Below are 56027 nucleotides of genomic sequence, written 5' to 3' on the forward strand. Positions count from 1 at the left end.
CCTAATGGCCGCGGACGGCGTGGCGCTTAATGAATGCGCGGCGAAAAATTCGGCCGCGAAAGATACCGCCACCGGAGAGCGTGACTCGAGCGATCGCAAAATGGTCGCGGACGACATGATGCCTCATGCGCTCGCGACGACAGATTCGGCCGCGGATTCAGCCTCCGGCCCAATAGCGGCACGCGGCCGTGCGGCCGTACTCGTCGCGGACGATAACGAGATTAACCAGAAGCTGACGCTGTCGCTGCTGGATAAGCTCGGCATCGCCGCGGATGTCGCCGGCAATGGAAGCGATGCCGTCGATTTGGCCATGATGCGCCATTACGATCTGATTCTGATGGACATGCGGATGCCCGTCATGGACGGTCTCGAAGCGACCCGGCGCGTGCTCGCCTCGGCCCCGGCCGGCCGCGCTCCGGTCGTCGTGGCGATGACGGCGAACGTGCTGCCGCGCGACCGCGAACGATGTCTCGAAGCGGGCATGACGGATTTCCTCTCGAAGCCGATTCAATTCGACGCGGTGGAGCGGCTGCTGCAGCGCTGCGGCATCGAGACGGAGCGGACGCGGTTATCGTGAGAGGAGAGGCGGTCGCTGTCTGACTCCAAAGGACGCGCCGTTGCGCGGCTTGTTCCGACCGAAGGCGGGTGGAGCAAATCACGAACGTCGATGCGGCTAGCGCTCATGTCCGAACGTGCTGCGCGGAATGCACGAAATGTACGAAAAGTGTGCTGGAATGCACCAGGTGTTCGAACTCGCGGCATGCACGAGATGTGCGTGTGCGAGAAGTGTTGAAATGCACGAGTTGCATGAACTGCACGGAATGAACGAGAGGTGCGGTAAGTACTGGAATACACGAGATGTTCGAACTGTACGGGATGTACGAGAAATACGACATGTATGACCTACACAGCATGCACGAGAAGTTCGAACTGTACGGGATGTACGAGAAATACGAGATGTATAACCTACACAGCATGCACGAGATGTGCGAACTGCACGGAATGTCACGAGATGTACGAAAAGATTGTAGCTCCCCAGCCCAGAATTCATGGCTTTGTCAGCGCTGATGTCCAAATTGGTGCAAATGTGCAGGAATTCATGGCTCGGTGAGTGATTATTACGAAATTGCTGCAATTCTGCAGTAATTGTGAGGGAATTAATTAGCTGCATATATGTATAGTGAAAAACTGCTGCATTATTGCAGCAATTTTAACTTGCAGCTCCGTTTGACTCGTATTTTCCTGCACTTTTACAGTAATTTGATCGAATGGCGCAGCCGCTTGGCTTGTACATAGCAATTCAAGAACAATCTCCTGCGATGAACCTGCCTTTGTGCTTCGGGAATGAGAAACAACACCCGAAGAAACTGTCAGCTATCATCGAATCGACGAAAGGAAAACAACGTACCCCGCGCACCTGCCGTGGAACGCCGCACCTGCCGGTGAACGCCGCATCTGCCGGTGAACGCCGTATCTGCCGGTGAACGCCGCATCTGCCGGTGAACTCCGCATCTGCCGGAGAGCGCCGCATCTGCCAGTGAACGCCGCATCTACCGGTGAACGCCGCATCTGCCGGTGAACGCCGCATCTGCCGGAGAGCGCCGCATCTGCCGGTGAACGCCGCACCTGCCGACGAACGCCGCACCTACCTGCGAGCGCCACACCTGCTGGGTAGCGCCGGCCCAAAACACGAACAACCTCCAGCCCGCCGACCGCGGCGATACTGGAGGTTGTTTGCTTGATGCGGCACGGGAATTATCTCGTGCTCGTCCGGATGGTTATGCATGAAGTCACTCGCTGACTGGAGAGCGCTTCCTTCCTCGTCGCAGTTCTCGTCCGATTGATCGAGAGCGAGCCGGCATACGCGTAGCGCGAAGCAGCGGCGGCGGCTTGCCGTTATGTACTTGCGCATGTCGCGCATAACCCCTCGACGGCACCAAGCGAGCATATTCGTCCCTCATATTCGATTTCGCTTGGACGCGTCACCCGCGCAGCAACGACTCCGCCCCGTCGATGAAGATCGGCGTGCCGGTAATATGGCTCGACGAATCCGAAGCGAGGAACAAGACGAGATCGCCGACCTGCGAGGCGCGGCCGGGGCCGTTCTCCAGCGGCTGATTGCCTTCCGGAAATTCGACCGGGATCTGAATCTCGTCCAATTCCGGCGTCGGGTGCGTGTTCTGCCCGATATGCGTCTTGATGGCGCCGGGGCAAATCGCGTTCACGCGGATGCCATACCGGGCCAGCTCCAGAGCGGCCATTTGCATAAACGCAACCTGACCGGCCTTGGAGGTGCTGTAGGCGCTCATGCCGAAATTCGAAAATACCCGGTTGCCGTTGATCGAGCTCGTAATCACGATGCTGCCGCCGTTTTTCTTCAAATACGGAACGGCGTACTTGACGGTCAGGAACGTGCCCTTCAGGTTGATGTCGAGCGTCGCGCTCCAATCCTCCGGCGTCATCGTCTCGATCGGCGCCAACGTGCCGTTGATGCCCGCGTTGGCGAAGACGATATCGAGCCGGTCCCAATGGCCCGCGGCCTCTTGAATCGCGCTCTCGATGTCCGCGGGCTTCGAAATATCCGCCTCGATGGCGATCGCCTCGCCCCCCGCCTCCGCGATCCGCTTCTTGACGTCCGCGACGCGCTCTTCCTTGACGTCCACCAGCGCGATCCGCGCCCCTTCTTCGGCCAGCCGAAGCGCCGCGGCCCGGCCGATGCCGGAGCCGGCCCCGGTAATGACGGCGACTTTGCCGCCTACGATTCCTTTGCCGTTCGATTTGGTCATGACAGGCAGAGACCTCCCTTTCGATTGGATGCTTATACGCCTGGAACGCTTGTACGCCTGAAATGCTTATTCGCCTGGAATGCTCGCACGACTCAACGATTGAACGCTTGAACGTCCGCATCCTCTCATACCCGTTTTTTCCTAATCGCAACCAGATATACCTGCGGAAAACAAGACTTCCGCCAGACGGGACGCGCCCGGCGGACCAGGAGTAAAAGTCCCCGCGGCATCTGCCGCCGCCGTGCAAACGCAAAAACTCCGGTTCACGCGCCGCGATCGACGGAATGAACCGGAGAAGACGTCCTGCGCGGCAACCTGCGCCAACCCGCACCAACCTGCCATGCGGTCAGTTCCTGATCACATCCACCATGATGCCCTTCATGAGAAGCGGCGGAAGAACGAACAGGCGAGGATAATGGTCAACGTCGATATCAAGTCACCGCCATGCGGTCATTTCTTGATCGCATCCATCCGGATGCCCTTCACGAAGAAGCGGCGGAAGAACGAACAGGCGAGGATATTGGTCAACCTCGTCACCAAGTCACAGCCATACGGCCAGTCCCTGATCGCATCCGTCCTGATGCCTCGCTGCCATGCGGTCAGCTCTTGATCGCATCCGTCCTGATGCCTCGCCGCCATGCGGTCAGCTCTTGATCGCGCCCATCATGATGCCCTTCACGAAGAAGCGCTGGATGAACGGGTAGACGAGGATGATGGGCAGCGTCGATACCATGGTGACCGCCATGCGGATGCTTTCGCCGGACACCGGGATGCGCTTCGACGACTTGGCCAACGCTTCCGCTTCGGACACCATCGCGCCCGTCTGAAATTGGTTCAGGATCTTCACGAGCACGGCCTGCAGCGTCTTCAGCTCCGGCTTGTACGTGTAGATGTACGAGTCGTACCAGGCGTTCCAATGCCCGATCCCGATGAACAGCGCTATGGTCGCGAGCACCGGCACGCAGAGCGGGAGCACGATGCTGCCGAAGATCTGCAGGTCGTTCGCCCCGTCGATCTTGGCCGACTCTTCGAGCTCCGGCGGCAGCTGCTCGATGTACGTCCGCACGAGGATCATCAGGAAGACGCCGATGAGGCCCGGGAACACGAACACCCAGAAGGAGTCGATCAGATGGAGCGACTTGATGATCATGTACGTCGGGATCAAGCCGCCGCCGAAGTACATCGTGAAGATGAAGAACAAGGTGAAGAACCGCCAGGCGATCAATTCGCGCTTGCTGAGCGAGAAAGCCATCATGCAGATCGCGATCACGGAGAGCGGCGTGCCGACGACCGTCCGCAGGACGGTGACCTTCACGGAGCTGATCAGCTCCGAATTGCGCAGGATCGACCGGTAGCTCTCGAGCGTGAATTCCCGGGGCCATAGATAGAGGCCGCCGCGAACGGCGTCCGTGGCATCGTTCAGCGAGACGACGAGAATGTTCCAGAACGGATAGAAGGTCGCGACGAAGACGAGAAACAGAAACGCGTACATCGCGGTATCGAACGCCTTATCCGAAATCGTGCTTTTTCCGAGCATGCTGCACCTGCTTCCTTAGAATAGCGATTGGTTGTTGAATCTCTTGGAGGCGGAGTTGACGATCACGATGATGATGAACGCGACGACGGAATTGAACAGGCCGACGGCCGACGCGTAGGAGAACATGGAATTTTGCAGGCCGTACCGGAACGAGTACGTCGAGAGCACGTCCGAATAATCCTGGTTCAGGCCGTTGCTGAGCAGGAAATGCTGATCGAATCCGGCATTCAGGACGCCGCCCAGCGACAGGATGAGCAGGATGACGATCGTCGGCTTCAGATGCGGCAGCGTGACGTAGAGGATCTGCTTGAAGCGTCCGGCTCCGTCGACCTTGGCGGCCTCGTACAGATCCAGGTTGATCGACGAGATCGCCGCCAGATAGATGATCGAGCTGTAGCCCATCTCCTTCCACGTATTGCCGAAGGCGACGATCCACCAGAAATATTTGCCCTCCTGAAGGAACAGAATGCTGTCCTTGGTCAGATGCAGCCATTTGAGCAGGTCGTTCACGATTCCGTCCGAGGAGAGCACGGTGACGATGATGTTCGCGGCGATGACCCAGGAGATGAAGTGCGGCAGGTAGGAGACGGTCTGCACCGTTTTCTTGAACGCGGCGCCTTTGATCTCGTTGACGGCGATGGCGATCAGGATGGGGACGGGGAAGGACACGATCAAGGTCAGCAGCGTCGAAGCCAGCGTGTTGCGCATGATGATGAAGAAATCGCCGTTGCTGAAGAAATAATCGAACCATTTCAGGCCGACGAACTCGCCGTGGAACATGTTGGTCCAGAAGCTGCCGAGCATCGGCTGGTAATTGATAAAGGCCATATAGAGTCCGGCCATCGGCAAGTAGGCGAACAAGACCGCCCAAATAATCGCGGGAAGAAGCATAAGCAGGAGATACCGCTGCTCCATGAGCCGGTGCTTGAATTTTCTTTTGGCCGTCTTCTTCGTGGTGCGAATCGTCGTCGCAGCCGTTTCCATGGGGTGCACCTCTTTCGTTCATATTGGGAAAAGTATACGGTTCCGCGATTTGCGCCAGCAATACAACAATGTGCAGAATCGTGCGGGAAAACGTCTTACATGCCGCAATGGGGCTTTTCGGTCTTCTTCGCGGATCGGGACGGATAGTATAATAGGTCTGGACGTAATAGGGGGAGGGTTCGGAAATGCTGGCTATCTATCTCGTGGAAGACGAAATCATCGAACTGAACCTGATGATGAACCATATCGATTGGGGAGCAATGGGGCTCGAGGTCGTCGGCGCCGCCAAGAACGGCAAGAAAGCCTGGGAGGAGATCCAGGCGCTGCAGCCGGATATCGTGCTGTCCGACGTGCGCATGCCGTTCATGGACGGGCTGCAGCTGGCGGCGCTCGTCCAGGAGCGCTTCGATTGGATCAAGGTCGTGTTCCTGAGCGGGCACGACGAGTTTACATACGTGAGGTCCGCGCTGGAATCGGGCGCGGTCGGCTATCTGCTCAAGCCGATCGACCGCGCCGAGCTGTCCGCCGTCATGGCCAAGGCGAAGGCCGAAGTGGAGAAAGCGAAGCTGCTCCGCCGTTCGAAGGCGGTGCTGATCGAAAGCCTGCTGGCGGCCCTGCTCGCCGGAACGGACGCCGGAAGCCGGGAGCAGGCGTGGCAGGAGCTGATCGACCTGTATCCCGAATACGCGGACCGGAAATTTGTAACCGCTTTAATCAGCGTGGACGGGTACTCGGCCCTGCTCGCGGACAGCCCGGAGGCGGCGCGCGAGGTGCCGCGAACGGCGGAGCTGCTCCGCCAACGGCTGGAAGCCCGCGGGCTCGAAGGAACGGTGCTCGGATTGAACGAGCATGAATGGCTGCTCGCGCTTCCCGCCGCGGCCGTGCCGGAGGCGGCGGCCGGGCTGTGGGAAGAGCTGGCGGACGCGATCAAGACCGCGCTCGGTTGGACGGCGACGATCGGGGTATGCGACCGGGAAGCCGCGCTGCGCGAGGGAAGCGCGCTGTTCGCGAAGGCGAGGAACGCGGCCGACGAGCGTTTCTTCGCCGGGCCGGGGAACGTCATCCTGGACTCCCGTCTGCATGCCCGGCTCGACCTGGGCCTCGGCGCCGGAGACGACGCGCAGCGGCCGGGCAAGCTCGACCTGTCCGACCGGGAAGGGACGTCCGAGGCCGTCGGCCGGTTCTTCGACGTCATGCACAGCCTCCGGGCCACGAAGGCGCGCGTGCTCCAGGGCGCAAGCGAGCTGCTCGGCGCGATCGCGACCGAGCGGGCGAAGTACGAGGACGCGGCCGGCGATGCCGACCTCGCCGGAGAACAGGCCGCTTGGATGCGGGCGGTCGAACGGGCGGAGACCCTCGAGGAGCTCAAGCGGTACATGCTGGAGCTGGCCGGCAGGCTCTGCGCGCAGCTCGAGGACCGGCAGCAGGACCGGCACATGCAGCTCGTGCGGCAGGTAAGGGACATCATCGACCGCGAGTACCACGACTCGCTCACGATCGATTATTTGGCGGGCAAGGTGTACCTGTCGCCCAATTATCTGCGCGTGCTGTTCAAGGAGAAGACCGGTTGCACCGTGCACGAGTACCTGACCCGGATCCGGCTGGGCAAATCGCTGGAGCTGCTGCGCGACAAGTCGCTCAAGATCCACGACGTCGCCCGCCGGGTCGGCTACGACAACACGTCCTACTTCTGCTCGTTTTTCTACAAAACGCAAGGAGTCACGCCGAATGAATATCGCAAGAAGTTTCTATAAGCCCGTGCGGCTGCTCTATGCGAACCTGGTCAACAAGCGATTCCGAACCAAGCTGTTCTACGTCTTCCTGCTGGTCACGATCGTCCCGGTCTCCTTCCTCGTCTCGTATTCGTACCATGCGATCAAGGACCAGCTCGTCCGGCAGGCCGTCGAGAACGTCGGCAGCACGATGGACCAGATCAACAACAACATCGAGAACAAGCTGAGCCTGTATTCCCAGCTCTCGACTCTGCTCTACCTGGATACGGAGCTCCGCAATTATTTGGTCAACCAGTACAAGAAGAACGACGTGTACATCCTCGACGCGTTCGACTATATCAACAAATCGCTGTACAAGATCATGGCGATGAACCCCAATCTGAAGGCGCTTACGATCTATTCCGACAACGAATCGCTGAACTCGGACGGCTTCTTCATCAAGCATATGGAGGATTTGCCGCAATCCCTGCGCGACCGGTCGTTCCATGCCGAAGGACAACTGACGAGCTTCTACATGACGGACTCCGCCACGAACGAGAAAGTCATCCTGCTGGCGCGCTCGCTGAACTATCTCAGCTTGAACTACCCGTACGGCATCCTGACGATGGAAATCTCGGAATGGGAGATTTATTCCCTCATCGAGAAGGAGAACAAGAACAAGACGATCTACGTCGCGGACGAGAACGGGGACGTCATCTCGTCCAGCGCCAAACGGTCGCCATACCGGAATATCGCGGAGATCGCGCCCGGCGAGGCGAAGGCGGGAGCATTGAACGACGGGGACGTCGTCTACGCCAGCATCCGCGGCGAGCGCTCGATCCTCGTGCAGAAATCGCTGCCGAACGGCTGGAAGACGGTCGTCGTCCTGCCGTACGACGAGCTGATCGACCAAGCGTCGGCCGCTTCCCGCAAGATGCTGTACATCTCGATCGTCTGCATCGCCGTCGCGATCGTCTTGATCTATTGGACGAGCCAGCTGATGACGAAGCGCTTCGAATCGCTGCTGCAGCAGATTCGCAAAGTCGAACGCGGCAATTTCGACGTGCGGCTCCCGAAGATGGGGACGGACGAGGTCGGGCAGCTGTCGTTCGCGCTGAAGAAGATGGCGGTCACGATCCAAGAGCTGATCAACGACGTGTACAAGAAGGAGATCGCGCAGAAGGAAGCGGAGATGGACAGCCTGCAGGCGCAGATCTCGCCCCACTTTCTGTACAACACGCTGGCTTCGATCTCCGCGCTCGCCATCGCGGGCAATACGCGGCAGAGCCATCTCATGGCGGACGATTTGGCGCGGTTTTACCGCATCTCGCTCAGCAAAGGGAAGAAGAGCATCCCGATCGAGCAGGAGATCCGCCTGACCGAGCATTACCTCGCGATCCAGCAGGTTCGTTTCGAGGGATTGTTCAGCGTGCGCTTCGCGCTCGACGAGGCGCTGCTGCATTACACGACGCCGAAACTGATCCTGCAGCCGTTCATCGAGAACTGCATCAACCATGCCATGTGGGACGAGGAGCGCGGCATCGGAATCGTCATCAAGCTCATGGAGGACGACGGCGATCTCGTATTGGCGGTCATCGACGACGGCATGGGCATCCCGCGCGCGGTCATGGAACGGATGCAGCAAAAGCCGGACGCATCGGCAGGCTACGGCATTTATAACGTGCATAAACGCATCCAGCTCGCCTTCGGGGAGCGGTACGGGGTGCGCGTGCACAGCAGGCTCGGCATCGGGACCTCGGTCCACATCCGCATGCCGATGGCGCGATGAAGCGGGGGATGAAAGTCGTTTTCCGGTACGTTTGAATGCAAAGTGGTATGGAATCGCGGCGGACCCGGTGTCTACAATGAATGCAGGCGGCAGCGATGGACCCTCGGAACCGGCCGGTCCGACCGGATATGAAATCGCTGTCATGCAGTTGGTCGCCAATACGTGAAGGGGGAAAGATGCGCATGTGGAAAAAAGGGCAGTTTCGATTTACGGTCGCCATGGTGTTGATGGCGTCGATGCTTGCGGGATGCGGCGGCAACAACGCGCCGGCCAATAACGGAGGAACGGCGAATACGGGGAATACGGGGAATACGGCCGCGGCCGGCAATGAGGGCGAAGCGGATAACGCGGGCAATGCGGAGGCGCCGGCGGACAATAAGCCGGTCACCTTCACGTTCTTCGACGCCAACGTCGGGGATACGTTCGACAATCCGGTCGCGCAGGAGATCACGAAGAAAACGGGCGTGTCGCTGGAAATCCAGCAGCCGACGGGCAATCCGTCCGAGAAGCTGAACCTGATGCTCGCGAGCAACGACCTGCCGGACATCATGGACATCGGCCGAGGCGACATTCTCGAGAAATACATCGCGGCCGGCGCGCTCGTGCCGCTGAACGATCTCATCGACAAATACGGCACGCACATCAAGGAAATGTACGGCGACATGCTCAAGAAAACGAGAAGCGCCGACGGCAAAAACTATTACCTGGCCAACTGGTACGGGCTCGAGCAGTACCCGGTCTTCGGCTTTCTGATGCGTATGGACGTGATGAAGGAGCTCGGCGTCGGCGACAAAGTCAACAACGGCGAGCCGTTCACCTCCGACGAATACGTCGAGCTGCTGAAGAAATACAAGGAGAAATACCCGACTTCGGACGGCAAGCCGACGGTGCCGATTACGTTCAACGGCGAGAACATGGGCGCGATCACCGGCTCGTTCAAGGGCATGTTCGGGATCATGCCGTATTATCAGGATGGCGGCGAACTGAAGACGGACGTCAAGGATCCGCGCTACCTGGATATGATCAAGTTCATGAATTCCCTGTACACGCAAGGCCTGATCGACCCGGAATGGGCGACCAACAAGACGCAGCAATACGAGCAGAAGCTGGCGAGCGGCAGCTATTTCTCCACGGCGGACGCGTTCTGGAACCTGGGCAAGCCGAACACGATCCTGAAGGAAGCGGCCAAGGACCCGGCTTTGAAGGACGAGAGCCAATTTTACCCGTACAAGGTGCTGGCGCCGGGCGTCGACCCGTCCAAGGCGACGTACGGACCGAAGAGCTCCCTGGGCTGGGACGGCATCGGCATCTCGAAGAGCAACAAGGATCCGGTCCGCGCGATTCAATTCTTGGATTTCCTGGCCAGCGAAGAAGGCCAGTACCTCATGATGTGGGGCCTCGAAGGCAAGGATTGGGACATGAAGGACGGCAAGCACGTGCCGCGGCCGGAGACGCTGGAAGGCTTCGCGAAGGACTGGGACGGTTATTCCAAGCAGACGGGCATCCGCAAATGGACGTGGACGATCAAGAACGGCCCGGGCTCCGACGGCACGCCGTACGATCTGATCGGCCGTTACCAGACGGATCCGGTGTCGGCGCTCGCGATCAAGAACCTGGCGGACACTTCGTTCGACACCGCGCCGTTCGATAACCTAGGCCCGAGCGGGGGCACGCCGGAAGCGATCATCCAGCAAAAGGTGAACGAGACGACGTCCAAATACTTCCCGCGCATGGTCATGGCCGCTTCGCAGGACGAAGCCGTCGCCACCTACGAGAAGATGCTCAAGGAGCTGGAAACGGCGGGCGTGTCGAAGCTGGAGAAAATCTACACCGACAATTACAACAAGCGGATGGAATTGTGGAAATAAAGAAGCAAGCCGCAAGGACGGGGGCGCCGTTCGGCGCCTCCGGCCATATGCCGCCCTTCGTGCACGAGGGATGGATGCTGCTCTGCCCGCATGATCGGCGGAAGCAGCCGGTATCATAATCGACGCTATGCCAAGGAGGCAGCCAATGCGCACAACCATATGGACGCGGTTAATTGTAGTCTTCATCACGATCATGCTGGGAGGGACGTTAATACCGCAAGTGAATTACGCGAAAGGAAAGCTGACGGTCGAACAGAAGAACGGAAAGGTGACGGCGGCTAACGGCAGCTACGCGATCGCGTACGATCTCGCGACGGGGCTCGGCAGCTTCGCGTGGGGAGGACGAACGATCCTGCGCGATTTCAGCTCCGACATCAAGTTCGCCGGCGACGACGCGCGCTACCGGTCCTCCGATCCGGCGAAGCGGACGGCGGAATGGAACAAGCTACCCCGCGACGGCTACGGCAAGGACGGCGTGAAGCTGTCGATCCGCAGCGTGCTCGATTCCGGGCCGGAGCTGACCCTGAATCTCTATTTGTACCCGGACGAGGCTTACTTCCTGTCCGATCTGAACGTCGCCAATCCGGCGGGAAAGGCCGTCGAGATTCTCGAGCCGGTCGCCGCCTCCAACCTGGATATCGGCGCTGGCATGGACAAGCGCATCTTGACCACGCCGTATACGAACAATTTCGACTTCGGCGTGGCGCCGGTGAACGATTTCGGCAGCAGCCAGAACGGCGCCGACCGCTACGAGGGCGAGCAGCTGAAGTGGGAGCCGTTCAACGGCATCAGCCACTGGGTGTCGGCGATGTTCGACAATGCCGGGAAGCAGGGCTTCGTCGCCGGCGCCGCGACCGTGAAGAACTGGAAGAGCAGCCAGAAGCTCGGCCAGGCGGAGCAGGCGAACGGACCGCTGACCGCATTCGGCGTCTATAACTGGGGCGGCTCGCAGAGCGGGCCGAATATCGCCTCGGACCGGTTCTTCTTCGGATTCTATGACGATTATCAAGCCGGACTGGAGGAATACGGCAAGGTATACAACATCGGCGAGCCGCATCTGGAGTGGAAGGGCGACGTGCCGATGGGCTACAACACCTACTACTCGCATTACGGCTACGCGACCGCGGAAGCGATGTACGCGATGGTCGACTACGTGGCGGAGAACCTGAAGCCGCTCGGTTACGAGTATTTCAACCAAGACGGCGGCTTCTGGCCGGATACGAGCCTGCCGTTCGACGAGGGCATGCAGACCTTCGCCGATTACGTGCATAGCAAGGGATTGAAGGTCGGCGGCTATCAGACGCCGTTCACGATCTACGACTCGTGGCTGGACGAGGCGATTCCGGGCACGGACGCGACATACCGGGATATCTGCCTGAAGGACGAGAACGGCAAGCCGATTCGCACGTATCTGGGTACGTACGCGATGGATATCTCCAACCCCGCCGCGCAGACGGCCATTCGTAACGCGATCAAGAAATACGTGGATTGGGGCTTCGATTACCTCAAGCTGGACTTTATCGATATGGGCATGTACGAGGGGCAGCATTACGATCCGTCGGTCAACGGCGTGCAGGCGTACCGCATCGGCATGGGCATCATCCGCGACACGGTGCTGGCGGCGGGCCGGCCGATCTACATCAACGAATCGATCGCGCCGCTGCTTCCGGCGGCATTCGCCCACGGCAGACGGGCGGCTTGCGACACGTCGCTCGGCGTGAACGGCTACTCCGGCATCGAGCGCCAAGCGTTCAACGACCTGGCGTCCTGGTGGACGAACGGCACGCTCTACGACTACAACGATCCCGACATGATCATGCCGGAGAATTTCGCCCAAGGCTTCTGGTACAAATACAGCCAGAGCGAAGGCAAGCTGTTGGCGACGACGGTCGCGATGGGCGGCGGGCATTGGCTGATCGGCGACAATATTCCGTTCTTGTCCGAGGACCGCATGAGCCTCCTCCAGAACAAGGAGCTGCTCGATGTCGCCGCGAACGGCGGGGCGGCCAAGCCCGTCGCCATGACGAGCTTCTATCACAAAGGCGAGCGCGCTCCGTCGGTCGCGTACAAGGCGGGCGGTCATGGCGAGACGTACGTCAGCCTGACCAATTGGGACGCGAAGAACGAAGCGACGATCAGCATCAAGCTGGCCGATCTCGGCTTGAACGGCAGCGCGAACTACGCGCTGACGGAGATTTATTCGGGGCGCGGGCTCGGCAAGGCGAAGGGGCAATTCACGTATACGCTGCCGCCGAACGGCACGGCGATCGTCAAGGTGACGAACGGCGGCTCGGGTAACGGCGGCGATGCGCCGGCGAATCTCGCGCTCGGCAAACCGGTCAACGTCTCGTCCACATGGGCCGATCCCGGCTACGAGGGCGCGATGCTGACGGACGGCAAGCTGTCCACGAGATGGAGCGCCGCCGACAAGCATCAGAACGACGAATGGGCGGAGATCGATTTCGGAAAGCCGACGGACGTCAATCAAGTCGTGGTGAAGGAGTACAAGGGCGACTATTTCCAAATCGCCAATTACGCGCTGCAGTATTGGGACGGCACGCGTTACGTCGACATCACGAAGGGCTTTACGGTCGGGGACGACAAGACGATCGATTTCAAGACGGTCACGACGTCCAAGATAAGGCTGTTCATGAAGACGAACTATTTCATTCCGTCGATCAAGGAGCTCGAAGCGTATAACGTCAAAGGCGGCGGCGGACCGAGCATCGTGCAGGACGACAGCAACGGGGAGTACGCGAATTACTCCGATATCCGCGCCGGCGTGCAGCGGATGCAGGTGTTCAAGCTGACGAAGAGCGATCTGCCGAAGCTGGACGTGTACATCTACGAGAGCTACGTGAACGCGGTGCCGGCGGATGCTTATTATTTCGATCTCGTCACGCTGGACGCGAACGACAACCCGCAGGACAAAATCTTCTCCGCTTCGCTTCCGGCGTACAATATTCCGGGCAGCGTGAGCCCGTATTCGATCTATCCGCGCCTGAAAAACCTGGATACGACGAAGAAATACGGCCTGATCCTCAAATCGCCGAAGTCGGCGGACACGGGTTCGACGGACAACAACTACGGCTTCGCGTACAGCGACAGCAATCCGTATGCGGACGGGTACGAGAAGCTGTCGCTCGACGGCGGCAAGACGTGGACGACGGAGAATGACGGCAAGCGGGATTTGATTTTCTCGTTGTATTCGAGCAAGTAACGATTCAATGCGCATGAGGAAGGAAGGCGGCGGGGAGCGATCCCGCCGCCTTTTTTTTGCGGGCATCGGCAAGCGACGGAGCTCGCGTCCGATGAACGGCGGGGCGTCCGGGGAGCGCCGGAGCGGCTTTCGGTATCCAGACAGCGGTAGTGTCCGGCGTCCGTCATTGCGACTTGCGATGGTCCGGCGATGTCTATGCGCGTTCCGGTAGCCTACCGGCATGGGCGTCCGGCGGGCGTCAATGCGACTTCCAGCGACTCGGCGACTCGGCGTCCGGCCGGCGTCAACGCGTCTTCCGGTACTGCAAGGGCGTGTCGCCGAGCTCCCTGCGGAACAGCTCGATGAACTGCGAGGTCGTCGAGAAGCCGCACTCGAGGCCGATCGCGCTGATCGTCAGCGTCGTATTCAGCAGCAGCCCTTTGGCGGCTTCAAGCCGCTTGCGCAGCAAATATCGCCCCGGCGACAATCCGGTCTGGACCTTGAACAGATGGCGAAAATGATCCTCGCCGTAGCCGGACAGCTCCGCCAGCGTGCGAAGCTGCAGCGGCTGCGTATAGTTCTCGTCCATGTAGCGCCGCGCGTAGAACAACCGCTCCGGCCGCTGCTCGTCGCCCTGCGGCGCTTCCGCCTGCCGGCCGAGCAGCAGAATGATCTCGTTCAGCAGGAGATTCGCCCGCTGCGCGTAGTGGGCTTTCTGGGCGAGCAGCTCCTCCTTCATCGTCAGCATGAGCGCGAGGATCGCCCGCTCGTCCGTATCGCGGATGAGGCCGTTCGGCAGCTGCACGGGGAAATCGTCGTAGCGAAAACCGAAGAAGACGACCTCCGTCGCTTCGTCGTGCCGCTCGTCGTGCATGTAATTCGGCCGGGTCAGCGTGATCGTGCCGGGTCCGTAGGCCAGCGTCCCGCCGTTCAGATTCATCGTTCCTGTCCCCGATACGTAGTAGACAAGCTCGTAGCAGCTATGCTTGTGATAATCGACGTAACTGCCCGCGTCATGGGATTTGTAGAAGAAGAAATCCAATTCGCCGTTCATGCCGGCCACGACCTTTCCCCGAATCCTGATAGTTTATCCCCAGTCTATTATAGCTCGGGGGCTCTTGTCACCCGTATGATGGAGGAGTAGAACCGACCAATCATTCACGGGAGTGATCGACGATGGCGAACGGAAACGCGACAGGACTGACGGAACAAGAAATCACGCAGTACCGCGAAGACGGCTTCCTGGTGTTCGACGGGATATTGAGCGAGGCGGAGGTCGAAGAGCTGCGTCTTGCCTGCGAAGCGGACGCGATCACGTCGCTTCGCACGCAGAAGGAATACGAGACGATGACGGTGCACGCGCTCGGCATCACGTCCCTGCATCCGGCCTTTCTCCGGCTGGCGAAGCATCCGGCGATCGTGGGCAAGCTGCGCGCCCTGCTCGGCGACGATATCGAGCTGCAGCATTCCAAGCTGGCGACGAAGCCGCCGGCGAAGGGCGTCGGCGCGTTCGCGTGGCATCAGGATTACGTCTTCTATCCCCACACCAATACCGATCTGTTGTCCGTCATGGTCATGCTGGACGACGCGACGCCGGAGAACGGCTGCATGCAGATGGTGAAGGGGAGCCACCGGCTCGGCCCTCTGAACCACATGAAGGACGGACGCTTCGCTGCAGCCTGCCAGGAGACCCGGTATTGGGAGGAGCCGGCGAATCCGGACGACATCGCCTGCATCATGCCGAAGACGGGCGGCATCAGCATTCATCATGCGCTGACGCTGCACGGCTCGGCGGCCAACGCGTCCGGCAGGCCGCGCCGGGGCATCGTGTTCTCGTACCGCGCGGGGGACGCTTATCAGCTGGCCGACACGCTGTTCGACGACACTGGCCTGCTGATCAGCGGCAGCCGCAAGGGCATCGTCCGCTGCGACGCCGGCGTCGTGGCGCTGCCGTTCCGGGGCGGCGGCGCGCATCCGTACGGCTCGGCCTGGAACCAGGCGGGCGGATTCGCGGCGGCGCATAACGGGGAGCAGCCCGGCCACTCGCGTTGATCCGCTTGCGGCAGCCGCACGCGAGCGGATCGCGCGCATCCGAGGAGACGCCGCGGCTTCGCCTGCACGGACCCGGCATAAGCCGCTGCGGCGATAATCCCCGCATGGGGCCGCCACGCGGGGCTGGAGCGCGCCCGGGCGCGAAAATCCCGTCTTCCCGCGTCCATTTGCCCGAAATCACATAATTAACTAACGATTTTGCGGTATAGTGGGGGCAGCACGCGCTCGGACGGGCCGTCAACCGAAGAAGGAGCTGTACGAAACATGACGCAGAACAAAGAAGCCTATTTGCAATCCGTGATCGGCGCGATGGACACGCTGCTGAGCGTTTTTCCCGAGGAAGCCACGCTGGTGCTGATCGACGCGGATCAAGTGCGGGCCTTCCGGAACAACATGAAGGTCGCGGTCGATATTCCCGTCGGCACGCCGCGTTCGGCCTTGGCGGGCACGATTTCGGAGAAGGCGTTCGTCCATGGCCGGGTGTTCCGGGAGGAACGCGGGCCGGAGCTGTTCGGCGTTCCGTATATCGGCACGTCGACGCCGCTCCGGTTCGAGGGGCAGATCGTCGGGGTGCTGACCTCGGCCGTCCTGAACCAGAAGCTGGACATGATCCGCGGCTGCTCGGAGAGCCTGGCCGCTTCGGTCGAAGAGATGACGGCGACCTCGAACGGCATCGCGTCCGCCTTCGATGCGATCAACGCGGAGATGGACGCGCTGTCCGGCAAATCCGATACGCTGAATCGCGATATCGAAGACATTCAGTCGATCATCGGCATCGTGCAGGAGCTGGCGGATACGTCCAATCTGCTCGGGTTGAACGCGTCGATCGAAGCCGCGCACGCCGGCGAGTACGGCAGGGGCTTCTCGGTCGTGGCGACCGAAATCCGGCGCATGGCGGTGCAGAGCCGCGACTCCTCCAAGGATATCCGCACGCAGCTCGGCCTGATGCAGAACCGGCTGAAGGCGATCGGCGCGGACATCGACCGGATCAAAGGCGACATGGCGCATCACTCGCAAAGCGTCAAGGAGCTCGACGGCGCGTTCGAGCATATCGCCGCCACGGCCGGCGAGCTGCTGGACAAGTTCACGATGCAGCAAGCCGAACCGTCCTAGTCGCTGCATCATCTGAGCCGGCGATCGCCTTGCGCGAGCAGGCTCTCCCTTTCATGGACTGACCAACTCAATTTTACGATCTTTCGAGCTCCGCGCGCGCAGTACGGATGTTTCGCAAGAAAAGGACCGCCATTTCCGCTTGGCTGCGGAGATGGCGGTCCTTTCGTTTGCGGATCGGGATTTTCGCGTGCCTGCGCATCCTTTCGGAGCGGCGCCGCCGCGTCAGTACAGCGTTCCGAGCGCTTGGGGCGCGAACGGCTCCAGCTCGTCCTGCCGTCCTTGCTTGATTTTGACCGCCCAGGCGGGATCGCTCAAGAGCGCCCGGCCGACGGCGACCAAGTCGAATTCGCCGCGGTCGAGCCGTTCCAGCAAGCCGCCGAGGCTGGCCGTTCCGGCGCCCTTTCCCTCCTTGAAGAGGCGCGTGAATTCCAGATCGAGCCCGACGGAGCCGACCGTGATCGTCGGCTTGCCCGTGAGCTTCTTCGTCCAGCCGGCCAGATTCAGGTCGGCCCCGTCCTCGAAGGCGGGCTCCCAGAACCGGCGGGTCGAGCAGTGGAACAGGTCGACGCCCGCGTCGACGAGCGGCCGCAGGAAGCGGTCCAGCTCGGCGGAAGTTTCCGCGAGCTTCGCCTCGTAGGCGCCATCCTTCCACTGGGAGTATCGCAGCACGATCGGATAGTCCGGGCCGACGGCGCGCCGGCAGGCCGCGATGACTTCCGCGGCGAATCGGGTCCGGGACGCCAAGTCGCCGCCGTACCGGTCCGTCCGGACGTTCGTGACGCGCCAGAAGAATTGGTCGATCAGGTAGCCGTGGGCGCCGTGCAGCTCGATGGCGTCGAAGCCGAGCCGTTTGGCATCGGCGGCGGCTTGCGCGTAGGCCGCGATCAGGTCGGCGATCTCGTTTTCGGTCAGGGGCTGGCCGACCTTCTCGCCGGCGAGGTTCAATCCCGACGGACCGACGGAAGCCGCGTCCGGGTTCGTGCCGGTTCCCGGCTGGCGGGTCATGCCGACATGCCAGAGCTGGGTAGCGATCTTGCCGCCGGCTTCGTGGACCGCGCCGACGACGCCGGCCCAGCCGTCCAAGGCAGCCTCGCCGTAGAAATGGGGCAAGCTCGGGCTCGCGCCGGCCGCGGGATGATCGATCAGCGTCCCCTCCGTCACGATGAGGCCGACGCCGTTCTCGGCGCGCCTCCGGTAATAGGCGGCCACGTCTTCGCCCGGCACGCCGCCGGGAGAGAAGCCGCGGGTCATCGGCGCCATGACGATCCGGTTGTCGAGCGAGAGCTTCGCGGAACGGAAAGGGGCGAACAGAGCTTGCGCAGAAGTGGTGCTCATGCAAATTCCTCCTCGGGAAAATGATGCGGAACTCAGGACAGGGGCAATAAGGGCAATGGCAAATTATAGGTTAACTTTAAACCTTTAAGTCGTTCATTTCAATAGAATTAGTCGGTTTTAATGCGTCCTGCCCTTGCCGCGACGGAGGACCCGCGAACGGATATGCACCCGAAAATGAAAGCAATTTGCGGGCATGCGGACGATTCCATTCTATGTGCGCGCTTTCATTGCCGCTGGCCGACAAGAATTTCGCCATGCGGGCCGATGCGGCTTTTTACAATTTCTGCGCGCGGGACTACGATTAGAATCATCACATGCAACTTTTGTTCAACCCATAATCGCTGAATCCCTTTATAGGGAGCGGGGGAACCAACGGAAGCCGGCGCCGCGTGGCGGCGCGTCTTCCCGGGGTGAATCGCGGACAAGCAGCGCTTGTCCGGGTAGGGCACTCTCTAGCCCGAATCCGACAGCTAACCTCGCAAGCGAACCGGAGAGACGACTTAGGCCAAAGCGCGCGAAGCTGCCTTTTTCTTTGCGCTGTCCATGAAGCCGGGAGTAGAGACATCTCTTCTTCCCGGCTTCTTTTTTTATCCCACGAAGGAGTGAATGAGCATGCACGCCGTACAGACGAGAGCTTCGCTTCAAAGAGAACGCATGGATATGGTGAAAATCGAACGCATCGAATGCTTCCGTTTCGATCGCGAGACGGCGCGCCTCTTGCTGCCGGAATGCGGAAGCGGGGATTGCTGCGGCATCCTGATGCTCGGCACGGGCTCGGGCGAGCTCGGCGTCGGCGTTTTTCGCGAATGCGCCTTGAAGGGCGATTTTATCAAATGGGCCTGCGCGTTCCAGGGCTTCAAGCACCATACGCTCAGCGAAGGCCTGCTGGAAGCCCGGATCAAGCACGAGACGTGGGGCGACGTCCGGTCGTTGGCGGCGGAAGCGGCGCTGCGCGAGCTGGCCGGCGGCAACGGGGCGCCGGTGGGCAAATCGTTATCCGACAGCCTGCATGACCATTCGTTTTGCTTCGAGCATGCGGAGGCGTATGTCATTTTCTAGGCGCGGACCCGCGGCGCCAAGCGATTTTTATAACTTTTTTACACCTTGGGGGGCAACTCTTTACCCCGAATTTATGGGAAACGGGATTAAGATGGCTTAGTACGAAAGAAGGGAGCGGGGATTGGACGTGGGGATACGGGATATCAATCAGACATCGGAAACGGTCGTCGTCGCGGCCCTGACGAAGGCCGGCGAAAATTTCATGAAGCAGCTGCTCGTCAAGGGGGTGCCGTTCACGGCGATCACGAACAGCGTCGCGGAGCGCCAGCAGCTCTCCAAGCTGGGCATCGCCTCCATCCTACTCGTGAATACGATCGACCCGGATACGTGGGAGATGCCGGATTATCCGGTCGGCAGGGTGTTCTTGTTCGAAAGCAGCTTGTCGCTGTGCTGCCGGTATCTGCGCATGATCCGCAAATGGACGGATCAGCCGGTATACGTCATCACGGGACGAACGCACGGCAGGCTGATCTACAAGAGCCTCGGCGCCACCCACATCGTGCATTCCAACACCGGCAGCATTTCGTTCCTGCTGGATTAGCATAAGTTTGCTTCGATTGGAAAATGTTATGACTAGCTACAGAAAGGCTCGTGAGGAGGGTGCTCGGATGGTTAACGATTTTACGATGGTCCTCTTGGCTGCGATCGTGTTCGGATTGTTCTGGGGGTTCAAGAAATTTTGCGAGAAAGCGTGAAGCCGATCTTCCCGAGCGATCGCGCTAACCGGCCGGATCGCGGCCGAGGGGGACGGCGGTCGGCAGTTCAACAAGTTAAGGAGGAAGCGACATGGTCGTAATGGGGATTATCGCCATCGCCCTGATGATTTATCTCGGTTTCGTGCTTGTGAAGCCGGAAAAGTTTTGAGTATGCTGCTTCAATAACGAGGAGGAAACATTGCTATGGCTATGGGATTCGTACAAGTTGCCATTACGCTGGTCGTCATCATGCTGTTGGTGAAGCCGGCGGGCACATATCTCGTCAAAGTTTTTTCGCAGGAAAAAACGGGCCTCGACCGGGTGTTCGGCCCGGTCGAGCGTTTGCTTTACCGGATCATGGGCGTAAAGGAAGGGGAATCGATGGGCTGGCGCGGCTACCTTGGCGCGGTCCTGCTGTCCAATTTCGTCATGCTGCTGCTGATCTATCTCGTGCTGCGGCTGCAGAGCCATCTGCCGATGAACCCGGACGGGATCGGCAACATGCCGGCCGGCCAGGCGTTCAATACGGCCGTATCGTTCATTACGAACACGAACTGGCAGTCCTACAGCGGCGAGAACGGACTGTCGTACTTATCGCAGCTGCTCGCGATCACGTTCCCGATGTTCACGTCGGCGGCGACCGGCTTCGCGGTGGCGATCGCTTTCATTCGCGGTCTCGTCGGCCGCAAGGACGATCTCGGCAACTTCTATGTCGACATCATCCGCTCGATCACGCGGGTATTCCTGCCGCTGAGTTTTATCGTCGCGCTGTTTCTGGTCTTTCAAGGCATACCTCAGACGCTGCTCGGCGCCGTGCACGCAACGACGCTCGGCGGCGGCGAACAAACGATTACGCGGGGTCTCATTGCTTCGCTGGAGTCCATTAAGCATATCGGGACGAACGGCGGCGGCTGGATGGGAACGAACGCGGCGCATCCGTTCGAGAACCCGACGGCGCTCGCGAACTTCGTGCACATCTTATGCATGATGCTGCTGCCGACGGCGCTGGTCTACGCATTCGGTCTCATGATCAAGAACAAGAAGCAAGGCTGGGCAATATTCGGCGCGATGGGATTTATTTTCCTGGTCATGCTGGTAACGGTGTTCGTATCCGAGTATAAAGGCGTAGGAGCGCTGGACGCCATGGGCGTTCACGGCAACATGGAAGGCAAGGAAGTTCGCTTCGGCATATCGGAATCGGCTTTGTTCACGACCGTGACTACGGCGGCTACGACGGGCAGCGTCAACAACATGCACGAGTCGTTGACCCCTCTTGGCGGATTCACGGCACTTGCCGAAATGATGTTGAACAACGTGTTCGGCGGCAAGGGCGTCGGGCTGCTCAATGGTTTATTGTACCTCATTCTGTCGATCTTTATATGCGGCCTGATGGTCGGGCGGACGCCGGAATTCCTGGGCAAGAAGATCGAAGGCAAGGAAGTGAAGCTCGCCTCCATCGCGCTGCTGATCCATCCGGTCGTGATCCTCGTGCCGACGGCCATCGCATTCCTCAGTCCGAACGCGATGTCGTCCATCGCGAACGGCGGCATGCACGGCTTGACGGAAGTGCTCTATGCATTTACCTCCGGCGCGGCCAATAACGGCTCGGCGTTCGGCGGCTTGACCGCGAATACCGATTTCTACAACATCATGATCGGCGTGGTCATGCTCCTCGGCCGGTACGTCTCCATCATCGCGATGATCGCCATCGCCGGCTCGCTTGCGGTCAAACGCGTCGTTCCGGTGACGACGGGCACGCTGAGAACCAACACGCCGTTGTTCTCGGGCATCCTCGTCGTGATCATCCTCGTCATCGGGGCGCTGACGTTCTTCCCGTCGATTGCGCTGGGACCGATTGCCGAACATTTGGCGATGCCGAAATAAAGATTGCTGAGAGGAAGGATCTATAATGGCCGCAAGTAAAAAAAGCTTATCGAAGGATATGGTGCTTCAAGCGATCGCGGACGCGTTCAAAAAGCTGAACCCCGCCGTCATGATCAAGAACCCGGTCATGTTCGTCGTCGAAGTCGGTACCTTGATCACATTGCTGCTCTCTTTTCAACCGGATCTCTTCGCCGCTTCAAGCGCGGGCCGGGGTTATAATATTGCGGTATTCCTCATCCTGCTGTTCACGCTGCTGTTCGCCAATTTCGCGGAAGCGCTGGCCGAAGGCCGCGGCAAAGCCCAGGCGGACACGCTGCGCAAGACGAAGTCGGAGACGATGGCGAAGCTGGTCCAGAAGGACGGCTCGCTGAAGCAGGTATCGTCCACGCAGCTGCGCAAGGGGGATATCGTCCGCGTCGATACCGGGGAGATCATCCCGACCGACGGCGAGATCATCCAAGGGCTCGCGTCGATCGACGAATCGGCGATCACGGGCGAATCCGCTCCGGTCATCAAGGAAGCGGGCGGCGATTTCTCGTCCGTTACCGGCGGTACCCGGGTCGCGTCCGACTTTATTATCGTGAAAGTCATGACGGATCCCGGCGAGTCGTTCCTCGACCGCATGATCTCGCTGGTCGAAGGGGCCAAGCGCCAGAAGACGCCGAACGAGATCGCGCTGACGACGCTCCTGGCCGTTCTGACCATGATCTTCCTGGTCGTCATCCTGACGATGGTGCCGATGGCGGATTACCTGGACGTGAAGCTGGATGTCGCGACCTTGATCGCGCTGCTCGTTTGTTTGATCCCGACCACCATCGGCGGGCTGCTGTCCGCGATCGGGATCGCCGGCATGGACCGCGTCACGCAGTTCAACGTGCTGGCGATGTCCGGCAAGGCGGTCGAAGCGGCCGGCGACATCGATACGCTGATCCTGGATAAGACCGGGACGATCACGTACGGCAACCGGATGGCCTCCGAATTCGCCCCCGTCAAGGGCGTGTCGCAGAACGAGATGACGCTCGCGGCGCTGAAGGCTTCCGTCAAGGACGAGACGCCGGAAGGACGCTCCATCGTGGAAATGGCCACGAAGCTCGGGGAGACGTTCGCCGAGAGCGAATACGGCAGCGCCGAACCGATCGAATTCACCGCCGAAACCCGGATGTCGGGTCTCGATATGCCGGACGGCACGCCGATCCGCAAAGGCGCCGTGGACGCCATGAAGAAATACATCTCCGCCAAGGGCGGCAGCGTGCCCGCCGACCTGGACGAGATCTCGAACCGCATCGCCAAGGCCGGCGGCACGCCGCTCGCCGTCTCCATCGGCGACCGGATCTACGGCGTCATCTACTTGAAGGATACGGTGAAGCCGGGACTCAAGGAACGCTTCGCGGAGCTGCGGTCCATGGGCATCAAGACGATCATGGCCACGGGCGACAATCCGCTCACGGCCGCGACGATCGCCTTGGAAGCGGGCGTCGACGATTTCATCGCGGAAGCGAAGCCGGAGGACAAGATCGCCGTCATTCGCAAGGAGCAGCAGGAAGGCAAGCTGGTCGCGATGACCGGCGACGGCACGAACGACGCGCCGGCGCTGGCGCAGGCCGACGTGGGCCTCGCGATGAATTCCGGCACGATGGCGGCGAAGGAAGCCGCGAACATGATCGACCTGGATTCCGATCCGACGAAGCTGCTGTCCGTCGTGTCCATCGGCAAGCAGCTGCTCATCACCCGCGGCGCGCTGACGACGTTCTCGATCGCCAACGACATCGCCAAATATTTCGCGATCATCCCGGCCATGTTCATCCTGGCGATGCCGCAGCTGCAATCGCTGAACATCATGGACCTCGCCTCGCCGCAATCGGCGATCCTGTCGGCGCTGATCTTCAACGCGATCATTATCCCGCTCTTGATCCCGATCGCGATGCGGGGCGTCAAATACCGTGCCATGAGCGCGGACCGATTGCTGACGCGCAACGTGCTGCTTTACGGCATCGGCGGCGTGATCGTGCCGTTCATCGGCATCAAGATCATCGATCTGATACTGCAGGGACTGCACCTAGCCTAAAACGGAAGCAGAGGAGTCTTCAACCATGAAAATGATATCCACCGCAATACGCGTGTCCATCGGCCTGATGATCATCTGCGGATTCATTTATCCGCTCGTGACGACCGGGGTGGCGCAGGTGCTGTTCCCCAAGCAGGCGGACGGCAGCCTGATGGAAGCCGCCGACGGCACGGTCACCGGATCGGAGCTGCTCGCGCAGGGCGTCGACTCGCCGAAGCTCTTCCATCCGCGGGCTTCGATGGCCAAGTATGATCCGACCGCTTCCGCCGGCTCCAACCGGGCCGTCGCGACGCCGGATTACGTGAAGGAAATCGGCGACAACGTCGCCGCCGTGAAGGCGGACAATCCGGGAATGACGGATGTGCCGGCCGATCTCGTGACCGCATCGGGTTCAGGGTTCGACCCGGATCTGTCGCCCGAGGCGGCGAAAGCCCAAGTGCCGCGCATCAGCAAGGCGACCGGCATGAGCGCGGACGACCTGAACAAGCTGATCGACGGCCTGGAGAAGAGCCGGCAGCTCGGAATCTTCGGGGAACCGCGGGTCAACGTGAACGCCCTGAACGAGGCATTGTTGAAGCAAATCAAACTATAAAACGGCGCAGCCGCTCCCGCAGGTCGGGGGTGGCTTCGTTTGCGTTATGCGCCGACCGGCTATAGAGGGGGAAACATTGTCGTGGAAAGCTTCAAACGCAAGACGCCGGAAGAAATTTTGCAGTCCATCTCCAAGCTGCACCGGGGAACGCTGAAGATCTACATCGGACCCGTCAGCGGATCGGGGAAAACGTACCATATGCTCCGGGAAGGCCAGATGCTCCGGCAGCAGGGCGTCGACGTGGTCATCTGCGCGGTCTCGACGCTGCAGCGGCCGGAGACGGTGGAGCAGATCGGGGACCTTGAGCGGGTGCCGAGCATTCATTGGTACCGGGACGGCGTCGAATGCAAGGACCTGAATCTCGACGCGCTGCTGGCGCGCAACCCGGAGGTCGTGCTGGTGGACGGCCTCGCTCACCGGAACTGCTCCGATTCGCGATTCGCCACGCGGCTCGAGGACATCAAGTTCCTGCTCGGCCACGGCATCAGCGTCATCACGACGGTGAACGTCTACGAGCTGGAAGGCTACACGGAGCTGGCCCAGAAGCTGACGGGCATCGAGGTGAAGCATACGGTGCCGACGGACACGCTGGAGCTGGCGGACGAGGTCAGGCTGATCGACGTGACGCCGGAGACGATCCTGAGCCGGCTGGCGGAGGGCCATCTGAGCGGCAGCCTGGATAAGTCCGTCTTCAAGCGCGGCAATCTCGGCGTGCTGCGCGAGCTCGCGCTGCGGCTCGTCGCCGAGGACGTCGGCGATTCGCTGCGCGAACATCGCGAAGAGCAGGGACTGATCGGTCCGACGGGCACGGGCGAACGGATTCTAGTCTCGGCGCAGTATCATTGGAACGGCTCGATCTACGTCCGCCGCGGCCAGCAGATCGCCAAGCGGCTGAACGGCGAGCTGATGGTCGTGACGTTCCGCGACATGAAGCGCAAGCTATCCAAAGAAGCGGCGACTTTTCGGCGCAATATGATCAAGCTGGTCGAGAAGGTCGGCGGCGAATTCGAGGAGCTAAGCTTCCGCAATCGTCGCGTCCTCCCGAGAACGCTCGTGAATTATGCCGTCGCTCATCAAGTGACCCGCATCGTCATGGGACATACGAAGCGAACCCGTTGGCAGGATTTCTTGTACGGCTCCATCGTCAACCAGTTGTTGAAGCGGGCGCGCAACATCGACGTGTTCCTCATGGCGGACCGGTCGGAACGAGAAGGGGAGCGCGTGATTCCCGCAAATATCGCTTCCGCCGTGCAGCAGCCTTACCGGAGGCTGAGCGAACAGGAAGTGACCGAACGGATCGGGGAAATCAAGCGGGGCACGTTCAAGGTCTACATCGGGGCGGCGCCCGGCGTCGGCAAGACGTATACGATGCTTCGGGAAGGCAATGACTTGCTGCGCAAGGGCATCGACGTGCGGATCGGCTTGTTGGAGACGCATGGCCGCCAGGAGACGGTCGCCCAAATCGGGGGACTGTCGCTGATGCCGAGGGAACGCATCCAATATCAAGGCGTCTCGCTCGAGGAGATGGATACCGACGCGATCATCGCGGCTTGCCCCGAGGTGGTGCTCGTGGACGAACTGGCCCATACGAACGTTCCCGGCAGCCGGAACAAGAAGCGGTACGAGGACGTGCAGGAGATCTTGAATGCCGGCATCTCGGTCATCACGACCGTCAATGTCCAGCATCTGGAAAGCCTGAACGATGCGGTGGAGCAGATCACGGGCATTCGCGTTCGCGAAACGGTGCCGGACAGTATCCTGCAGATGGCGGATGAAGTACAATTGATTGACGTGGCGCCCGAAGCGCTCCAGCACCGGATGCGCGAAGGGAAGATCTATGCGGCGGCAAAGATCGATCAAGCGCTCTCGAATTTTTTCAAGACGGGCAACCTCATCGCGCTGCGCGAGCTGGCGCTGCGGGAAATCGCCGACGACGTGGACGAACGGCTGGAGTCGCTTGAACGAAAGAATTCGCTTCGCGGGCCGTGGCGAAGACGGGAAAGCATTTTCGTTTGCGTCAACGATACGCCTTACGCGCAGCGTCTCGTGAGGCGCGGCTTCCGGACCGCGTACCGGCTAAAGGCGCCCTGGTGCGTAAATTACGTGCTTGTCGGGGATAAGGGCGGCGGCGAAGGCTTGCATGGCGAGTTGGCGGCCTTGGAACGGCTGACGGTCAGGCTGGGCGGCAAATTCTGCGTGCACCGAGCCGAATCGCGAAAAGAAATCGCGGCCACGTTGGCGGCCCAAGCCAATAAAACGGAAGCCACGCAGCTCATTATCGGGCAATCCCGGATTTCATGGTGGGATGCGTTTCTGCACGGCTCGGTCGTGAAGAATCTGATCGCGTCGTCCAGGGATCGGGATATCTTGATCGTCGCGGATCATGATGCGAAAGAAGGGGAAGACAGTCGCGGCAACCGCTGAGAGCAAACGAATCACATTCAAGCCTTATGTATGGATAACGATCGGAATCGCAGGTTTGACATCCCTTTTTCATGTGTTGGGCTTTATCTTCGATGACGTCAACATCGCGCTTATTTATTTGTTTCCGATCCTGTTCAGCGCCGTGTATTGGGGCATCGCGCCTTCGTTCTACGCGGCGTCCGCGGGCGTCCTGGCATTCGATTATTTCTTCGTTCCGCCCTTTCTGAGCTTTACCGTCCAGGACCTCAGGTACGTGCTTTCGTTCGCCGTGTATTTGGCGGTGGCGGCGCTCACCGCTACGCTCGCCGCCCGGTTGAGGCAGCAGGTAAAGCTGTCCAAGCAGCGGGAAGCCAACACGGCGGCCCTTTATTCGTTAAGCCGGCAAATCACCGCCATAGGCGATATCCAAGTGCTGCTGGACAATATCATCTCGCGCGTATACGAGACCGTCCAGACGTACGTGGCCATTTACTTGCCCGACGACAAGACGGAGCTGCGGCGGGCGGCTTGGGCGCCCGCGGAGCTTGGCATCGACGAAAGCGAATCCGCGATGGCGATCGCCATGCTGTCGTTCCGGCACGGGGAGATGGCAGGCAAGGGCACGCGCACGCTGAAAGACTTCTCGGGGTTGTTCGTGCCTCTGCGAACCGAAGAGCGGACCTTCGGCGTGATGGTCATCCGTACGGGGAACGAGGACGAGGCGCTGTCGGCGGAGGAGCTTAACCTGCTGGAGGCGTTCGGCGGGTTGGCCGCCAGCGCGATCGCCCGCATCAAGCTGAGCGAGGAAGCGAAGCTGGCGCATCTGACGGCGGAATCCGAGCGGATCCGGACGGCGCTGCTCGACTCGGTATCCCACGAGCTGCGCACCCCGCTCGCCACCATCATCGGCTCGGCGTCTGCGCTCATGGAGGGCGACGAGGTGTTTTCTTCCGCCGACCGGGTGGAGCTGCTCGGCACGGTGCGCGACGGCGCGCTGCGGATGAACCGGCTGGTCACCAACCTGCTCGGCATGGTGAGGCTCGAGAGCGGCATGCTGGCGCTGCGCCGGGATTGGTGCGACGCCGAGGATATTCTCGGCGTCGTGCTGTCGCAGGTGAAGGGCTTCCAGCAGGACCGGCGCATCGTCGTGAAGCTGCCGGATCCGGCGCCGTATTTTCCGGGCGACGAGGTGCTGCTGGAGCAGGTGCTGGTCAACGTCGTCAGCAATGCGATCAAGTATTCGCCGGACGGCAGCGAGATCGTCATCGCGGTCCGGCAGACGGGGCCGTGGGTGCGGATCTCGGTGGCGGACGAAGGCATCGGCATCGCGGAAGACGACCGCGATCGGGTGTTCGATAAATTTTACCGGGGCGCCGACGTGAACGGCACGACCGGCACGGGACTCGGGCTCGCCATCTGCAAAGGCATCGTGGAAGCCCACGGCGGGACCATCGCCGCGGGGCCGCGCGCGGGGAAGGGCACGGTCGTGACGATCGCGCTGCCGGCCGGAGACCCCGGGCTGCCGGAGGATTGGGAGCGCAAGGAGGAGGAAGCATAACATGACGACAACCAGCGGCGCGCGGATTCTCGTCGTGGACGACGAGCCGCAGATCATCAAGCTCTTGAAGGTCACGCTGAAGGCGCATCAATTCGAGGTGCTGGAGGCCGCGACCGGGGAGGCGGGCATCTACCAGGCGAGCATGAATCATCCCGATTTGATCGTGCTCGATCTGGGGCTGCCGGACATTCCGGGCATCGAAGTGCTGCGGCGCATTCGGGATTGGTCCCGGATCCCGATCATCGTGCTGACGGCGAAGGACCGGGAAGCGGACAAGATCGAAGCCCTCGACGGCGGCGCGGACGATTACGTGACCAAGCCGTTCGGGATGGGCGAGCTGGTCGCCCGCATTCGCGTCGCGCTGCGCCATTCGGGCAACGCCCAGCAGGAGCCGGTGCTGCGCTTCGGGCGGCTCGTCGTCGATCTCGCGCAGCGGCTCGTGGAGCTGGACGGCAGCCGCGTGAAGCTTACGCCGACGGAGTACGAGCTGCTCAAGATACTGGCCTCCAACGCGGGCAAGGTGATCACCCAGCGGCACCTGCTGCAGCAGGTGTGGGGCGGCCATCATCACGAGTCGGACAGCCATTATCTGCGCATCTACATCGGTCATCTGCGCAAGAAGCTCGAGGAAGACCCGACGCGTCCGAAATTCATCGAGACGGAGCCGGGCATCGGCTACCGCTTCCTGCTGCAGGATCAGGGGGAGTAGCGATTCCGCGAACGATTCCGGGCACGTCGCGGAGAACGGCGAGGCGCGATTGCAGCAACAATCGCGGGTATATCGGAGAACGTTCATGCGCGGTCGCGGGAACGGGCCGTGCCCGATTCAAGAAACGGCCGCGCGCTCTGATGAACGCCTGCGCCCGTTTCCGGCCGAGGCCGAGTCTCGTTCCGCCTCGGCCTGATTACACGGCAAAAAGGCAGCCTGCTCAGGCTGCCTTTTGCCGTTCGCGGCTGCCGTCATGGCCGGCCGCCGCTTCTGTTTCCTCCCCATCCCCGTCAATTCACGTAACGGCGATAACGCTTCGTCTTGCGCACCATCCTGCACTGCGACATGTAGCGCCGCATGCTTTTTTTCTGCGTGTGGCTGCCGGAATTTTTGCGGCGGATGCAGACGTAATGCTTCCTGGACAAGGAATACAGCCGTATGCCCCTGCGGTGGCAGCGTCCGAGCCAGCCGGCGTCGGTGCCGACCTTTTTGAATTCGGGAAAGGGGACCCGTTTCCAAACCGATCTCCGGAAGACCAGCGTGCCGCCTTTGAGGCTGCGCGTATAGGTGCGTTCGCCGCCGGGGCGATACAGCATCAGCGCCCGCTTCGATTTAAAGTAGACATAAGCCGTGCGCTTGCCGACGACGCCCGCTTTGCCCCCTTTGATGGCGCGGGCGGCTTCCCGCAGGAATTTGGGGCCGTAGTAATCGTCGTCGTCGAACTTGGCGACGAGGCCTTTGCTGGCCCTTTTAATGGCGTAGTTCAGGCATTTGCCGAGCTTGTATTTTTGCTTGACCCTGAATACGCGGACTTTGTTCCTCGGATAGCGCTTCGCTCGTTTCCGGTAGCGTTTGAGCTTCAGTTTGTCGTTGTTCAGGACGATGATCATTTTCTTGTCCTTCCATTTCTGCCGGTCGAAATTATCGAACACGTTGTCGATGCACGAGGATCTGATCGTGCACGTGATCACGGTAATCATGGATTATCATCTCCGTTTGGCGTAAGTGCAAGCTCTGCTTTCATAGGCATTCTTTGTAGGATATGAGCGGACGACCGGGCGAGGCACGGCGTATTCACCCATTTCTCGCCGCGTCGGACGTTGCCGGGGCTGCCCCTCATTCGTTCGGGGAACGATCCATTCGCCGATTCGTCACCGCTGGAAGAAGAAAAGGCATGGACGATTGCCGTCCCGATCGGCTACTCTTAGGGGAGCGGGAGGGGGATGAACGGATGTACAAAGCCATTATCGTGGATGACGAAGCCGTCGTCCGCGTCGGACTGAAGAATACGATCCAGTGGCGGGAGCACGGCTTCGAGCTTGCCGGCGATTACGCCAACGGGCGCGACGCTTGGGAGGCGATCGAGCAGGACAAGCCGGATCTCGTCATTTCCGATATCAGCATGCCCTTCATGGACGGCCTGGAGCTTGCCGGCCTGATTGCCGCCAGCTATCCTTATATCAAGGTGATCATCCTGACCGGTTTCGACGAATTCGAATACGCCCAGCAGGCGCTGCGCCTGAAGGTATCGGATTTCGTCCTGAAGCCGATCACCGCGCGCGAGATCCGGGGGCTGCTCGACAAGGCCCGGAGCGAGATGGACGAGGAGCGGCAGCGCCGCGAAGACCTCAGCCGACTGCAAAGCCAGCTGAAGCAGAGCGTGCCGCTGCTTCGGGAGCGGTTCCTGGAACGGCTCGTCGCCGTCGGCCTCGGCAAGGCGGAGATCGAGGACCGCTTCGCGTATTTCGGCCTGCCGCCGCTCGGCGCGGGCTCCGTCGCCGTCGTGGCCGACATCGACGACTTCGGCGACCGCGAGCTGCTCTCGTACGCGCATGACGTTGAATTTTTGCGGTTCGCCGCTTTCGATATCTTCGAGGAAATCGCCGGGCGCGAGAACGCGATCGTCTTCCGCACCCGCGAGGAACGGATGGTCGTGATCCTGACCGGCGAGGGAGACGGCAACGAGCTTTACGAAACCGCTTTCCGTTACGCGGAGGAAGCGCGCCATCACATCGAGAAATTCCTCAGCTTCACGGTGACGGCCGGCATCGGGCGCATCGTCCCGTCCGCCGAGCTGCTGCCTGACTCGTACAAGGGCGCCCTGTCGGCGCTCGATTACCGGTTTCTCCACGGCAAGAACCGCGTGCTCAGCATCCTCGACCTGGAGGGGCGGCCGGAAGCCGCGCCGCCCGCGGCCATGGCCTGGGACCGCAAGCTCGTGTCCGCCGTCAAGACCGGCTCCATCCGCGAGGCGCAGGAGCTGATCGAACGCGGCATCGCGGAGCTCAAGCAGTCGCGCGTGCCGATCGAGACCTGCTTCCTGCAGATGCAGAAGGTCGTCCTCTCGCTCATGAACGCGATCCAGGAGGTCGTGCCGCATGACCGCGAGGCGTCGATCGACAGCCAGATGATGCTCATGGAAGTGTACCGGTTCAAGACGCTCGACGAGATCGAGGCGTGGCTGAAGCAGGTCGTAAGCGCCGTCATGACGGAAATCGCCGAGAACCGGAACCATTTTACGAATGCGCAGATTCACAAGGCGGTCGAGTACATCGAGACGAACTACGCCAACGACAAAATGTCGCTGCAGGACCTGTGCCGCCACGTGCTCATGAGCACCAGCTATTTCAGCCTCGTGTTCAAGCAGCACACGGGCGAGACGTTCGTCGAATATTTGACGGGCGTCCGGATCGCCAAGGCGAAGGAGCTGCTCCGGTCCACGAGCCTGAAATTCTACGAGATCGCCGCGGAGGTCGGGTACGGCGACCCGAATTATTTCAGCATCCTGTTCAAAAAACGGGCCGGCATGACCCCGAAGGACTACCGAGACGGGCCGGCAAAGGAGAGCGGAACCTGACATGCCGAGAGAACGCCCGCTTCGCCTGCCGATCTTTCCGCTCAAGAGCATCCAGTCCAGCATTTCGTTCGCGTTCTCGTGCGTCATCCTGGCCGCGATCCTCTCGATCAGCCTCATCAGCTACCAGCTGTCCGTCGGCGCGGTCGAGAAAAATTCGCAGGGCTACATCGAGGAAATCATCAAACAGGTCAACACGAACATCCAGTCCTACGTCGACAACATGGAGAACATCTCCCTGCTCGCGATGACGAGCAAGGACGTGAAATATTACATCTCGGACAACAGCTTCATCAGCCCCGAGGAGCGCCGGCCGTACGAGAAGCGCATCTCGGATCTGTTCCAAGCCATTCTCTACACCCGGCAGGACATCGCGAACCTGATGGTGTTCGGCTACAACGGCCGGTTCGTCTCCGACCGCCGGATCACGGATCTCAACCCGAACGCCGACATCGCGCAGCAGGCCTGGTACAAGGACGCGAAGGCGGCCGGCGGGAGATCCGTCATCTCCGCGCCGCATATCCAGAACATCATCCAGAACGAATACCGCTGGGTCGTCTCGCTCAGCCGCGAGCTGAAGAGCACCGACGGCATCACGGCGGAGGGCGTGTTTCTGGTCGACCTGAACCTGAGCGTCATCAACGACCTCGCGAGCAACATCAACCTCGGCAAGCGCGGCTACGTGTTCATCGTCGACCGGAAGGGCAACATCGTCTATCATCCGCAGCAGCAGCTCATCAACAGCAACCTGACCGCGGAGCTCATCCCCGAGGTGACCGCGGCGAAGAGCGGCAGCTCGTTCATCGCCGACGACGACAAGGGCAAGCGCATCTACTCCATTCAGGATACGAGCTTCGGCTGGAAGATCGTCGGCGTCGCGTATACGGACGACCTGATCGCAAGCAAGGGCACGATCCGGAATTCCATCCTGCTGTACGCGCTGTGCGGACTCGGCATCTCGCTCTTGATCTCGTTCTGGCTGTCCTACCGTCTGTCCCGGCCGATCCGGAATTTGCAGGCGGACATGAAGCTCGTGGAACGGGGGAACTTCGGCATTCAAACCGAGATCGGCCAGATGAACGAGATCGGGCAGCTCGGACGGACGTTCAACATGATGGTCGGCCGCATCAAGACGCTCATGGACGAGATCATCCAGAACCAGGAGAGCAAGCGCAAGAGCGAGCTGCAGCTGCTGCAGGCGCAGATCAATCCGCATTTTTTGTACAACACGCTCGATTCCATCGTCTGGATGGCGGAGCAGAAGCAGCACGAGGAGGTCGTCCTCATGACGTCGGCGCTCGCGAAGCTGTTCCGGGCGAGCATCACGAAGGATCAGGAGATCGTCCCGATCCGCGTGGAAGCCGAGCATATCGCGAATTATTTGCTCATCCAGAAGATGCGCTACGAGAGCCAGCTGGATTACGAGATCGACATCGCGGACGACATCATGCGGAACAAGACGCTGAAGATCCTGCTCCAGCCTTTCGTCGAGAACGCCATCTACCACGGCATCCGGGGCAGCGCCGACAAAGGGCTGATCGCGATCCGCGGCATGCGGGTCGGCGACAACGTCGTGTTCGAGGTCGAGGACAACGGACAAGGCATGACGCCGGAGCAGCTGCAGCGTCTGCTGCTTCCCGAAGACGGGGAAGACCGCAAAGGCATCGGCATCCGCAACGTCGACGAACGGATCAAGCTCTATTTCGGCCGCGAATACGGCGTTCACATTCGCAGCGAGCGCGAAGTCGGCACCTGCGTGACGATCACGATCCCCATACTCTAACCGAAGGAAGAACGCCTCATGCGCAAGCAACGCCTCACGATTCTGCTCGTTCTCGTGCTCGCGACGGCCGCCGTCTACGCCGTTTTTTTCTCCAAGCTGATTCCGGGGCCGGACCGGGGCGGCAAGACGATCACCGTCGTCCTCAAATCGCTGAACGTCCGTTCCGATTACTGGCAGGCGGTCATCTCCGGCGCCCAGACGGCGGCCAAAGAGCTTGGCGTCCGCCTCGACCTGCAGGGTCCCCTGCAGGAATCGGACGTCGAGGGGCAGATCGCGGCCCTGCGGGACGCGATCGCGCGCAAGCCGGCCGCGATCGCGGTGGCGCCGATGGACGATCCGCGCATCCCGGAGCTGCTGGGCGACGTTCGCGCGGCCGGGATCAAGCTCGTCGTCATGGATACGCCGCTCGCGCTGAAGAACCCGCCCGCGTTCGTCGCGAACGATCATTTGCAAGCGGGCCGGCTTGCCGGCGATGCGGCCGCGCGCGCCGCAGGCGAGGCTCCGGCCGTCGCGGTGTTCAGCGATTCGCAGAAAGCGCCGATCTCGAACCAGCGGTACGCGGGTATCGAGCAGGCGATGAAGGCTCATGGGGGCCGCATCTCCGGCATCTATTACAGCGGCGATTCCGAGCAGCTGGCGTACGAATTCACCGTGGCGCTGCTGCGGACGAATCCGAAGGTCAACGCGTTCATCGCGCTGAACGAGAACGCGACGCTCGGCGTCGCCAAGGCGATCAAGGAAGCGAAGAAGACGAACGCCTACAAGCTGATCGGCTTCGAAAGCTCGATCTACGAGATTCAGCTGCTCGAAGAAGGCACCGTGGACGCCCTCGTCGTCCAGAAGCCGTTCAACGTCGGCTACCTGGGCGTCAAGACCGCCGTGAAGGCGGCGGGCGGCCGCAAGACGGACCGGACGACGCTGATCGGATCTACCGTCGTGACCCGGGCGAACATGAACGACCCGGAAATCCAGCGGCTGATGTTTCCGTTTCCCGTCATCCAGTGACGAAGTAGGTCCTCGCGAGCAAGAGATTCGTTCGAAAGGAGTGTCCATGCCATGACCGCTGCGTCGCGTTACCCGAAACGAGCCGCCGCCGCGCTGCTGCTCGCGTTTCCCTTGCTGCTCTCGGCCTGCGGCGGCGACGAAGGCGGACAAGCGGCTCCTCCCCCGGAGAAGAGCTCGCTCATCCGTTTCGTGGCCTCCGAATACAGCACGGAGACGAAGCCGATCCTGGAGAAGCTGGTCAAGGAGTTCGAGCTCAAGAATCCTCTCATCGACATCGAGCTCCAGGTTGCGAACTGGGATATCCTGGACGGCATCTACACGACGATGATCAGCCAGAACCAGCCGCCGGACCTGCTGAACACGAACGTTTACGCGCATTTCGCGAAGGACGGCCTGCTGAACGATTTTAACGACATCCTGTCGCCGGAGCTTCGGAACAAGCTGTATCCGAACTTGATGAGCATGGACCAGATCGAGGGACATCAATACGCGATTCCGTACGTCGCCACGATCCGGAGCTTGTATTACAACCAGGATATCTTCGATAAGGCCGGCATTCGGCAGCCTCCGCTTACGTGGTCGGAGCTGAAGGCCGACGCGTCGAAGATCAAGCAAGCCGGCGCCGGCTACGGCTTCGGCGTCGACCTGACCGACAACGAGACGCAGGCGTACCTGTCGTACTTCTTCTTCGGCGCGGGCGGCGGCTGGATCCGGAACGGCCGATGGACGATCAATTCGCCCGAGAACGTGGAAGGGCTGACGTATCTGAAGGCGCTGTTCGACGCCGGGCTTACCGACCCGGAGCCGACGGTGACGACGCGCGACGAGAAGCAGCGGATACTCGGCGACGGCAAGCTCGGCATGATGATCTCCGGCAACTATTTCTCCTCCGTCGTGCCGAAGGAGTTTCCGAATCTGCGATGGGGCCAGGGGCCGATACCGGTCAAGGACGGCAGCGCGCCGATCTCGTTCGGCGTGCACGACGTGCTCGTCTCCTTCAAGACGGACCATACCGACAAAGAGGCATTGTCCAAATTTCTGGACTTTCTGTACGACGACCCCTCCTATCTCGAGATGATCCGGCGCGAAGGGTTTCTGCCGGCCAACTCTCAGGTGGGCGACGAGTTGGCCGCCGAGGACGACGACATGAAGGCCAATCTGCTCGCCCTCACCCGGGCGAAGTTTTACCCGGTGCAGGAGCCGGCTTGGCAGGCCGTCATGGACTATGCGCGCAAGCTGGGCGACGCCGTGCTGTACGACGGCCTTGCGCCGAAGGCGGCGCTCGACGAGCTGCAGCATTTCGCCGAGACGCGCAGCAAGCGATAACCGGCGGCGCGAGGTAAGCAGCAGGCATTCATACGACCGGTCCGCGATATCGCGGATCGGTTTTTTTTGTGCTGGCACAAGAACGGCACGAGGTGCCGTACATCTATTCTAAATAACGGTTTTACGCAAAAGAACGGCACCAGGCGCCGTACATCTCCAGGTAACCGCGGTTTTACGCAAAAGAACGGCACGAGTTACCGTACTTCTACCGGAAACGGCGGTTTGGGAGAAAGTACGGCATTAGCTGCCGTATAGTGAGCGGTCGTTATGCACGTTGACCTTAGCTTGGCCAGCCAGCTGCCGCCAGCTGCAGGCATGCCGATGCTGGCAAGCTGCAATGCCAAGCGAACTCCCCGATTTTTTTACAAGAAGAAAATACTAAAGAATTCGTGGAAGATATTCGATTCAGCGAAACCGCCCCGCCCACTATGATGAATACAAGCGCTGCGGCAGTCTTGCACAAGGCAATCGCAATCGCGAGATTCGATGCCGGCGCCGACACACACATACTAGGAGGGTACGCTTAATGATGAACAAGAAAAAGTACGCCGCGATGGGCGCGGCGGTATTGCTTGCTTCGATGTCGCTCGCCGGTTGCGGGTCCAACGGCAACAACGCCCCGAACGACACGGCCTCCACGAACAACGCGACCAACAACGCGGGGAACAATGCCGCCACGACGAACGATTCCACGAATGCGAACGCCGGAAGCACGAACGCCGGCGCAACGACCGACACGCCCAAGCTCACCGGCGATTTCGAAGTGCAATACTTCGTCGGCGGCTACGGGGACAAATGGTGGACGAAGGTCATCGCGGATTTCCAAGCGGCTAACCCTGACCTGCATGTGAAGGCGCTCGGCGGACCGAAAATCAACGAACAGAACAAACCGCGCTGGATCGGCGGCAACCCGCCCGATTTCGTCTACATCGACGGACCGGAGCTGAACGATCGCCAGATGGTCGAAGACGGCCAGCTCGAAGACCTGACCGACTGGATCAAGGACGCGAAGAACGTGGACGGCGACAAGATCCTGGACATGCTGGCGCAGCAGCCGCAGCAGTTCGACGGCAAGATCTATAACATCCCGCTCGTGCTGAACTCGTGGGGAATTTTTTGGAACAAGGCGCTCTTCAAGGAAAAAGGCTGGCAAGAGCCGCAGGACTTCCAACAATTCCTCGACGTCAGCGACAAGATCAAAGCAGCCGGCACGACGCCATTCATTCATACCGGCAAATACCCGTACTACATCAACGGCGCGTTCCTGTACCCGGCCATCGTCTCCGCGAACAACGGCGATTACAAGGTCCTGCAGGACATGGCGGCCAACAAGGTCGAAGCGTTCGAGAGCGAAGCCGTCAAGACGGCGCTGGGCAAAATCGTGACGCTGCGCGACAAAGGCTTCATCGATAAAGCATCCATCCAAATCAACCATACCGACTCGCAAATGCTGTTCCTGCAAAACAAGGACGCGTTCATTCCGAACGGCCTGTGGCTCCCGAACGAGATGTCCAAGGATATCCCGCAGGGCTTCGACTTCGGCTTCATCCCTTCGATTACGCAGGACGCGGGCCAAAAGATCGTCGCGAACACGTCGACGGCAACCGTCGCGATCGCGAAGAACGCGAAGAACAAGGACGCCGCCCACGCATTCCTGCAGTTTGTCTTCTCCAAAGCGCAAGCGTCCCAATGGGCGGAGCTGAGCGGCGCGCCGTCCAACATCAAAGGCGACATCAGCGCTTCCAACGCGCCAAGCTTCGTGAAGGACGCGGCGAAGTACCTGACGGATCCGAACACGATCGTCATTCCGACGATCACGTTCAACGCGGATGTCGACAAGGCAATGCAGGACGCGACCGACGCGCTCACGATCGGCAAGATCGATCCGGCCGGCTGGGTCAAACGCGTAACCGACGTCGTCAAGAAAGTCGCTAAGTAAGCAAGCTTCGTTTGCACGCTTAAGACACAGAAGCGCGATGGATGGCCGGGTCCGCCCGGTCGTCCTTCGCGAATTTTACCGGAAGGGCGGTCGCGTCATGGAAGCAGGCAGCGCCAAGTGGCAGAGAAATCTTTTCATCGCTTCGTTCATCATCCCGACGTTCGTGTTCTTCTGCGTCTTCACCATTTATCCCGTTGCCAAAGGCCTCTACTATTCCATGTTCGATTGGTCCGGCATGTCGCAAACGAAAGACTTCATCGGCTTCGGCAACTTCAAGGAAATGTTCCGGGATCCCATCGTCTGGCGGGCGATCGGCAACGATTACTTCCTCGTCGTCGGCAAAATCGTCGGCATCATGGTGCTCGCGACCTTCTTCGCGGTAGCCCTGACCCGGTTCAACTTCAAGATGGCCGGCTTCTTCCGGTCGATCTTCTTCATTCCGAACGTCATTTCCGTCGTCGTCATCGGCGTCTTGTGGAACTTCATATACAATCCGCAAATCGGCTTCCTGAACGCGTTTCTGTCCCTGTTCACCGACGAGAAGGTCAGCATCACCTGGCTCGGCTTCACGAATCATACGATCTGGATGCTGCTGCCGCCGGCCATCTGGGCGGGCATCGGCTTCTACATGATCCTGCTGATCGCCGCGATCCAGAACATTCCGGCGTCCTACTACGAGGCGGCCGACCTGGAAGGCGCGGGCCAGTGGACGCAGTTCAGGCGCATCACCGTTCCGCTCATCTGGGAGCAGATGAAGGTATCGATCCTCAACATCATGATGACGACGCTGAACGGCTCGTTCGTCATCGTTTGGATCATGACCGAAGGCGGGCCGGACAACAGCACGCAGGTCATGGGCTCGTATTTGTACCAAATGGCGTTCCGGCAGTACCATTTCGGCTTCGGGGCCGCGATCGGCGTATTGATTCTGGTGCTCTCGCTTATTACGACAGTGGTGCTGCAGCGGCTGCTTCGTCATGAGACCGTCGAGCTGAGCTAAGGGGGACATCATCATGAACAACGGCATCCGCAACCCGATCGTCAAATTCGCGTTCTACGCCATCCTGATCCTCTGGGGCTTGTCCGTGCTGTATCCGCTGCTGTGGACGCTGCTCGATGCGCTCAAGAACAACGACCAGTTTTTCCGCCACCTGCCGTGGGCATTGCCCGAAGCGCCGCTCTTATGGTCCAACTTCTCGTACGTCTGGAACAAATACAATTTCGATTCGTACTTCCTGAACTCGATCATCATCACGGTCGGCTCGACCTTGCTCGGCCTGCTGCTCGCGGCCACGACGGCGTACGTGCTGGCGCGCTACAAATTCCGCGGCAGCGGCGCGCTTTATCTGCTCTACATCGCGTCGATGATGGTGCCGTTCATCCTGGCGCTCATCCCGCTGTTCTTCCTGATGAACTCGTTCCACCTGATCAATACCAAAATCGGCCTCATCCTCGTGTACACGTCCAGCGTGCTGGCCTTCGGCATCTTCGTGCTCGTCGGCTTTTTCAAATCGCTGCCGAAAGAACTGGAGGAAGCGTCGATCATGGACGGCGCGTCGTATTTCGGCACGTTCTTCCGGGTCATGCTGCCCTTGTCGCAGCCGGGCCTCATCACGGTCGCCATCGTCAACGTCCTGAACATCTGGAACGAATACATCGTCGGCACGATTCTCGTCAACGATCCGACCCAGTACACGCTCCCGGTCGAGATCGGCGTCATGCAGGCGGAGATGCAGTACCGCACGGAATGGGGACCGCTGTTCGCCGCGCTGTTCTTCACGATCGTGCCCGTGCTGCTCGTCTATATCGTCTTTCAACGCAAGATCGCCAGCGGCATCACGGCGGGCGCGGTCAAGTAACGGCGGCTTCCGGCCGTTTAGGCGGAAGCCGGGCGGTGCTTCGCGCATCGCGATCCATCGCCCGGTCGGCCAGGGAACAAATCGCGCAGCGCTATCCGCGAACATGTCGTGAGGCGCTGGCGAACAAATCGCGTCGCGCTATCCGCAAATATGCCGCGAGGCGCCGAATAAATCGCGCCGCGCTGTCCGCGAACAGCCGCGAGGCTCGCAAACCAGACGCAAGATGACCAAGCTCCCGCGCGTTTCGACTATCGAAACGCACGGGAGCTTTTGCGTTGCCGTGTTCGAGGCCGAAGGTCCGGCCGGCACTTGCGATGATCGCCGCTTCCCCCTACAATGGACGGTAACGAGAACATGAAGGAGTTTATACCGCTTATGAACCATGAAATCACGGTGAATCTCTACGGGGATTGGCTGGAAACGGTGAAGCAGGTGTTCCGCGGCTCCGGCCAACCGCTGCCGGACGATCTGACGCCGGATCAAGTCGCGCTAGCGTATTTCCTGCAGACGGCACCTTCCAAGGAAGAGGCGCTGCGGCAGCGCGACACGAACGAAGCGCGCCTGACCGACATGCAGCAGAAGCTGCTGGACAACTTCGAAGCCATTGTCCTGCCCGATCTTCGCAGCCGGACGGGCTACGAGGGCAACGCCTTCGTTTTCAGATGGATTTACGGGCAGGGCGGCGAGCACATCGTCGAAGAACGGTCCTCGTACCGGATTCCGCTGTAGGCGGCAGGTCGGCGCGCACATCGTCGAAGAACGTTCCGCGTACCGGATTCCGTTTAGGCGGCGAGGCTTCGAGCACATCGTCGAAGAATGGTCCGCGTACCGGATTCCGCTGTAGGCGGCAGAACGGCGAGCACATCGTCGAAGAACGTTCCGCGTGCCGGATTCCGCAGTAGGCGGCAGGGCGGCGAGCACATCGTCGAAGAACGTTCCGCGTGCCGAATTCCGCTGTAGGCGGGCGGGTCGGCGTAAGCAAGCGCTCATTGTCGGGGGTGGCAGGCTAGGTCACGATGTTGGCTGGGGAGAGTCGCTAGAAGGTAGGCTTGGTTCCCAAGAGCGCTTTATGCGTAAATATTCTACGCCGCATGAGTGTAGGGTTGGCCGCCTTGCCTCCAACGGTCGCCGGCCATGGACGTTAACCTCGAAAATGCTGCAAAAGTGCAGGATTCTTCTGCCCTAATCGTCCATTCAGGCGATATTGCTGCGAATATGCAGCAATATCGCAACAATTCAAACCGCTATTCATGATCTTGCCAGTAATTGCTGCAGAATTGCAGCAAACGGATCCTCCAATCACGAACTGTGAGTTAATTAATGTATTTTTGCTGGATTTCGCACCGAAAGGAGCTGTCCGCGTTCCTCCAGCAGCGGTAACAGCTCCTTTGTCGGTGCAACCTTCCTTAGGTCGGCAACACCAAGGCGAAAGCTTCCAATCGGTCGCCGGTCTTCACGATCCTGGTCTAGTCGGTTCTCCGGGAAAGCATCGATTCAACACGACCTGCGTGCGGCTTCCGCACGTTCGCCAAGACGTTGGTCGCGAACTCCGCGGCACCTGCCTGCCAGCCTTAGCGACGGCCGCGGCATTGACTTTCTAAGTATTTAAAGGTAGCGTTGTAGTGATTGCAAGGACGCAAGCTAAAGCGATTCGACTAAGGGAGTTTGATGGATTTGGAACATACAGAACAAATGACGGACGCAGCGCCTACGCTGGAGGAGCTGAAGAAATCCGCCGGGCGCATGTCCAACTGGCGTGAGCGGCTGAAAGCGGTGGAAGCGCTGGGCGAAGCGGGCGGTCAACCCGTGACCGACCTGCTGTCCCGCATCGCGCAGAACGATCCCGTGCATCAGGTGCAGCTGGCGGCGCATCGCGCGGCGGTCAAGCTGGGCGCGGAGCTGGAAGCGCCGGCACGCAAGACGGGCGAGCTGATCAAGGGCACGGGCAAAATCCTGCTCCGCATCAAGAAGAGCCTGCCGGCGGGCCATGATTACCAGGCATTCAAGGAAAAGCTGAAGCATATGCGAACGGATGTCTACGATACCTACGAAGGCGATAAGGAAGCTGAATTCGATCAGTGGCTGGAACAGAAGTGGTCCTCCTTGTCCGGCAGGTAGACGATATGGCCAAAGGCAAAGGCGGTACGGGCCGCGGCACCGACAAAAAAGGCTGGACCCGCTGGCAGGCGGGCGAGAAACGCTTGAAGAACGCGCCCAAGCCCTACAAGAGCAAAGGCACGAAGAGCCCGCAGGGCGAAGGCGGCGCGACGGCGTCCGCAGCAGGCAAGGGAGTCAAGCCCGCCCCCTCCAAATAACGGGCAATCTCCGATCGGGCGGCCGATACCGCCGAACCGGAGGTTTAAATTTCCTCATTTCGTGAACGCTGTTGAACAGACGGCGTTCCGCGAATGGGGATTTTTTGGCATGCCCCTTGACTTTATTTTTAATTATGTCAAAATGACAATATAAGAAAACCGAAGCAGGTGATCCCATCGTGAACGAGTCCTTTGACGAGGCCGCGTCCTACTCGGCCGGCCGATACCGCACGCCGGACGGCGCTCCGACGGATATCGTGATCTTCACCATTACGTCGACGGAGCGCGGCACGGCGAAGAAGTCGCTGCCCTTGCGGCAGCTGGAGGTGCTGCTCATTCAGCGCAAAGGCTGGCCGTACCAAGGCCATTGGGCGCTCCCGGGCGGCTTCGCCAGGGAGACGGAGACGCTGCTCGGCAGCGCGCTGCGCGAGCTGCGGGAGGAGACGGGCGTCGCCGACGTGCACATCGAATATTTCAACGCATACAGCGAGCCCGGCCGCGATCCCCGCGGATGGATGATCTCGCACGCGTTCTTCGCGCTCGTGCACGAGCATGCGCTCGCGGAGCGGCGCGCGGCGGACGACGCCGCAGACGTCCGGCTGTTCCCGGTGCAGGAAGCGCTGGCGATGGACCTCGCCTTCGATCACCGCTCGATTCTCGAGGACGCGCTGCAGCAGATTCGCGTCAAGATGCTGACGACGACGATCGCGCGTTCGTTTCTCCCGGAGGAGTTTACGATCGGCGAGCTCTACCAAGTGATCGAAGCGGTCGTGCCGGCGTTCGAAGAGAAAAATTTTATCCGCAAGATCACGTCGACGCAGAGCCGCAAGGGCATCATAGAAGAAGCGCGCGACCGCAAGGGAGAACTGAAGCAGTCCAACCGCCACTCCCAACGCGCGGCGCAGCTGTACCGGTTCACGGACTACGTGCCCCGGCTTTCGATTTACAGCTAGCCGCCTTGCATCTTCAATTCAATTCGCAATCCGTATTTTCGATTCGAAACCTTCATTCACATCCGAAAGGGGAGCTCCATATGAAAGCACTCCTCGTCATCGACTACACCGTGGACTTCGTCGTTGGCAAGCTGCCTTGCGGCCAGCCGGCCATCGACATCGAGGATCGCATCGCGGCTTTGACGGCGCGGTTCGCGGCAGAGGGCGACTTCGTCGTCATGGCCGTCGACCTGCACCGCGAGGGGGATGAGCTTCACCCCGAGCATAAGCTGTTTCCGCCTCACAACATCGAAGGCACGAGCGGCCGGGAGCTGTACGGCAAGCTGAAGGAAACGTACGAAGCGCATCGCGATCGCATCCATTGGATGGATAAAACGCGCTACAGCGCGTTTGCCGGCACGGATTTGGAGCTGCAGCTTCGCATGCGGGACATTCGGGAATTGCACCTCGTCGGCGTATGCACCGATATATGCGTCCTTCACACGGCCGTCGACGCGTACAACAGAGGCTACGAGCTCGCGGTTCATGCCGATGCGGTCGCGACGTTCAACGCGCCGGGCCATGACTGGGCGCTGGGACATTTCAGGGACTCGCTCGGCGCGGCGATGTACAAGGACGGCCAACAGATCAAGCGGTAGAGCAAAAGGAGAAACGGCGGGGATGAGCATGACGCACGAGAATTTGACGCTGCACACCGACAAATATCAGATCAATATGATGTACGCCCATTGGGTGCAAGGCTCGCATAACAAGCAGGCGGTATTCGAGGTGTTCTTCCGCAAGCTGCCTTTCGGCAATGGATACGCGGTCTTCGCCGGATTGGAGCGGGTCGTCGACTATATTCGGAATCTTCGCTTCGGAGACGAGGAGATTGCCTACCTGCGGGAGCAGGAGGAAGGCTACGCGGAAGCGTTCCTGGACGCGCTGCGCGAGCTCCGGTTTACCGGGCAGCTGGACGCGGTGCCGGAAGGAACGCTCGTGTTTCCGAACGAGCCGCTGCTGCGCATCACGGGCCGGATCTTCGAAACGCAGCTGATCGAGACGGCGATCCTGAACTTCGTCAATTACCAGACGCTCATCGCGACGAAAGCTTCGCGCATCAAGCAGGTGGCCGGCGACGACGGCCTGCTGGAGTTCGGCACGAGAAGGGCGCAGGAAGCCGACGCATCCGTCTGGGGCGCCCGATCGGCGTATATCGCCGGTTTTCACGCGACGTCCAACCTGCGGGCGGGCATGCTGTTCGGCATTCCGGTCAAGGGAACGCATGCCCATGCTTGGGTGCAGGGCCATGACAGCGAAGAAGAAGCGTTCCGCAAATACGCGGAAGTGCTGCCCGATCAAGTGACGCTGCTCGTCGACACGTACGATACGCTGCGCAGCGGCGTGCCGAACGCGATCCGGATCGGAAAGCTGCTCGAGAAGCAGGGGAAGAAGATGAACGGGATTCGCCTCGATAGCGGCGACTTGGCTTATCTGTCGCAGGAAGCCCGGCGGATGCTGGACGAAGCGGGACTGCGCTATGTCGGCATCGTCGCGTCGAACGATTTGGACGAAGGACTCATCTTCAGCCTGAAGGGGCAGGGCGCCAAAATCGACGTATGGGGCGTCGGCACGCAGCTGATCACTTCGGGCGACCAGCCGTCGCTCGGCGGCGTCTACAAGCTGGTGGCGCGGGAGAAGGACGGCGAACTCGTGCCGGTCATCAAGATTTCCGGCAATCCCGAGAAGGTGACCACGCCGGGACGCAAGGACCTGTACCGCATCGTCAACCGCGAGACCGGCATCGCCGAAGGCGATTATTTGACGCTCGCGGAGGAAGGTCCGATGGATACCGAAGAACCGCTGCGGCTCTTCGACCCCGTGCACCATTACATTCAGAAAGTCGTCCGGCTCTACGATGCCGTGCCGCTGCTGGCCTCGATTTTCCGGGAGGGCGAGCTGGTTTACGAGCTTCCTTCGCTCGAAGACATCCGCCGCTATCACCGCGAGCAGCTGAAGCTGTTTTGGCCGCAGGTGCTGCGCAAGACGAACCCGGCGGAATACCGCGTCAATCTCAGCGAGACGGCCTGGGAGCTGAAGATGGCGCTGATCGCGAAATACAGGGAGTAAGGTTGGCGGCGATAGGCCGCGGCCAAGCCGAGACACTCAGCCCGCGGATGCTTCATGAAGCAGACACGCTTTCCGGCAGTCGGCGCTCCATTCCCCCGCAGGATCGATACTTCTCCGGAAGCGTCGAACCTGCGGGTTTTTGCGTTTTAAGCACCGCCCTCTCCCTGCCTGACTTGCGAAGAAAAGCTGCATCGCCGCCTTCGACCGGGGGAAACCTTCTAAATAATCTACAGCTTTTTGAACTTATGCTATCTATTTGGGCGCCGCCCGTCTTGATAAACTTAAAGCGCACCATAACAAACATACAAAAGGTGGGCTCCACATGAAGCGTTTCGGTAGTTTATTGCTCGTGGGCGCGGTAAGCGTCAGCTTGGCCGCTTGCGGAAATTCGGGATCGGACAACGCAAGCACGAACGGGAGCACGAATGGAAGCGGCAATAGCCCTGCCGCGAACGCGGGCGATTCGGCGTCGGCGGGGAACAAGCCCGTTACGCTGAACTTTTTCTCCAACAACGCCGATCAGACGACGGGCCAAGGCCTCGTCGAGAAGCAGCTGGCGGATGCGTACATGAAGGAAAACCCTACTATTACGATCAAGTTCGAATCGGTATCCCCCGATCAGCAGTATCAGGACAAGCTCAAGATCTACAACGCGTCGAACGCCATGCCGGACGTGATGATGATGTGGTCGCTGCCGGGCCTGATGAATCCGCTGATCAAGAACGATACGCTGATGGAATTCACGCCGGACGACGTGAAGGACATGGGCTTCCAGCCGGCCGCCCTCAAAGCGTTCACCTCGAACGGCAAAATCTACGGCCTGCCGAAAAACTCGGACTTCCTGGTGCTCTATTACAACAAGAAAATCTTTCAAGACAATGGATTGGAGCCGCCCAAATCGGAAGCGGAGCTGATCGACGTCAGCAAGAAGCTGAACGACAAGAAAATCGTGCCCGTCGCCATGGACGGCCGGGACGGCTGGCCGCTCTTCCTGTGGTTCCAGAACGAAATGCAGCGTTCGTCCGGTTCCTTCCAGACCTTGACCGACGCGGTTTATCGCAAAGGGACGTTCAAGGATCTCGGCGGCATCCAGGTCGCGGCCAAGATGCAGGAGATCGTCAAGGCCGGCGCCTTCGGCGAAGGCTTCCTGAACCTCGATTACGGCGCGGCCAAGAATCTGTTCGTGCAGGGCAAGGCGGCCATGTTCATCATGGGCGAGTGGGAGATGGGGATGGGCTCGGATCCCAACATTCCCGATGATATTCGCGGCAACATCGGCGCGCTGCCGATTCCTGCCGGCGACAAGGGCGCCAATACCGATCTGATGGCTTGGTTCGGCGGAGGCTACAGCGTCAACGCCAAGTCCCCGCATGCGCAGGAGGCCAAAGCCTTCGCGCTGTGGATGATGAAGCAGGACAACTGGGCGAAGAGCGTATGGCAAAGCGGCGTCACGTTCCCGGCGCAGGAGTTCAACCAGTATACGACGGACCAGCAATCCAGCCTGCAGAAGGAATTGGCGGATATCTTCACGAACGCGACGACGATCAGCGGCAATGTCGCGACCGACAACCTGCAGTCCGACGACGCGTCCAAGTTCACGAACGGCATTCAGGCGCTTACCGCGTTCAAGTACACGCCGGAAGCCTTCGTGGATCTGATCGACGCGGCGGCGGAAGAAAGCAACAAAGCCAATGAGGCCGCGAAGTAAATAGGCACGCGAAAGAGGCAGAGCGACTTCGGTTCTCTGCTTCTATTTTTCAAACGGAATGGGTTGATTTCATGCATCGGATGATGAGCGACAAACGAACGATCTTTTTGATGATGGCGCCGGGCTTCGCGGTTTTTTTCGCGATCGTGTTCATTCCCGTCTTCGTCAGTTTATTCTACAGCTTCACCGACTGGGACGGGATAAGCGCCTATCGCATGGTCGGCTTGCATAATTACCGGGAGCTGCTGCTGCACGATCCGGTATTCTGGAAGGCGCTCCGCAACGCGTTCCTGCTGGGCGGCGCGTTCCTGCTCATCCAGCATCCGCTGGCCGTCGCCACGGCCATGATCCTGCAATATTGCGGACGCGCGGAGAAGGCGCTCCGGACGATTTTGTTCATTCCGTCCATCATCTCGGGATTCGTCACCTCCAAGATGTGGGTTCAGATCCTGTCGACGCAGTTCGGCCTGCTGAATCGGCTGCTGGACGCCGTCGGATTATCCACCTGGCGGCAGGATTGGCTCGGCAGCTCCTCCTGGGCGATCGCCAGCATCATCTTCGTGGCCATGTGGCAGGGATTCGGCTACGCGTTCCTGCTCTACTATACCGGCGTGAAGGGCATTCCGCAGGACCTGCACGAAGCGGCCCGGCTGGACGGCGCGACGGCCTGGCAGCTCAACACCCGGATCGTGCTGCCCTTGCTGCAGCCCGTTATCCGCACGAGCATTATTCTCGCCTTCATCGCGGCGTTCAAGCAGATGGATACCGTTTACTTGATGACGCAGGGCGGCCCGGACAACAGCACGCAGTTTCTGGCCACCTATCTGTACCAGAAGGCATTTTCGATCAATCTCTACGGTTACGCGAACGCGATCTCCGTCCTGTTCATTATCGTATGCCTGCTCGTGACGGCTGCATTGAACCGAATGGGCAGACAAGAAGTAGGTGAATTCTAATGGCACGGGCAAATCCGGCAATGAACCGCAAGTCGCCGCTCGGCTGGCCGTTCGGAATCGTGATGGCGGCCTTCGCGGCGATCCAGCTGTTCCCTCTCTTATGGCTGGTCGATTATTCCCTGCTCAAGAGCTCCCAGTTTTTCGGCGCGTCCATTCTGATCTGGCCGAAGCCCGCGCAATGGGCGAATTACCGGATCGCGTTTACCGCGGGGCATATTCCGAGGTACTTGACCAACAGTCTGGTCGTGGCGGCTGTTACAATTTTCTTGACCGTGCTATTGTCTATGATGACGGCTTACGTCCTGACCCGCATGAAGTGGCGCCTCAGCAGCTTCTTCTATACGCTGCTCGTCGTCGGGCTCATCATCCCGCTGCACGCGACGCTGCTGCCGAACTTTTTTATTTTCAAGCAGTTCCATCTGCTCGATTCGTACGGCGCGTTGATCCTTCCCTATGTCGCGTTCGGCTTGCCGTTCTGCACCCTGATCTTCTGCGGGTTCCTGCAGACCGTGCCGCGCGCGCTCGAAGAAGCCGCCGTGCTTGACGGCTTGAGCGTGCCGGGCATCCTGGTTCGCATCATGCTGCCCATCACCCGGCCGGCGATCGCGACGGTCAGCGTATTCTCGTTCCTCAGTTCTTGGAACGAATTCATCATGGCCTTGACCTACGTCCGTTCGGAGCTGTATAAGACGCTGCCCTTTTCGCTGCTGCAATTCACGGGACAGTATTCCAGCAATTACGCGGCGCAAGCGGCGGTCATGACGGTCATCGCCATTCCGTCCGTCGTCGTGTACCTGCTGTTCACCGATCAAATTACGAGCAGCATCTCGCACGGGTCGGTCAAAGGATAACGGAAACCAATCTCGCGGAAAGAGGCGGCTGCATGCGTATACCCCACAAGCTGATGCGATACTACCGGCGGCTGCCTCTGCGCATGAAGCTGTTGTTATGGATATTTCCGTTATTGCTGCTGCCGGACATCGCCATCGGCGAATACTCGTATCACGTCGCCGCGAAGCAGGTGCTGAGCAAGATGGACGAGAGCCAAAAGAGCCTGGCCAACGAGACGGTCTCCCACTTGGATTACTTCTCGAAGGACATTTTGGATATTTATTATTATTTGTACCTGTCGACCGAGCTTCATACCGTGCTGCTGAACCGGGATCAGGATCTGGACCCGAACCTGACGCAGAACGTCTTTCAGAGCATCAACCGGCTGATGGTGACCCGGCAGTTTTTCAAATCGCTGGCGATTTACGGGATCAACGGCAAAATGGTGGAGTTCGGCAATTTGCCGGCGGTCTCGTACGACGATTTCATGAAGACGGCTTCCTATCGCACGGTGTTTGCCAACGCGGGGCAGGGCACGTGGGACATCCAGGACGCGGCGGCGCCGATTTTCCTGCGGAGCCCGAGCCCGCGCATCATATTCGCCAGGCCTTACAGCGACCTCGTCAACCTCGATTTGCAGGGCTTCGTCGTCATCGGCATCGACGAGACGGAATTGCGTCGTTCTTATGCCTCGGAAAGTCCGGGCGTCGAGACGCTTGTCACCAATAACGACGGCGAGATCATCAGCGATTCGCAGGGCAGGTGGATCGGTCAGTCCATCCGTCAAACGCCCTACTATCAAAGCCAAGCCGGGCGAGCGTTGAAGGAGGTGGACTGGGCGCCGCCCAGCTCGTCGTGGCTGATCACCCACGAGCGCTCGAAGCTCACGGGCTGGCATGTGATCGTCGTCCGGCCGAGAAGCGAGCTGATCGGACAATTGAAGCCGATCAAGAGCTTTACGCTGCTCGTCATCATCGGCCTGTTGATTCTCGCGATTTCCTGCACCTGGTACATTTCGACGTGGTTCACGAAGCCCATCACCCAGCTGCTGGCGTCGATGCGGAAGGTGCAGAAGGGGGATTTCACCCAATCGATCAGCGTCGTGGACGAGGACGAGCTCAGCCAGCTTAACCGCGGCTACAATACGATGGTGCGGCGCGTCGGCCAGCTGATCGAGGAAGTCTACCAGGTCGAGCTGAAGCAGAAGGATTCGGAATTGAAGCTGCTGCAATCGCAGATCAATCCTCATTTTCTGTATAACACCTTGAACTCCGTGTCCCTGTTCGCGCTTCAGCATGGCGATCACCAAGTCGCCCAGATGATCTACGCGCTCTCGACCTTCTTCCGAATGAACCTCAGCGGCGGCAAAGACCTGATCACGCTCGGAGAAGAGCTGCAGCTGGTCGAAAGCTACCTGTTCCTGCAGAAGATCCGGTTCGGCGATAAAATCGATTACGAAGTCGAGCTTGATCCGGCAGCGGCGGATTTCCCCATTCCGAAGCTGCTGATCCAGCCCTTCGTGGAAAACGCGATCGTGCACGGCATCGAGCCGTTGGAGGAGCCGGGCTATATCGGCATTTCCGCGGAGGCGGAGGATGGCATGCTGATTATCCAAGTCAGGGACAACGGAAGCGGCATGACGCCCGAACGGCTCTCCGGGATCGACGATGATCCGGGCTACGCGATCGCCAATATCAAGGAACGCGTCCGGCTTCATTACGGGGACGAGGCCTCCATCGATATCCAGAGCGCCTTGGGAGCCGGGACGATCGTACGACTGAAGATTCGATGGCGGAAGGAGCGGATGGAATGCTGAAGCTGATTATTGCCGATGACGAGCTTCCGGTCCGGGAAGCCTTTTCCCGGTTGATCGATTGGTCGTCGAACGGCATCGAGCTGTGCGCGACCGCCGCGCATGGCGCCGAAGCTTTGGAGCTGATCGAGAGGCACCGCCCCGAGCTGCTGCTGACGGATATCAAGATGCCGAACCTTGACGGCCTGCAGCTCATGGAGGAGATGCAGGCCCGGGGTTACTTCGCGACCACGCTGCTCCTCTCGGGCTACAACGATTTTCACTTGGTCCAGAAGGCGCTGAAGCTCGGGGCGTTCGATTATATACTGAAGCCCTGCCATCCGCTGGACGTGTTGAAAGCGGTTCTGCAGGCCAAAGAAGCGGCGCTTGCCGCAATGGACCGGAAGAAGGAAAACGACGACTGGGAAAACCAGTGGCGGCAGAACGTATCGCTTGCCAAAACGCAGCTGCTCGGCGATTGGCTCCATCGCGCCGAGAGTCCTTGGGAGAACCGCGTGGACAGGGCGCGGACGCTGGGCATCCAGCTCCCGGAAACTGGGCTGAACCTGGCCATCATCAGGCTCGAATTCAAGAATAACGCCTCGTACGGTCATGCCGCCCATGACCGGGAGCTGATCCGCTATGCCGCCTTGAACATCGTCAAGGAAACGATGGACGGCTTCGGGGCATCGTATGAAACCTTCCGGGACAAGGAAGACATGATCGTCATTTGGCACGAATCGTCGGGCAGCCGTCAGACCATCCGCGCGAAGCTGGAGCGACTGCAGCACCATATTCTCGTCTATCTCAAAATCACGGCGACCATCGGCTGCTCCGACCGCCCCGGAAGCCTGCACGTGCTGAATATCGAATACGGCCAGGCGCGCCATGCGCTGGATCTCAGTTTTTTCCAAGGTCCGGGCGGCATTTATTTCTATGCCGATCACCTGAAGGCGGAGGAGCGGGAAGCGGCCGAGCAGTCGCTGCGGCTGGAGGAGCTGGAGCGGCTGTTTTTCGATAAGCTGAAGGGCGGGCAATATTCGGAGGTTATCGATTGCTTGGATCAATGGTTCACGGGGTTCAAAGGGATTTTGGTGCCCAATCGCTCCGAGTTTCATATTCAGACCCTCTCCCTGATGTCGAGGCTGCTGCAGGAGGCGGAAGCTTCCTCGGCCGACGGGACGGGCTATGATCGCCTGGTTCGCTTGGCGGACGAGATGCTGAAGGCGGAGACGGTCGACGAGCTGTTCGCCGTGACGACCCAGATGATCCAGAAGCTCGTCGAGAGCCGCAATGCCCACAAATCGATCCACCGGACGATAGCGCGGGCCGTCGAGCTCATCAAAGAACGCTACGCGAGCAACCTCACCCTCAAAGCGGTGGCCGAGGAGGTATACCTATCACCGTCCTACTTGTCCACGTTGTTCAAACAGGAGATGGGTATCAAGTACATCGATTATCTCCATCAATACCGCATCGAAGTCGCCAAGACGCTGCTTGGGGACGGAAAGCAGAAGGTCAGCTCCGTCGCCATGCAGGTCGGCTACTTCGACGAGGCGCATTTTATCCATACGTTCAAGAAATGGACGGGGAGCTCGCCCGCGGCTTATGCCCGGTACGGCGGCGAGACGCGTCCCGGCGCGCCTTCCTGAACGCATTCTAATCCAAGGGGCGATTGACGTGAGAGCGAATTACGAAGGAAAACCGTATCGGGACGCGAAGCACGTCGGCGGGCCTCAGCTCATTCCAGGCAAGGTGATGTGCGCGTATTACGATCTTGGGGGAGAAGGCATCGCTTACCACGACGCGACCGCGATCAACCAGGGCAGCGGCCGGCTGAATCCGGCGGACGGGACCTATCTGAACGAGTTTCGGCTCCATGAGGGCGTGGATACGAGCTATACCAAACCGGGCGGTATCGACGATAGCGCGTATAACCTGGTGCAGCCGGAGATCGGCATGCCCTACGTGGGCTGGACGGAGCCCGGGGAGTGGATGAACTATACGGTCGAGGTGGCTCGGGCCGGGATCTACTTGGTGCATCTGCTCTACGCGTCCAATCGGGGAGGGGCCGTTTCCCTGTCCGTGGACGGCGAAGCGGCGGCAGAGCTGCTCGAAATCGCGTCCACGTACGATGCGGAAGATGAAGTGGAGTGGCGCCAGTGGCATCATTGGAACAAAGCGGAACGGTTGACCGTCCTTCATCTGGAGAAAGGCGTCCAGGTACTGACGCTGCGTACCGTTCTGGAAGGACAGATGAATTACGCTTACCTGGAATTCGAGCTGCTATGACGATGAGAGCCCGACCGCATGCGGCCGGGCTTTTGCGTTGCGCTCCGAATCGGCTCGACCCGGTTCGCTCTAATGCTTCCTTAGCCGGCATATACATCTGCTAAAAGGAGCGTGAACCGAGTGGACAACAAAGTCAGAAGCTATTACCGGCTGAAGCGCAAGCAGAAGGAAATCGAGGAGGAGCTGGGCCGGCTGCGCGAGGAGATCCTGGCCTATTGCGCGGACAACGATACGACGTCGATGGAGGTCGGCAGCTACAGGGTGAAGGTGATTCCCCACCGGCGGAAGGAATACGACGAGACGAAGCTGTTCGAAGCCCTGCCGGATCTTGAGCTGTGGCGGCTGCTCTCCAGCCCGGACACGGCCAAGATCTCGCATCTCGTGAAGCTGAACGTCATCTCGGACGAAAGAATCAAGGATACGTATACCGTCAAGGACGTCGCTTACCTGCAAATCGAGCGCAAATAGCGCAAGCGCGCGCGGGTTGTTCCGTCAAGAATTTACGCCGTCATGCCTCCTCTTCTCCATGTCTGGACATGCGCATGCGCGAAGTTAATCCCGTTAAAGGGTTTTAGGTCTCGCATGGCGAATGAATTCGCAATGACGCATTAGACCTATTTCCAATCAGTCGCAGTCAACCAACATAACGGAGGCATGAAATGAAAACAGCAAGATTAACGAAAAAAATGGTCAGCCTTACGGTGGCCGGATCGTTATCGCTCTCTTTGCTCGGGGCGGCGAACGGGGCGGCCGTCACTGAGGGAACGGCACCGGATATCGTCGGCCATTGGGCGGAGCAGGATATCGCCCAATGGATGTCCCAAGGCCTGATCGACGGCTACGAGGATGGCAGCTTTCAACCGGATAAAGCCGTCACGCGAGCGGAGTTCGTCGCGCTCGTCAACCGCGCGTTCGGCTTTACCGCGGCCGGGAACGCGGCATTCAAGGATTTGAAAGCGGCCGATTGGAGCTACGCCGATTTCCAGAAAGCCGTGAAGGCAGGATACTTAACCGGGTTCGAGGACGGCTCCGTCCACCCCAATTCGCCGATCTCCCGTCAAGAGATCGCGCTGATCGTCGAGCGCCTGCTCGGGCTGGCGCCATTGCCGCAAGGCGCAGACGCTTTTTCCGATTCGGCCATGATTCCGGCATGGAGCAAGGGAGCCATCGGCGCCGTCGAAGCCAACGGAATCATGGACGGGTACGAGGATCATACGTTCAAGCCGGCCAATAACGCCACCCGCGCGGAAGCCGTCGTTATTTTGAGCCACGCGCTCAAAGTGAAGTCCGCGCCGGTCGTCCTCGATAAAGCGGGCACCGTCGGACCCGCGACGGGGACTCAAACGATCCATGGCGACGTCGTCGTGTCCTCGCCGGGCGTAACGCTCCGCAATACGGTTGTCGAAGGCAACCTTACGTTCGCGGCGGGAATCGGCGAGGGCGATGCGGTCCTCGATCATGTGACCGTTAAGGGCACGACGCTGGTGCAGGGCGGCGGCGCGCACAGTATCCACTTCGAGGATTCGGTGCTGCTTACGATCGTCGTGGACAAAACGGCCGGCGCCGTCCGCATCGTGGCCGAAGGCTCGACGACGGTGGCGACGGTTCGACTGCAGACCGCTGCCACGTTGGAAGAAGAAGCCGGCCTGACGGGCGAAGGGTTTACCGACGTGCAGTTAAGCCAGCTGCTTCCGGCGGGCAGCTCGATCACGCTCCTCGGCGCGTTCGATGACGTCGACGTGACGGGCGTCAAGGTCCGCATCGACATTCCAAGCGGAAATGTCCAGCATATTACGGTAGGCGAGAACGCTACGGGCAACGATATTAATTTGGGTACGGGAGCTAGAATCGTCGATTTGGTGCTGAACGCGGCCATCAAGGTGATCGGCGGCGGAAAGATCGATACGGTGCAAATGAACGAAGCCGCGCAAGCATCCAGCTCTTTCGAGACGCAGCCGGGGAGGCTGGAAGACGAGAACGGCAACCTTATCGTTCCGAAGTCTTCAGCGCCATCGGGCCCGTCCCAGCAGGAACTCGACCAACGCGCGGCGGATGACGTCACGGCGTTGATCACGGCGCTCCCCGCAACGGCAGATCTGACGCTGGCGGCGAATGCGGCGGGCGTCGAGGCCGCCAACGCCGCCTTCGGCAAACTATCGACGGCGCAGAAAGCTTTGGTAACGACCGGTAACCAAACCAAGCTGGCGGACGCGGTCGCCCGGATCGCGGAGCTGAAAGCGGACAAAGCGGCCGCGGACGCCGTTATCGCGCTCATTGCCGCGCTGCCGGAACCCGAGCTTCTCCGGTTGGAAGACCAAGCGGACATTACCGCGGCCAAGGACGCTCTAGGCGCGTTGACCGCGCCGCAGAAAGCGTTGGTCACGAATCAAGACAAGCTCGCGCTTGTTATTGCCAAGATCGATGCGCTGATCGCTGCTGCGAACGCCGTAACCGCTCAGATCACGGCTTTGCCGGATCCAGCTGTAATTACGCTGGATAATCAAACAGACGTTACCGCGGCAAACGCGGCATTCAACGCCCTGTCGGCAGCCCAACAGGACCTGGTCACGAACCAAGCGAAGCTCACGCAAGCGGTAGCCAAGATCGAAGCGCTCATCGCGGCGGCAAATGCGGTCACCGCGAAAATCGCGGCCTTGCCGGATCCGGCAACGATCACGCTGGACAATCAAGCGGCTGTAACGAGCGCGAGAACTGCGTTTGACGCGTTATCGGCATCGCAGCAAGCGCTGGTCACGAACCAAACGAAACTCACGCAAGCCGAAGCGAGAATCAGCACGCTGATCGCGGCGGCAAACGCCGTAACCGCTCAGATCGCGGCCTTGCCGGATCCGGCCGCAATTACGCTGGATAATCAAACAGACGTTGATGCGGCAAACGCGGCATTCAACGCCCTGTCGGCAGCCCAACAGGACCTGGTCACGAACCAAGCGAAGCTCACGCAAGC

General features: G+C 60.1%; 44 protein-coding genes and 1 riboswitch. Of the genes, 37 read left to right on the top strand and 7 right to left on the bottom strand.

The window, feature by feature from the left end; translation table 11 throughout:
- Positions 1-577, top strand: a 577-nt coding sequence (locus GT019_RS17795) for a response regulator (RefSeq protein ID WP_161744540.1), incomplete at its 5' end; no start/stop codon positions are given.
- 1405 nt (positions 578-1982) lie between these two features.
- On the opposite strand, the gene GT019_RS17800 is transcribed toward GT019_RS17795, so the two are convergent.
- The 4 genes from GT019_RS17800 to GT019_RS17815 all read right to left on the bottom strand — a co-directional run bounded on the left by GT019_RS17800 (position 1983) and on the right by GT019_RS17815 (position 5238).
- A complete protein-coding gene (locus tag GT019_RS17800; RefSeq protein ID WP_161744541.1) occupies positions 1983-2786 on the bottom strand; it encodes an SDR family oxidoreductase in 804 nt (267 codons plus the stop codon).
- A gap of 450 nt (positions 2787-3236) precedes the next feature.
- Positions 3237-3425, bottom strand: coding sequence for a hypothetical protein (locus GT019_RS17805; protein WP_161744542.1), 189 nt, complete (start codon positions 3423-3425; stop codon positions 3237-3239).
- 4 nt (positions 3426-3429) lie between these two features.
- The gene (locus GT019_RS17810; RefSeq protein WP_161744543.1) at positions 3430-4323 is read right to left on the bottom strand and encodes a carbohydrate ABC transporter permease; all 894 of its coding nucleotides are present in this window, start codon (positions 4321-4323) and stop codon (positions 3430-3432) included.
- 15 nt (positions 4324-4338) lie between these two features.
- The gene (locus GT019_RS17815; protein ID WP_235948534.1) at positions 4339-5238 is read right to left on the bottom strand and encodes an ABC transporter permease; all 900 of its coding nucleotides are present in this window, start codon (positions 5236-5238) and stop codon (positions 4339-4341) included.
- Between the two features lie 254 nt (positions 5239-5492).
- Here GT019_RS17815 and GT019_RS17820 point away from each other — a divergent pair, with 254 nt between their 5' ends.
- From GT019_RS17820 to GT019_RS17835, 4 genes are all read left to right on the top strand, one after another.
- Complete coding sequence (locus GT019_RS17820) at positions 5493-7061, top strand: response regulator transcription factor (RefSeq protein WP_161744545.1); 1569 nt, start codon at positions 5493-5495, stop codon at positions 7059-7061.
- Positions 7036-8808: a cache domain-containing sensor histidine kinase gene (locus GT019_RS17825; RefSeq protein WP_161744546.1), complete on the top strand. Its 1773-nt coding sequence runs from the start codon at positions 7036-7038 to the stop codon at positions 8806-8808. The genes GT019_RS17820 and GT019_RS17825 overlap by 26 nt, the downstream gene beginning before the upstream one ends.
- A 176-nt stretch (positions 8809-8984) precedes the next feature.
- On the top strand, positions 8985-10676 hold the full coding sequence (locus tag GT019_RS17830) for an ABC transporter substrate-binding protein (RefSeq protein ID WP_407945089.1): 1692 nt from the start codon (positions 8985-8987) through the stop codon (positions 10674-10676).
- Positions 10677-10821: 145 nt separating this feature from the next.
- On the top strand, positions 10822-13896 hold the full coding sequence (locus GT019_RS17835; protein WP_161744548.1) for a galactose-binding domain-containing protein: 3075 nt from the start codon (positions 10822-10824) through the stop codon (positions 13894-13896).
- Between the two features lie 283 nt (positions 13897-14179).
- On the opposite strand, the gene GT019_RS17840 is transcribed toward GT019_RS17835, so the two are convergent.
- A complete protein-coding gene (locus tag GT019_RS17840) occupies positions 14180-14929 on the bottom strand; it encodes an AraC family transcriptional regulator (RefSeq protein WP_161744549.1) in 750 nt (249 codons plus the stop codon).
- A gap of 122 nt (positions 14930-15051) precedes the next feature.
- Between GT019_RS17840 and GT019_RS17845 the strand changes: the two genes are divergently transcribed.
- Entirely contained in the window at positions 15052-15927 is an 876-nt protein-coding gene (locus GT019_RS17845) for a phytanoyl-CoA dioxygenase family protein (RefSeq protein WP_161744550.1), read from the top strand.
- Positions 15928-16191: 264 nt separating this feature from the next.
- Positions 16192-17040 carry a methyl-accepting chemotaxis protein gene (locus tag GT019_RS32500; protein ID WP_161744551.1) on the top strand — a complete coding sequence of 283 codons (849 nt, stop codon included), beginning with the start codon at positions 16192-16194 and terminating at the stop codon, positions 17038-17040.
- Between the two features lie 222 nt (positions 17041-17262).
- On the opposite strand, the gene GT019_RS17855 is transcribed toward GT019_RS32500, so the two are convergent.
- Positions 17263-18375 carry an NADH:flavin oxidoreductase gene (locus tag GT019_RS17855; RefSeq protein WP_161744552.1) on the bottom strand — a complete coding sequence of 371 codons (1113 nt, stop codon included), beginning with the start codon at positions 18373-18375 and terminating at the stop codon, positions 17263-17265.
- Between the two features lie 329 nt (positions 18376-18704).
- Positions 18705-18875, top strand: a riboswitch (cyclic di-AMP (ydaO/yuaA leader).
- A gap of 112 nt (positions 18876-18987) precedes the next feature.
- Between GT019_RS17855 and GT019_RS17860 the strand changes: the two genes are divergently transcribed.
- The 9 genes from GT019_RS17860 (at position 18988) to GT019_RS17900 (ending at position 29340) form a co-directional block, all read left to right on the top strand.
- Positions 18988-19434: a hypothetical protein gene (locus GT019_RS17860; RefSeq protein ID WP_161744553.1), complete on the top strand. Its 447-nt coding sequence runs from the start codon at positions 18988-18990 to the stop codon at positions 19432-19434.
- A gap of 127 nt (positions 19435-19561) precedes the next feature.
- The gene (locus GT019_RS17865; protein ID WP_328803986.1) at positions 19562-19975 is read left to right on the top strand and encodes a hypothetical protein; all 414 of its coding nucleotides are present in this window, start codon (positions 19562-19564) and stop codon (positions 19973-19975) included.
- Positions 19976-20229: 254 nt separating this feature from the next.
- Positions 20230-20298: a K(+)-transporting ATPase subunit F gene (gene kdpF, locus GT019_RS32700; protein ID WP_407945091.1), complete on the top strand. Its 69-nt coding sequence runs from the start codon at positions 20230-20232 to the stop codon at positions 20296-20298.
- Between the two features lie 41 nt (positions 20299-20339).
- On the top strand, positions 20340-22013 hold the full coding sequence (gene kdpA, locus GT019_RS17875; RefSeq protein ID WP_161744578.1) for a potassium-transporting ATPase subunit KdpA: 1674 nt from the start codon (positions 20340-20342) through the stop codon (positions 22011-22013).
- Between the two features lie 25 nt (positions 22014-22038).
- Positions 22039-24078 carry a potassium-transporting ATPase subunit KdpB gene (kdpB, locus tag GT019_RS17880; RefSeq protein WP_161744554.1) on the top strand — a complete coding sequence of 680 codons (2040 nt, stop codon included), beginning with the start codon at positions 22039-22041 and terminating at the stop codon, positions 24076-24078.
- Between the two features lie 25 nt (positions 24079-24103).
- Positions 24104-24670 (top strand): potassium-transporting ATPase subunit KdpC, encoded by a 567-nt coding sequence (kdpC, locus tag GT019_RS17885; protein WP_161744555.1) that lies wholly within the window; start codon positions 24104-24106, stop codon positions 24668-24670.
- A gap of 81 nt (positions 24671-24751) precedes the next feature.
- Positions 24752-27094, top strand: a complete 2343-nt coding sequence (locus tag GT019_RS17890) for a histidine kinase (protein ID WP_161744556.1) — start codon at positions 24752-24754, stop codon at positions 27092-27094.
- Entirely contained in the window at positions 27057-28631 is a 1575-nt protein-coding gene (locus tag GT019_RS17895; protein WP_161744579.1) for an ATP-binding protein, read from the top strand. The genes GT019_RS17890 and GT019_RS17895 overlap by 38 nt, the downstream gene beginning before the upstream one ends.
- Position 28632: 1 nt before the next feature.
- Positions 28633-29340 (top strand): response regulator, encoded by a 708-nt coding sequence (locus tag GT019_RS17900; protein ID WP_161744557.1) that lies wholly within the window; start codon positions 28633-28635, stop codon positions 29338-29340.
- Positions 29341-29630: 290 nt separating this feature from the next.
- On the opposite strand, the gene GT019_RS17905 is transcribed toward GT019_RS17900, so the two are convergent.
- The gene (locus GT019_RS17905; protein ID WP_161744558.1) at positions 29631-30320 is read right to left on the bottom strand and encodes a glycosyltransferase family 2 protein; all 690 of its coding nucleotides are present in this window, start codon (positions 30318-30320) and stop codon (positions 29631-29633) included.
- Between the two features lie 251 nt (positions 30321-30571).
- Between GT019_RS17905 and GT019_RS17910 the strand changes: the two genes are divergently transcribed.
- The 21 genes from GT019_RS17910 to GT019_RS18010 form a co-directional block, all read left to right on the top strand.
- A complete protein-coding gene (locus tag GT019_RS17910; RefSeq protein WP_161744559.1) occupies positions 30572-32197 on the top strand; it encodes a response regulator transcription factor in 1626 nt (541 codons plus the stop codon).
- Between the two features lies 1 nt (position 32198).
- Positions 32199-33977 carry a cache domain-containing sensor histidine kinase gene (locus GT019_RS17915; protein WP_161744560.1) on the top strand — a complete coding sequence of 593 codons (1779 nt, stop codon included), beginning with the start codon at positions 32199-32201 and terminating at the stop codon, positions 33975-33977.
- A gap of 18 nt (positions 33978-33995) precedes the next feature.
- Positions 33996-34982 carry a substrate-binding domain-containing protein gene (locus GT019_RS17920; protein WP_161744561.1) on the top strand — a complete coding sequence of 329 codons (987 nt, stop codon included), beginning with the start codon at positions 33996-33998 and terminating at the stop codon, positions 34980-34982.
- Between the two features lie 51 nt (positions 34983-35033).
- Positions 35034-36308 carry an extracellular solute-binding protein gene (locus tag GT019_RS17925; protein ID WP_161744562.1) on the top strand — a complete coding sequence of 425 codons (1275 nt, stop codon included), beginning with the start codon at positions 35034-35036 and terminating at the stop codon, positions 36306-36308.
- Positions 36309-36834: 526 nt separating this feature from the next.
- Entirely contained in the window at positions 36835-38247 is a 1413-nt protein-coding gene (locus GT019_RS17930; RefSeq protein ID WP_201755440.1) for an ABC transporter substrate-binding protein, read from the top strand.
- 97 nt (positions 38248-38344) lie between these two features.
- Positions 38345-39247 (top strand): carbohydrate ABC transporter permease, encoded by a 903-nt coding sequence (locus tag GT019_RS17935; RefSeq protein WP_161744563.1) that lies wholly within the window; start codon positions 38345-38347, stop codon positions 39245-39247.
- 13 nt (positions 39248-39260) lie between these two features.
- Positions 39261-40106 carry a carbohydrate ABC transporter permease gene (locus GT019_RS17940; RefSeq protein ID WP_161744564.1) on the top strand — a complete coding sequence of 282 codons (846 nt, stop codon included), beginning with the start codon at positions 39261-39263 and terminating at the stop codon, positions 40104-40106.
- A 375-nt stretch (positions 40107-40481) separates the two neighbouring features.
- Positions 40482-40835: a hypothetical protein gene (locus GT019_RS17945; RefSeq protein ID WP_161744565.1), complete on the top strand. Its 354-nt coding sequence runs from the start codon at positions 40482-40484 to the stop codon at positions 40833-40835.
- Between the two features lie 945 nt (positions 40836-41780).
- Positions 41781-42224, top strand: a complete 444-nt coding sequence (locus tag GT019_RS17950; RefSeq protein WP_407945090.1) for a HEAT repeat domain-containing protein — start codon at positions 41781-41783, stop codon at positions 42222-42224.
- A gap of 5 nt (positions 42225-42229) precedes the next feature.
- Complete coding sequence (locus GT019_RS17955) at positions 42230-42421, top strand: DUF3934 family protein (RefSeq protein ID WP_161744567.1); 192 nt, start codon at positions 42230-42232, stop codon at positions 42419-42421.
- Between the two features lie 179 nt (positions 42422-42600).
- Positions 42601-43374: an NUDIX hydrolase gene (locus GT019_RS17960; RefSeq protein WP_161744568.1), complete on the top strand. Its 774-nt coding sequence runs from the start codon at positions 42601-42603 to the stop codon at positions 43372-43374.
- Between the two features lie 80 nt (positions 43375-43454).
- On the top strand, positions 43455-44012 hold the full coding sequence (locus GT019_RS17965; protein WP_161744569.1) for a cysteine hydrolase family protein: 558 nt from the start codon (positions 43455-43457) through the stop codon (positions 44010-44012).
- A 28-nt stretch (positions 44013-44040) separates the two neighbouring features.
- On the top strand, positions 44041-45483 hold the full coding sequence (locus GT019_RS17970) for a nicotinate phosphoribosyltransferase (protein WP_161744581.1): 1443 nt from the start codon (positions 44041-44043) through the stop codon (positions 45481-45483).
- Positions 45484-45805: 322 nt separating this feature from the next.
- Positions 45806-47191, top strand: coding sequence for an ABC transporter substrate-binding protein (locus GT019_RS17975; RefSeq protein ID WP_161744570.1), 1386 nt, complete (start codon positions 45806-45808; stop codon positions 47189-47191).
- A 71-nt stretch (positions 47192-47262) separates the two neighbouring features.
- Complete coding sequence (locus GT019_RS17980) at positions 47263-48147, top strand: carbohydrate ABC transporter permease (RefSeq protein WP_161744571.1); 885 nt, start codon at positions 47263-47265, stop codon at positions 48145-48147.
- Positions 48147-48998: a carbohydrate ABC transporter permease gene (locus tag GT019_RS17985; protein ID WP_161744572.1), complete on the top strand. Its 852-nt coding sequence runs from the start codon at positions 48147-48149 to the stop codon at positions 48996-48998. Before GT019_RS17980 ends, GT019_RS17985 begins: the two co-directional genes overlap by 1 nt.
- A gap of 32 nt (positions 48999-49030) precedes the next feature.
- Positions 49031-50794 (top strand): cache domain-containing sensor histidine kinase, encoded by a 1764-nt coding sequence (locus GT019_RS17990; protein WP_161744573.1) that lies wholly within the window; start codon positions 49031-49033, stop codon positions 50792-50794.
- On the top strand, positions 50788-52422 hold the full coding sequence (locus GT019_RS17995) for a response regulator (RefSeq protein WP_161744574.1): 1635 nt from the start codon (positions 50788-50790) through the stop codon (positions 52420-52422). The genes GT019_RS17990 and GT019_RS17995 overlap by 7 nt, the downstream gene beginning before the upstream one ends.
- Before the next feature lie 28 nt (positions 52423-52450).
- On the top strand, positions 52451-53062 hold the full coding sequence (locus GT019_RS18000; protein ID WP_201755441.1) for a carbohydrate-binding protein: 612 nt from the start codon (positions 52451-52453) through the stop codon (positions 53060-53062).
- Between the two features lie 120 nt (positions 53063-53182).
- Positions 53183-53530: a hypothetical protein gene (locus GT019_RS18005; RefSeq protein ID WP_161744575.1), complete on the top strand. Its 348-nt coding sequence runs from the start codon at positions 53183-53185 to the stop codon at positions 53528-53530.
- 191 nt (positions 53531-53721) lie between these two features.
- On the top strand, positions 53722-56027 hold a 2306-nt coding region (locus GT019_RS18010), incomplete at its 3' end, for an S-layer homology domain-containing protein (protein WP_201755442.1).

It is taken from the genome of Paenibacillus glycinis (assembly GCF_009909185.1).
Classification (GTDB): Bacteria; Bacillota; Bacilli; order Paenibacillales; family Paenibacillaceae; genus Paenibacillus_Z; species Paenibacillus_Z glycinis.

Bases quoted from the DNA above. Each gene is read 5' to 3' on its own strand.
- GT019_RS17800 (WP_161744541.1), bottom strand. From the start codon at position 2,786: ATGACCAAATCGAACGGCAAAGGAATCGTAGGCGGCAAAGTCGCCGTC.
- GT019_RS17805 (WP_161744542.1), bottom strand. From the start codon at position 3,425: ATGGCGGCGAGGCATCAGGACGGATGCGATCAAGAGCTGACCGCATGG.
- GT019_RS17810 (WP_161744543.1), bottom strand. From the start codon at position 4,323: ATGCTCGGAAAAAGCACGATTTCGGATAAGGCGTTCGATACCGCGATG.
- GT019_RS17815 (WP_235948534.1), bottom strand. From the start codon at position 5,238: ATGGAGCAGCGGTATCTCCTGCTTATGCTTCTTCCCGCGATTATTTGG.
- GT019_RS17820 (WP_161744545.1), top strand. From the start codon at position 5,493: ATGCTGGCTATCTATCTCGTGGAAGACGAAATCATCGAACTGAACCTG.
- GT019_RS17825 (WP_161744546.1), top strand. From the start codon at position 7,036: ATGAATATCGCAAGAAGTTTCTATAAGCCCGTGCGGCTGCTCTATGCG.
- GT019_RS17830 (WP_407945089.1), top strand. From the start codon at position 8,985: ATGCGCATGTGGAAAAAAGGGCAGTTTCGATTTACGGTCGCCATGGTG.
- GT019_RS17835 (WP_161744548.1), top strand. From the start codon at position 10,822: ATGCGCACAACCATATGGACGCGGTTAATTGTAGTCTTCATCACGATC.
- GT019_RS17840 (WP_161744549.1), bottom strand. From the start codon at position 14,929: ATGAACGGCGAATTGGATTTCTTCTTCTACAAATCCCATGACGCGGGC.
- GT019_RS17845 (WP_161744550.1), top strand. From the start codon at position 15,052: ATGGCGAACGGAAACGCGACAGGACTGACGGAACAAGAAATCACGCAG.
- GT019_RS32500 (WP_161744551.1), top strand. From the start codon at position 16,192: ATGACGCAGAACAAAGAAGCCTATTTGCAATCCGTGATCGGCGCGATG.
- GT019_RS17855 (WP_161744552.1), bottom strand. From the start codon at position 18,375: ATGAGCACCACTTCTGCGCAAGCTCTGTTCGCCCCTTTCCGTTCCGCG.
- GT019_RS17860 (WP_161744553.1), top strand. From the start codon at position 18,988: ATGCACGCCGTACAGACGAGAGCTTCGCTTCAAAGAGAACGCATGGAT.
- kdpA (WP_161744578.1), top strand. From the start codon at position 20,340: ATGGGATTCGTACAAGTTGCCATTACGCTGGTCGTCATCATGCTGTTG.
- kdpB (WP_161744554.1), top strand. From the start codon at position 22,039: ATGGCCGCAAGTAAAAAAAGCTTATCGAAGGATATGGTGCTTCAAGCG.
- kdpC (WP_161744555.1), top strand. From the start codon at position 24,104: ATGAAAATGATATCCACCGCAATACGCGTGTCCATCGGCCTGATGATC.
- GT019_RS17895 (WP_161744579.1), top strand. From the start codon at position 27,057: ATGCGAAAGAAGGGGAAGACAGTCGCGGCAACCGCTGAGAGCAAACGA.
- GT019_RS17900 (WP_161744557.1), top strand. From the start codon at position 28,633: ATGACGACAACCAGCGGCGCGCGGATTCTCGTCGTGGACGACGAGCCG.
- GT019_RS17905 (WP_161744558.1), bottom strand. From the start codon at position 30,320: ATGATTACCGTGATCACGTGCACGATCAGATCCTCGTGCATCGACAAC.
- GT019_RS17910 (WP_161744559.1), top strand. From the start codon at position 30,572: ATGTACAAAGCCATTATCGTGGATGACGAAGCCGTCGTCCGCGTCGGA.
- GT019_RS17915 (WP_161744560.1), top strand. From the start codon at position 32,199: ATGCCGAGAGAACGCCCGCTTCGCCTGCCGATCTTTCCGCTCAAGAGC.
- GT019_RS17920 (WP_161744561.1), top strand. From the start codon at position 33,996: ATGCGCAAGCAACGCCTCACGATTCTGCTCGTTCTCGTGCTCGCGACG.
- GT019_RS17925 (WP_161744562.1), top strand. From the start codon at position 35,034: ATGACCGCTGCGTCGCGTTACCCGAAACGAGCCGCCGCCGCGCTGCTG.
- GT019_RS17930 (WP_201755440.1), top strand. From the start codon at position 36,835: ATGATGAACAAGAAAAAGTACGCCGCGATGGGCGCGGCGGTATTGCTT.
- GT019_RS17935 (WP_161744563.1), top strand. From the start codon at position 38,345: ATGGAAGCAGGCAGCGCCAAGTGGCAGAGAAATCTTTTCATCGCTTCG.
- GT019_RS17940 (WP_161744564.1), top strand. From the start codon at position 39,261: ATGAACAACGGCATCCGCAACCCGATCGTCAAATTCGCGTTCTACGCC.
- GT019_RS17945 (WP_161744565.1), top strand. From the start codon at position 40,482: ATGAACCATGAAATCACGGTGAATCTCTACGGGGATTGGCTGGAAACG.
- GT019_RS17955 (WP_161744567.1), top strand. From the start codon at position 42,230: ATGGCCAAAGGCAAAGGCGGTACGGGCCGCGGCACCGACAAAAAAGGC.
- GT019_RS17965 (WP_161744569.1), top strand. From the start codon at position 43,455: ATGAAAGCACTCCTCGTCATCGACTACACCGTGGACTTCGTCGTTGGC.
- GT019_RS17970 (WP_161744581.1), top strand. From the start codon at position 44,041: ATGACGCACGAGAATTTGACGCTGCACACCGACAAATATCAGATCAAT.
- GT019_RS17975 (WP_161744570.1), top strand. From the start codon at position 45,806: ATGAAGCGTTTCGGTAGTTTATTGCTCGTGGGCGCGGTAAGCGTCAGC.
- GT019_RS17980 (WP_161744571.1), top strand. From the start codon at position 47,263: ATGCATCGGATGATGAGCGACAAACGAACGATCTTTTTGATGATGGCG.
- GT019_RS17985 (WP_161744572.1), top strand. From the start codon at position 48,147: ATGGCACGGGCAAATCCGGCAATGAACCGCAAGTCGCCGCTCGGCTGG.
- GT019_RS17990 (WP_161744573.1), top strand. From the start codon at position 49,031: ATGCGTATACCCCACAAGCTGATGCGATACTACCGGCGGCTGCCTCTG.
- GT019_RS17995 (WP_161744574.1), top strand. From the start codon at position 50,788: ATGCTGAAGCTGATTATTGCCGATGACGAGCTTCCGGTCCGGGAAGCC.